Annotated in this window: 56 protein-coding genes (2 of these 56 cut by a window edge); 24 read left to right on the top strand and 32 right to left on the bottom strand. The window is 66.4% G+C overall.

Annotated elements, in window-relative coordinates; all coding sequences use genetic code 11:
• Together ON04_RS11860 and ON04_RS11855 are read left to right on the top strand one after the other, a co-directional pair.
• A protein-coding gene (locus ON04_RS11860) for an acetoin utilization protein AcuC (protein WP_010541841.1) crosses the window boundary here: on the top strand, window positions 1-1,230 show its 3' portion. Its footprint begins 3 nt before the window's first position; 1,230 of the gene's 1,233 nt are visible here — the last part of the coding sequence; the start codon falls outside the window, past its left edge; its stop codon occupies window positions 1,228-1,230.
• A gap of 93 nt (window positions 1,231-1,323) precedes the next feature.
• A complete protein-coding gene (locus ON04_RS11855) occupies window positions 1,324-4,062 on the top strand; it encodes a bifunctional acetate--CoA ligase family protein/GNAT family N-acetyltransferase (protein ID WP_010541840.1) in 2,739 nt (912 codons plus the stop codon).
• A gap of 112 nt (window positions 4,063-4,174) precedes the next feature.
• Here ON04_RS11855 and ON04_RS11850 read toward each other — a convergent pair whose 3' ends face one another.
• The 4 genes from ON04_RS11850 to ON04_RS16000 form a co-directional block, all read right to left on the bottom strand.
• Window positions 4,175-5,143, bottom strand: a complete 969-nt coding sequence (locus ON04_RS11850; RefSeq protein WP_010541839.1) for a sigma-70 family RNA polymerase sigma factor — start codon at window positions 5,141-5,143, stop codon at window positions 4,175-4,177.
• A 168-nt stretch (window positions 5,144-5,311) separates the two neighbouring features.
• Window positions 5,312-5,749, bottom strand: coding sequence for a D-aminoacyl-tRNA deacylase (dtd, locus tag ON04_RS11845; protein ID WP_010541838.1), 438 nt, complete (start codon window positions 5,747-5,749; stop codon window positions 5,312-5,314).
• Complete coding sequence (locus ON04_RS11840) at window positions 5,746-7,338, bottom strand: DUF7782 domain-containing protein (RefSeq protein WP_010541837.1); 1,593 nt, start codon at window positions 7,336-7,338, stop codon at window positions 5,746-5,748. Before ON04_RS11840 ends, dtd begins: the two co-directional genes overlap by 4 nt.
• Entirely contained in the window at window positions 7,335-7,784 is a 450-nt protein-coding gene (locus ON04_RS16000; RefSeq protein WP_010541836.1) for a DUF3099 domain-containing protein, read from the bottom strand. Before ON04_RS16000 ends, ON04_RS11840 begins: the two co-directional genes overlap by 4 nt.
• Window positions 7,785-7,841: 57 nt before the next feature.
• Between ON04_RS16000 and ON04_RS11830 the strand changes: the two genes are divergently transcribed.
• Together ON04_RS11830 and ON04_RS11825 are read left to right on the top strand one after the other, a co-directional pair.
• Window positions 7,842-8,087, top strand: coding sequence for a DUF3039 domain-containing protein (locus ON04_RS11830; protein WP_010541835.1), 246 nt, complete (start codon window positions 7,842-7,844; stop codon window positions 8,085-8,087).
• 109 nt (window positions 8,088-8,196) lie between these two features.
• A complete protein-coding gene (locus ON04_RS11825; RefSeq protein WP_238529314.1) occupies window positions 8,197-9,915 on the top strand; it encodes a DEAD/DEAH box helicase in 1,719 nt (572 codons plus the stop codon).
• A gap of 125 nt (window positions 9,916-10,040) precedes the next feature.
• On the opposite strand, the gene ON04_RS11820 is transcribed toward ON04_RS11825, so the two are convergent.
• Both ON04_RS11820 and ppgK read right to left on the bottom strand, forming a co-directional pair.
• The gene (locus ON04_RS11820; RefSeq protein ID WP_010541833.1) at window positions 10,041-11,429 is read right to left on the bottom strand and encodes an RNA polymerase sigma factor; all 1,389 of its coding nucleotides are present in this window, start codon (window positions 11,427-11,429) and stop codon (window positions 10,041-10,043) included.
• Between the two features lie 180 nt (window positions 11,430-11,609).
• On the bottom strand, window positions 11,610-12,455 hold the full coding sequence (ppgK, locus tag ON04_RS11815) for a polyphosphate--glucose phosphotransferase (protein ID WP_010541832.1): 846 nt from the start codon (window positions 12,453-12,455) through the stop codon (window positions 11,610-11,612).
• A gap of 161 nt (window positions 12,456-12,616) precedes the next feature.
• Here ppgK and ON04_RS11810 point away from each other — a divergent pair, with 161 nt between their 5' ends.
• Window positions 12,617-13,480, top strand: coding sequence for an inositol monophosphatase family protein (locus ON04_RS11810; RefSeq protein WP_010541831.1), 864 nt, complete (start codon window positions 12,617-12,619; stop codon window positions 13,478-13,480).
• On the opposite strand, the gene cei is transcribed toward ON04_RS11810, so the two are convergent.
• A complete protein-coding gene (gene cei, locus ON04_RS11805; RefSeq protein WP_010541830.1) occupies window positions 13,470-14,048 on the bottom strand; it encodes an envelope integrity protein Cei in 579 nt (192 codons plus the stop codon). The two genes, ON04_RS11810 and cei, sit on opposite strands and share 11 nt — an antisense overlap.
• Before the next feature lie 265 nt (window positions 14,049-14,313).
• Between cei and ON04_RS11800 the strand changes: the two genes are divergently transcribed.
• Window positions 14,314-14,616, top strand: a complete 303-nt coding sequence (locus ON04_RS11800; protein ID WP_010541829.1) for a DUF4193 domain-containing protein — start codon at window positions 14,314-14,316, stop codon at window positions 14,614-14,616.
• A 24-nt stretch (window positions 14,617-14,640) separates the two neighbouring features.
• On the opposite strand, the gene ON04_RS11795 is transcribed toward ON04_RS11800, so the two are convergent.
• Window positions 14,641-15,147 (bottom strand): DUF3093 domain-containing protein, encoded by a 507-nt coding sequence (locus tag ON04_RS11795; RefSeq protein ID WP_010541828.1) that lies wholly within the window; start codon window positions 15,145-15,147, stop codon window positions 14,641-14,643.
• 54 nt (window positions 15,148-15,201) lie between these two features.
• On the opposite strand from ON04_RS11795, the gene dut reads away from it, so the two are divergent.
• The 4 genes from dut to ON04_RS11775 all read left to right on the top strand — a co-directional run bounded on the left by dut (window position 15,202) and on the right by ON04_RS11775 (window position 17,732).
• Window positions 15,202-15,681, top strand: a complete 480-nt coding sequence (gene dut, locus ON04_RS11790; RefSeq protein WP_010541827.1) for a dUTP diphosphatase — start codon at window positions 15,202-15,204, stop codon at window positions 15,679-15,681.
• Between the two features lie 78 nt (window positions 15,682-15,759).
• Window positions 15,760-16,584, top strand: coding sequence for a DUF3710 domain-containing protein (locus tag ON04_RS11785; RefSeq protein WP_010541826.1), 825 nt, complete (start codon window positions 15,760-15,762; stop codon window positions 16,582-16,584).
• A 31-nt stretch (window positions 16,585-16,615) separates the two neighbouring features.
• Window positions 16,616-17,023, top strand: coding sequence for a single stranded DNA-binding domain-containing protein (locus tag ON04_RS11780; protein WP_010541825.1), 408 nt, complete (start codon window positions 16,616-16,618; stop codon window positions 17,021-17,023).
• Window positions 17,010-17,732 carry a DUF3159 domain-containing protein gene (locus tag ON04_RS11775; protein WP_010541824.1) on the top strand — a complete coding sequence of 241 codons (723 nt, stop codon included), beginning with the start codon at window positions 17,010-17,012 and terminating at the stop codon, window positions 17,730-17,732. Before ON04_RS11780 ends, ON04_RS11775 begins: the two co-directional genes overlap by 14 nt.
• Window positions 17,733-17,816: 84 nt before the next feature.
• Here the strand turns inward: ON04_RS11775 and ON04_RS11770 are convergent, their stop codons facing one another.
• The 3 genes from ON04_RS11770 to ON04_RS11760 all read right to left on the bottom strand — a co-directional run bounded on the left by ON04_RS11770 (window position 17,817) and on the right by ON04_RS11760 (window position 20,043).
• Complete coding sequence (locus tag ON04_RS11770; RefSeq protein ID WP_010541823.1) at window positions 17,817-18,740, bottom strand: DUF2189 domain-containing protein; 924 nt, start codon at window positions 18,738-18,740, stop codon at window positions 17,817-17,819.
• Window positions 18,741-18,925: 185 nt separating this feature from the next.
• A complete protein-coding gene (ahpD, locus tag ON04_RS11765) occupies window positions 18,926-19,450 on the bottom strand; it encodes an alkylhydroperoxidase, AhpD family (RefSeq protein ID WP_010541822.1) in 525 nt (174 codons plus the stop codon).
• A complete protein-coding gene (locus tag ON04_RS11760; protein WP_010541821.1) occupies window positions 19,447-20,043 on the bottom strand; it encodes a peroxiredoxin in 597 nt (198 codons plus the stop codon). The genes ahpD and ON04_RS11760 overlap by 4 nt, the downstream gene beginning before the upstream one ends.
• Before the next feature lie 153 nt (window positions 20,044-20,196).
• On the opposite strand from ON04_RS11760, the gene ON04_RS11755 reads away from it, so the two are divergent.
• The gene (locus ON04_RS11755) at window positions 20,197-21,132 is read left to right on the top strand and encodes a LysR substrate-binding domain-containing protein (protein ID WP_029458313.1); all 936 of its coding nucleotides are present in this window, start codon (window positions 20,197-20,199) and stop codon (window positions 21,130-21,132) included.
• On the opposite strand, the gene ON04_RS11750 is transcribed toward ON04_RS11755, so the two are convergent.
• Genes ON04_RS11750 through gndA form a run of 3 tightly spaced genes read right to left on the bottom strand, consistent with a single transcriptional unit; the run spans window position 21,089 to window position 24,806 of the window.
• Window positions 21,089-22,036, bottom strand: coding sequence for a hypothetical protein (locus ON04_RS11750; RefSeq protein ID WP_010541818.1), 948 nt, complete (start codon window positions 22,034-22,036; stop codon window positions 21,089-21,091). The genes ON04_RS11755 and ON04_RS11750 overlap by 44 nt on opposite strands.
• On the bottom strand, window positions 22,033-23,367 hold the full coding sequence (locus ON04_RS11745) for a DEAD/DEAH box helicase (RefSeq protein ID WP_010541817.1): 1,335 nt from the start codon (window positions 23,365-23,367) through the stop codon (window positions 22,033-22,035). Before ON04_RS11745 ends, ON04_RS11750 begins: the two co-directional genes overlap by 4 nt.
• A complete protein-coding gene (gene gndA / locus ON04_RS11740) occupies window positions 23,334-24,806 on the bottom strand; it encodes an NADP-dependent phosphogluconate dehydrogenase (RefSeq protein ID WP_010541816.1) in 1,473 nt (490 codons plus the stop codon). Before gndA ends, ON04_RS11745 begins: the two co-directional genes overlap by 34 nt.
• Before the next feature lie 304 nt (window positions 24,807-25,110).
• Between gndA and ON04_RS11735 the strand changes: the two genes are divergently transcribed.
• A complete protein-coding gene (locus tag ON04_RS11735) occupies window positions 25,111-25,875 on the top strand; it encodes a hypothetical protein (RefSeq protein ID WP_010541815.1) in 765 nt (254 codons plus the stop codon).
• Window positions 25,876-25,963: 88 nt separating this feature from the next.
• Window positions 25,964-26,380, top strand: a complete 417-nt coding sequence (locus ON04_RS11730; protein WP_010541814.1) for a PaaI family thioesterase — start codon at window positions 25,964-25,966, stop codon at window positions 26,378-26,380.
• A gap of 81 nt (window positions 26,381-26,461) precedes the next feature.
• Here ON04_RS11730 and ON04_RS11725 read toward each other — a convergent pair whose 3' ends face one another.
• Window positions 26,462-27,895, bottom strand: a complete 1,434-nt coding sequence (locus tag ON04_RS11725; RefSeq protein WP_010541813.1) for an NAD(P)/FAD-dependent oxidoreductase — start codon at window positions 27,893-27,895, stop codon at window positions 26,462-26,464.
• Between the two features lie 229 nt (window positions 27,896-28,124).
• Between ON04_RS11725 and ON04_RS11720 the strand changes: the two genes are divergently transcribed.
• A complete protein-coding gene (locus tag ON04_RS11720; protein WP_010541812.1) occupies window positions 28,125-29,438 on the top strand; it encodes a class I SAM-dependent methyltransferase in 1,314 nt (437 codons plus the stop codon).
• Between the two features lie 39 nt (window positions 29,439-29,477).
• Window positions 29,478-29,957, top strand: a complete 480-nt coding sequence (locus ON04_RS11715; RefSeq protein WP_010541811.1) for a nitroreductase family deazaflavin-dependent oxidoreductase — start codon at window positions 29,478-29,480, stop codon at window positions 29,955-29,957.
• An 8-nt stretch (window positions 29,958-29,965) separates the two neighbouring features.
• On the opposite strand, the gene ON04_RS11710 is transcribed toward ON04_RS11715, so the two are convergent.
• Entirely contained in the window at window positions 29,966-30,448 is a 483-nt protein-coding gene (locus ON04_RS11710; RefSeq protein WP_010541810.1) for a MaoC family dehydratase, read from the bottom strand.
• A 64-nt stretch (window positions 30,449-30,512) separates the two neighbouring features.
• Between ON04_RS11710 and ON04_RS11705 the strand changes: the two genes are divergently transcribed.
• Window positions 30,513-31,280: a thioesterase family protein gene (locus ON04_RS11705; protein WP_010541809.1), complete on the top strand. Its 768-nt coding sequence runs from the start codon at window positions 30,513-30,515 to the stop codon at window positions 31,278-31,280.
• A 9-nt stretch (window positions 31,281-31,289) separates the two neighbouring features.
• Here the strand turns inward: ON04_RS11705 and ON04_RS11700 are convergent, their stop codons facing one another.
• Both ON04_RS11700 and ON04_RS11695 read right to left on the bottom strand, forming a co-directional pair.
• Entirely contained in the window at window positions 31,290-32,723 is a 1,434-nt protein-coding gene (locus tag ON04_RS11700; RefSeq protein ID WP_010541808.1) for an L-lactate permease, read from the bottom strand.
• A gap of 90 nt (window positions 32,724-32,813) precedes the next feature.
• Window positions 32,814-33,317, bottom strand: a complete 504-nt coding sequence (locus ON04_RS11695) for a DUF309 domain-containing protein (RefSeq protein ID WP_010541807.1) — start codon at window positions 33,315-33,317, stop codon at window positions 32,814-32,816.
• Between the two features lie 110 nt (window positions 33,318-33,427).
• Here ON04_RS11695 and ON04_RS11690 point away from each other — a divergent pair, with 110 nt between their 5' ends.
• Window positions 33,428-33,868 (top strand): hypothetical protein, encoded by a 441-nt coding sequence (locus ON04_RS11690; protein WP_141564747.1) that lies wholly within the window; start codon window positions 33,428-33,430, stop codon window positions 33,866-33,868.
• Window positions 33,865-34,197, top strand: coding sequence for a transcriptional regulator (locus ON04_RS11685; RefSeq protein ID WP_010541805.1), 333 nt, complete (start codon window positions 33,865-33,867; stop codon window positions 34,195-34,197). Before ON04_RS11690 ends, ON04_RS11685 begins: the two co-directional genes overlap by 4 nt.
• 494 nt (window positions 34,198-34,691) lie before the next feature.
• On the opposite strand, the gene ON04_RS11680 is transcribed toward ON04_RS11685, so the two are convergent.
• Together ON04_RS11680 and ON04_RS11675 are read right to left on the bottom strand one after the other, a co-directional pair.
• On the bottom strand, window positions 34,692-36,152 hold the full coding sequence (locus ON04_RS11680; RefSeq protein WP_010541804.1) for an MFS transporter: 1,461 nt from the start codon (window positions 36,150-36,152) through the stop codon (window positions 34,692-34,694).
• Window positions 36,149-36,439 carry a hypothetical protein gene (locus ON04_RS11675; protein ID WP_010541803.1) on the bottom strand — a complete coding sequence of 97 codons (291 nt, stop codon included), beginning with the start codon at window positions 36,437-36,439 and terminating at the stop codon, window positions 36,149-36,151. Before ON04_RS11675 ends, ON04_RS11680 begins: the two co-directional genes overlap by 4 nt.
• Window positions 36,440-36,606: 167 nt before the next feature.
• Between ON04_RS11675 and ON04_RS11670 the strand changes: the two genes are divergently transcribed.
• The gene (locus tag ON04_RS11670; protein ID WP_010541802.1) at window positions 36,607-37,782 is read left to right on the top strand and encodes an RtcB family protein; all 1,176 of its coding nucleotides are present in this window, start codon (window positions 36,607-36,609) and stop codon (window positions 37,780-37,782) included.
• Window positions 37,783-38,267: 485 nt separating this feature from the next.
• Here the strand turns inward: ON04_RS11670 and ON04_RS11665 are convergent, their stop codons facing one another.
• Complete coding sequence (locus tag ON04_RS11665; protein WP_010541801.1) at window positions 38,268-38,744, bottom strand: DoxX family protein; 477 nt, start codon at window positions 38,742-38,744, stop codon at window positions 38,268-38,270.
• 60 nt (window positions 38,745-38,804) lie between these two features.
• Here ON04_RS11665 and ON04_RS11660 point away from each other — a divergent pair, with 60 nt between their 5' ends.
• Window positions 38,805-39,251, top strand: coding sequence for a MarR family winged helix-turn-helix transcriptional regulator (locus ON04_RS11660; RefSeq protein WP_010541800.1), 447 nt, complete (start codon window positions 38,805-38,807; stop codon window positions 39,249-39,251).
• A gap of 23 nt (window positions 39,252-39,274) precedes the next feature.
• Here the strand turns inward: ON04_RS11660 and ON04_RS11655 are convergent, their stop codons facing one another.
• The 4 genes from ON04_RS11655 to ON04_RS11640 form a co-directional block, all read right to left on the bottom strand.
• Window positions 39,275-39,862, bottom strand: a complete 588-nt coding sequence (locus tag ON04_RS11655) for a pyridoxamine 5'-phosphate oxidase family protein (protein WP_010541799.1) — start codon at window positions 39,860-39,862, stop codon at window positions 39,275-39,277.
• 9 nt (window positions 39,863-39,871) lie between these two features.
• The gene (locus tag ON04_RS11650) at window positions 39,872-42,250 is read right to left on the bottom strand and encodes an ATP-binding cassette domain-containing protein (protein ID WP_010541798.1); all 2,379 of its coding nucleotides are present in this window, start codon (window positions 42,248-42,250) and stop codon (window positions 39,872-39,874) included.
• A gap of 71 nt (window positions 42,251-42,321) precedes the next feature.
• On the bottom strand, window positions 42,322-44,034 hold the full coding sequence (locus ON04_RS11645; protein WP_010541797.1) for an alpha/beta hydrolase: 1,713 nt from the start codon (window positions 44,032-44,034) through the stop codon (window positions 42,322-42,324).
• A complete protein-coding gene (locus ON04_RS11640; RefSeq protein WP_029458309.1) occupies window positions 44,031-44,447 on the bottom strand; it encodes a hypothetical protein in 417 nt (138 codons plus the stop codon). Before ON04_RS11640 ends, ON04_RS11645 begins: the two co-directional genes overlap by 4 nt.
• Window positions 44,448-44,544: 97 nt before the next feature.
• Between ON04_RS11640 and ON04_RS11635 the strand changes: the two genes are divergently transcribed.
• Window positions 44,545-44,889, top strand: a complete 345-nt coding sequence (locus ON04_RS11635; RefSeq protein WP_010541795.1) for an RNA polymerase-binding protein RbpA — start codon at window positions 44,545-44,547, stop codon at window positions 44,887-44,889.
• 86 nt (window positions 44,890-44,975) lie between these two features.
• Here ON04_RS11635 and ON04_RS11630 read toward each other — a convergent pair whose 3' ends face one another.
• From ON04_RS11630 to ON04_RS11620, 3 genes are read right to left on the bottom strand one after another with little or no spacing between them, the layout of a single operon-like run.
• The gene (locus ON04_RS11630) at window positions 44,976-45,779 is read right to left on the bottom strand and encodes a polyprenol monophosphomannose synthase (protein ID WP_010541794.1); all 804 of its coding nucleotides are present in this window, start codon (window positions 45,777-45,779) and stop codon (window positions 44,976-44,978) included.
• Complete coding sequence (lnt, locus tag ON04_RS11625; protein ID WP_010541793.1) at window positions 45,780-47,396, bottom strand: apolipoprotein N-acyltransferase; 1,617 nt, start codon at window positions 47,394-47,396, stop codon at window positions 45,780-45,782. It abuts the gene before it with no gap.
• The gene (locus ON04_RS11620) at window positions 47,396-48,292 is read right to left on the bottom strand and encodes an amidohydrolase 3 (protein ID WP_010541792.1); all 897 of its coding nucleotides are present in this window, start codon (window positions 48,290-48,292) and stop codon (window positions 47,396-47,398) included. Before ON04_RS11620 ends, lnt begins: the two co-directional genes overlap by 1 nt.
• A 93-nt stretch (window positions 48,293-48,385) precedes the next feature.
• Here ON04_RS11620 and ON04_RS11615 point away from each other — a divergent pair, with 93 nt between their 5' ends.
• Window positions 48,386-49,321 (top strand): hypothetical protein, encoded by a 936-nt coding sequence (locus ON04_RS11615; protein ID WP_010541791.1) that lies wholly within the window; start codon window positions 48,386-48,388, stop codon window positions 49,319-49,321.
• Here ON04_RS11615 and ON04_RS16275 read toward each other — a convergent pair.
• Both ON04_RS16275 and ON04_RS11605 read right to left on the bottom strand, forming a co-directional pair.
• Window positions 49,313-50,521: a cobalt-precorrin-6A reductase gene (locus tag ON04_RS16275; RefSeq protein WP_010541790.1), complete on the bottom strand. Its 1,209-nt coding sequence runs from the start codon at window positions 50,519-50,521 to the stop codon at window positions 49,313-49,315. The genes ON04_RS11615 and ON04_RS16275 overlap by 9 nt on opposite strands.
• Entirely contained in the window at window positions 50,518-51,297 is a 780-nt protein-coding gene (locus ON04_RS11605) for a decaprenylphospho-beta-D-erythro-pentofuranosid-2-ulose 2-reductase (RefSeq protein WP_010541789.1), read from the bottom strand. The genes ON04_RS16275 and ON04_RS11605 overlap by 4 nt, the downstream gene beginning before the upstream one ends.
• Before the next feature lie 63 nt (window positions 51,298-51,360).
• Between ON04_RS11605 and ON04_RS11600 the strand changes: the two genes are divergently transcribed.
• A complete protein-coding gene (locus tag ON04_RS11600; protein WP_010541788.1) occupies window positions 51,361-51,768 on the top strand; it encodes a pyridoxamine 5'-phosphate oxidase family protein in 408 nt (135 codons plus the stop codon).
• Between the two features lie 37 nt (window positions 51,769-51,805).
• Here the strand turns inward: ON04_RS11600 and ON04_RS11595 are convergent, their stop codons facing one another.
• Window positions 51,806-52,912: a M24 family metallopeptidase gene (locus tag ON04_RS11595; protein ID WP_010541787.1), complete on the bottom strand. Its 1,107-nt coding sequence runs from the start codon at window positions 52,910-52,912 to the stop codon at window positions 51,806-51,808.
• 76 nt (window positions 52,913-52,988) lie between these two features.
• Between ON04_RS11595 and ON04_RS11590 the strand changes: the two genes are divergently transcribed.
• Entirely contained in the window at window positions 52,989-53,918 is a 930-nt protein-coding gene (locus ON04_RS11590) for a 5'-3' exonuclease (protein ID WP_010541786.1), read from the top strand.
• 27 nt (window positions 53,919-53,945) lie between these two features.
• Here ON04_RS11590 and ON04_RS11585 read toward each other — a convergent pair whose 3' ends face one another.
• Window positions 53,946-55,602 carry the 3' portion of a DEAD/DEAH box helicase gene (locus tag ON04_RS11585; RefSeq protein ID WP_010541785.1) on the bottom strand. Its footprint extends 1,004 nt past the window's final position, so 1,657 of the gene's 2,661 nt are visible here — the last part of the coding sequence; the start codon falls outside the window, past its right edge; it ends in the stop codon at window positions 53,946-53,948.

Here is a 55,602-nt window from a genome sequence, read left to right as displayed (position 1 = left end):
CCAGGGATCCGCGACGGGGTCGCCGCGAAGGTGGTCTGGAGCCCCTCGCTGCTGGAGTATCGACACTCCGCAGATCATCCGATGAGTCCACGACGGCTCGATCTGACCATGTCGCTGGCCACGGAACTGGGCGTGCTGCAAGGCGTCGAACTCCTCGACCCGGGAATAGCCACGGATGACGAACTGCTCCGCGTGCACACCTCGCGCTATATCGATGCGGTCAAGGTCGCCGGTGATCTCCCCCCGGGTGAGCACATCGGCATGAGTCACGGGTTGGGAACCGCTGACAACCCGACGTTCCCGGCAATGCACGAGGCGAGCGCCGCGGTCGCCGGAGGAACGCTGGCCGCGGCCCGCGCCATCGCCAGTGGCGCGGCGACTCGGGCGGTGTCCGTCGCGGGCGGCATGCACCATGCGATGCCGGCCGCCGCATCGGGCTTTTGCGTGTACAACGACGCGGCCGTGGCGATCAGCTGGCTACTCGACAATGGTTACGAGCGCATCGCTTACGTCGACATCGACGTCCACCACGGTGATGGCGTCCAGGCCGCCTTCTACGATGACCCACGGGTGCTGACGATGTCGCTCCACCAGCATCCTGCGACCCTGTGGCCGTCCACCGGATGGGCGTCGGAGACCGGGGTGGGTCGGGCCGAGGGAACTGCTGTGAACCTGGCTTTTCTGCCCGCCGCGACCGACGACCTGTGGCTGCGCGGATTCCACGCGGTGGTTCCCGGCGCTCTGCGTGCGTTCGAGCCGCAGCTCATCGTGATCCAGGCAGGCTGCGACTCCCACCGGGAGGACCCTCTCGCCGATCTCTCGCTGACCGTGGACGGGCACCGGGCCTCCTACCTCGAGCTCGTCGCGCTGGCTGAGGAGATCTGCGAGGGGCGACTCATCGCGATCGGTGGCGGTGGATACGAGCTCGTGCGGGTCGTACCGCGCTCGTGGACGCACCTCATCGCGGCGGTCCTCGGCGCTCCGATGGACCCGTCCACGGCTATTCCCGAACAATGGCAGACCATGGCGGGCAAGCTCACGGTCCCCGATCGCGTCCCGCAGACGATGAGTGATGGCGAGGAGCCGATCTTCACACCGTGGGAGCCGACCGGAGCCGATCGTGGGGTGGAGGTTGATCGTTCGCTGGCCAGAGTGGATCAGTCGATACTTGACACCAGACGGTCGGTCTACCCCCTGCTCGGACTCGATCCGGACGACCCGCGGGACTGACCGCACGGCATCAGGTCCGCCATACGCGGACCGGATGCGCGAGTGACCCCACCACGAACACCCGACATCGCGACCCGTCCCCTGGAGGACCTTATGGCGCATCCCGACGACACCACGACCGACAACCCGACGGCCGACGGAAACCCAGCGGTGGAGCCGCCCGAGCACGCGTCGACCGACACCTCTATCGACGAGTACCCGGCGGGCTATCCACACGATTGGGCGGCGGACGTGCTCGGCTCCGACGGTCGAGCCGTCCGGATCAGGCCGATCCTGCCCACCGACGCGGAGAAGATTGCCAGCTTCCATTCCAGCCTGTCCGATCGGACCCGCTACCTCCGTTACTTCGGCTCGCGGGACGTTCTGTCAGACCGGGAGCTCAAGCGGATGACCCACGTGGACTACCGCGACCGGATGGCGTTCGTCGCCGAGCTAGGTGCCGAGGTGATCGGTATGGCCATCTACGAGCGATTGCCGGACTCCACCTTCGCGGAAGTGGCCTTCACCATCTCAGATCAGCATCAGGGCCGCGGTCTGGGTTCGATCTTCCTTGAACATCTGGCGGGTGCAGCCGCGGAGTGCGGGATCGACCACTTCGAGGCGGAGGTGCTCTCGGAGAACCGATCGATGATCCAGGTGTTTCGGCGCGCGGGCTACGAGATCTCGCGTTCCTTCGACGGTTCCTCGCTGCATCTGGAGTTCGCGATCGACCCGACCGAGGCACTGACGAACGTCCGCAACTCCCGCGAGGCGGCGGCCGAAGCGCGGAGCCTCGCACGCGTCCTGACGCCGTCCTCGGTCGCCGTGATCGGCGCCTCCGACCAGGTGGGCAAGATCGGCCACACCGTGTTGCGCAACCTCATCGGTAACGGCTTCTCCGGTCCCGTGTACCCGGTGAACTCCGACGCCACCTCGGTCCAGTCGGTGAGGGCATACGCGAGTGTCCGAGACATCCCGGACCCGGTCGATCTGGCCGTGGTCGCGGTACCGGCGGCGTCGATGTCCGAAGTTCTGGACGACTGTCTGTCCAAGGGGGTCTCGACACTGGTTGTGATCTCAGCGGGGTTCTCCGACGTCGGCAGCGCAGGGGTGGTTTCCGAGCGGCGACTGGTCGGTGAGGCGAGGGCGCACGGTATGCGCGTCGTCGGACCGAACGCCCTCGGGGTGATCAACACTTCCGCCGATGTCCAACTCAACGCCACGCTCGCAGAGGTCGTCCCTGCGGCCGGCCGGGTGGGCTTCTTTTGCCAGTCGGGTGCTCTGGGCATCACCATCCTCGCCGCCGCCGCACGGCGTGGGCTGGGACTGTCCACGTTCGTGTCGGCGGGCAACCGCGCCGACGTGTCCGGTAATGACCTGCTCCAGTACTGGGACACCGATACCGCGACCGAGGTCGTGCTCCTGTACCTGGAGAGCTTCGGTAACCCGCGCAAGTTTTCGCGGATCGCACGCAGGGTTGCACGGAACAAACCGGTCGTCGTGGTCCGCCGCGCTGCCGATGACCTGGAATCCGGCGTCCAGGGACTTACGGCTGCCGCTATCCGTAGATTGTTCCGCGACTCCGGGCTCATCCAGGTCAACTCGATCACCGACATGTTCGATACCGCCACGTTGTTGGCCTACCAGCCGCTTCCGGCCGGCGGCCGGCTGGCTATCGTGGGCAACTCCACGGCCGTCGCCCGGCTGGGCGGAGACTCGGCGCGTCAGCAGGGATTCACGGTGGCCCATTCCGTGGATCTGGGCGCCGGAGCAACCCCAGAGGACTTCCGTTCCGCGATCTCCGACGTGCTCGCGCGCGATGAGGTCGACTCCGTGCTCACGGTATTTGTTCCTCCGGTCGCCACCGAGCCCGACGCGTTCGCCGAAGCCATCCGTGCGGCTGCGGCCGAGAGTCTGAAGCCAGTCGTGAGTACGTTCCTCGCGGGTGAGGGGCTTCCGGAGGGGCTGACCGTGACGGACCAACACGGTGTGGCGTCTCGTGGTTCGATCCCGTCGTACCCTTACCCGGAACGGGCGGTCTCGGCGCTGGTGCGGGCCCGACGCTATGCCGAGTGGCTCGGTCGGCCGGCGGAGAAGCCGGCCGAGTACGACGACATCGACCGTGCCCGAGCTCGCGAACTCGTCGACTCGCTGTGTCACGTCCATGCGGGGTCTGAATCGTTCGAGCTCACGCAGGGTCAGGTCCGGGGGCTGTTGGAGTGCTACGGGATCGACATCGTGGAGTACCGTGTGGCCACCGATGTCGAACACGCGGTGATGGCGGCCGAAGAGATCGGCTACCCGGTGGCGGTCAAGGCGGTCAGCGAGCGGTGGCGCACCCGCAGCGACCAGTCGGGGGTCCGGTTGGACCTGGCCGACGCGTCCGCCGTGCGGCGCGCGTTCGATTTTCTCCAGTCGACAACCGGCTCGCGTTCTCTTCACGTGCAGAGGATGGCTACCAAGGGCGTCGCGGTAACCATTCGCGTGGCGGATCACCCGATTTTCGGATCGCTTATCTCGTTTGGTCTCTCCGGCATGCTCTCGGATCTCCTCGCCGACCGGGCGTTCAGCACGCTGCCCATCTCGCCGACCGAGGCGGCGGCGCTACTCGACCGTCCGCGCGCGGCACCGATCCTCGACGGTTACGCCGGGGACACCGCAGCGGATCGCGGGGCTCTGATCGAACTCATGGGGCGGGTGTCCAGCCTCGTGGAAGACGTACCGGAGCTGCGGCGGCTGTCGGTGGACCCCGCTCTCGCCGCGCCCGACGGACTGGCAGTTCTCTACGCCCAGGTCACGTTCGGACCGCCTCCCCAATTCAGCGGAGACGAGGGCCCGCGGCGGCTCCGCTAGCAGGTCTGGATTCAGGAACTCATCAAAATGAGACAGGCCCCGCCCGTCCCTTCGCAGGGTGGGCGGGGCCTTTCAGTCACCGAGCCGGGTGAAAGTTGGCAATACAACGAGATCAGATCGCGTACGACCGCAACTTGTCGGCGCGGCGACCCTCGCGGAGCTTCGCCATGACCTCGCGCTCGATCTGCCTCACGCGCTCGCGGGAGAGCCCGAAGCGCTTGCCGATCTGGTCGAGGGTTCGCGGCTGGCCATCGTTAAGGCCGAAACGCAACATGATGACCTGCTGCTCGCGCTCTTCGAGCGTGGCAAGGACCGCGCGAACGTCGGAGTGCATGACGTTGGACAGCACGGTGTTCTCGGCGCTGGTTGCCTCGGCGTCCTCGATGAAGTCTCCCAGCGGCGCCTCCTCGTCGGCGCCGACCGGCATATCCAGGCTCACCGGGTCCCGGGAGTGATCGAGAAGTTCTTCGATCTTGTGGGCGGGGATGCCGGACTCCTCGGCGAGCTCGTCCAGCGTGGATTCGCGGCCGAGCTGCTGGTGCAGCTCGCGCTTGATCCGAGCGAGCTTGTTGACCTGTTCCACGAGGTGCACGGGGAGCCTGATGGTGCGGGACTGGTCGGCCATGCCTCGCGTGATGGCCTGCCGGATCCACCACGTGGCGTACGTGGAGAACTTGAATCCCTTTGCGTAATCGAACTTCTCCATGGCGCGGATTAGTCCGAGGTTGCCCTCTTGGATAAGGTCCAGCAGCGGCATCCCGCGACCCGTGTAACGCTTGGCCAGAGACACCACCAGACGCAGGTTCGCCTCCAGAAGGTGGGCGCGCGCTGCTTCGCCCTCCGCGACTACGGCCTTGAGGTCGCTCTTTCGGACCGGGCCGATGCGCTTCTTGGTCGCAAGAATGTGCTGGGCGTACAGGCCGGCCTCGATGCGCTTGGACAGCTCGACCTCGTCCTCTGCCTTCAGGAGAGCCGTCTTGCCGATCCCGTTGAGGTAAACACGGACCAGATCCGCACTCGGGCTCTGTCCGTCGGGCTCCGCCTCCGTCCGAGGGGCCGATCGGGTGGTGGCTGACGTCATGTCTCCTCCTCCTGCCTGGCCCGATGATCGGGCCGGCGTTCGGTTGCTGGTGGACGGATCAGGGTCGTGTCTGTCCAGATCACGGTCACATACCCTTACAACGGCAACGGTGTCAGGAATGTTCCCGGATACATGATCTCGGTCACCGGGAGGACCGCCACCGCTCCGTCACCGCGTCGGAGAAGTCTCCACCAGCAGCGTGAACGGCCCGTCATTGACCGAATGGACACGCATCATTGCGCCGAACGCGCCGGTCGACACGTCGAGTCCACGTTCGCGCAGCCCTCTCACCACTGATTCCACCAGCGGTTCGGCTACGACCGAGGACGCAGCCCGCGACCACGACGGTCGCCGACCTTTGGTCGTCGAACCCATCAGTGTGAACTGGCTGACGACCAACACCGGAGCGCCCACCTCCACGGCACTGCACTCGTCCCGCAAGATGCGCAGCTCCGAGATCTTGCGAACCATCGTGGAGACGTCGTTCTCGTCGTCGTCGTTCGATACCCCCAACAGCACCAACAGTCCGGGTCCGGGCAAGGCGCCCACCACCTCGTCGTCGACGGTCACCGATGCCTCGGTGACACGGGAGAGCACCGCCTTCATCCCGCCCAATCCCCATCCCGGGGGGCCACGGCCCCGGGCGGTAGGAGTTCGGGCTCACCGACCGGCACCAGGAAACCGTGGAGGACGAGGTCGGCGACCACCCGGCGCACGGGTGCGGCCAGCGCGTCCGGGTCCTCACCCGCCGACGCCGCGGCCAGGATAACCAGGTCCGCCAACGGCAACGCACCCGTGCGCGTCCCCCGGAGCACCGTTGCGGTGATCGGATCGATCTCATGGCGCCACCGCGCGCCCGTCACCCGTTCCACCACCACCGTGGACGGACCCTCGATGGCACCCACGGTCGGGGCGGTGGGCGCGAGGGACTCTGATAAGTGCAGGTGGACATCGGGGGAGACGGTGAAGACGGTGGAGTCCAAGGCGATGTCCTCGCCGCCGTACCGGTCCGCGGCATCCCGTAACCAGGCGGTCCTCGCGAAGTAGGCCTCCGCTTCGTCCCCGAGCCCTCCGTCGAACGGATGGGTCAGGTCCTCGCACAGTACCGACGAGGGACCGTCGATGCGGCGCATGTAGACGTATCCGAACCCGATGCCGGTCACCCCCTCTGCCTCGAAGTGGTCCAACCAGGCGTCTGCAGCGAGCCATGCCGTCTCGTCGCGCGGATCCATCCCCTCATCGGTCAGCCACGTCCACACGTAGAGCCCCGGATCGGAACTGTCACGTCGCAGCACCCACGCCTCGACGCCCTCGGGCGGAACCCACGACGCGATATGGGCTCGCCAATCGGTTTCCTCTCGCTCCACCCAGGACACGAGCATCACCGCGGTACCGCCCGCGGCCAGGTGCCCGGCAGCGCCCGAGACCACCGTGCGACTTGCCCCGTCCAACGCCATTCCCGACTCCCGGTACGAATGGCCCTGTTCGGACGGGCCCACCACGAACGGTGGATTGGCCACGATCCGGTCGAAGACCCGGTCCTGTACCGGCTCGAACCACGGTCCCCGCAGTAGCTCAGCCTCCAGACCGTTGATGGCCAGGGAAGCGGCCGCCAGTTCAAGGCAACGTTCCGTGATGTCGGTGCCGGTTCCGGAACCTGCGTTCTCGAGCGCGTGAACAAGCTGGATCCCGCACCCCGTTCCCAGATCCAACACCGAATCGGCGGGGGAGGAGGGGGTGATCCGCAGCAGGGACAGTGTGGCCTGCCCGACGCCCAGAACGTGATCCGGGCGGGTCTGGGCGTGGACCATCGACCCGTCCACGTCCGAGAATATCCAGCGTGTGCCATGGCCAGTGTCCACGGGACGCAGGTCGACCGACGCGCGCACCAGCCCCCCATCGGCCGGGGACCACAAACCAGCCGCCTCACCGTCTGCGATCGGGACCTCCGGGAGCGCGGCCTCCACCTCCGGGCGCGGCACAGGGTCGCTCAGGACGAACAGTCTCAGCAACAAACCCGCTGTGCCTGCTCCACGGCAGTGGCGGCGGACCGTCGCCGCGTCCGACCTGGCCAGCGCCGACACGCCATCGAACCCCAGGAAATCCTCCAGACCGGATACCGAGTAGTCGTGACGACGGAACGCGTCAGCGAGGGCGGGCGCGAGGTCCGCGAGGGACGGGGTGGGGAGGGTCACTCTGGGGGTTCATTCTCGTGAGTATGGTCGGGCTCTTCGCCGTGGTCAGAGCCGCCGCTCGGCCTGTCGGGCGGGTCCGGCGTGGGCGCCGCACCGGTGATGCCGGACGGCAACGACTGCGGAGTGTACGAGGTCAACCGCCCCGCCGAATAGGTGCGAGCCTGACCTTTGGGTAGTGGCGGACGGTCGTTCGCCCCGATCACAGCTATCCACGGGATGGGGATGGACCCGATGACGATCGCCACCGTGATCCACGGGTTGTGCCACAACACGTGCGCACCGGCAGCAACGAGTAGCGCGGGGATCCGCACACTCATAAGAAGAAAGTAGCGTCGCTTCCGTGCCGAGAGCTCGTCGTGGTACGACTGCCGCGCTCCGGTGATGAGAACCGGTTTCGATGTGTCGTCCCGTTCCCCGGACCGGTTACGTCGGAAGTCGGGTGCCATAGCTCCAAGGTACTCCGGCGTTGGCGCCGCGACGCCTGGGTGCGGCATCATGAGGGTGTGAGCAACACTCGGACAAAGACACTCGAGCGTCCCGAGGTCACCACGACCGAGGAGACGCAGGACGACGCCCCCAAATTCTTCCACTACGTGGACAAGAGCAAGATCGCCGAAAGCGCGGTCATGGGCAGCTACGTGATCGCCCTGTGCGGTGAGGTCTTCTCCGTCACCCGCTCGGCTAAGCCCGGCTCGCCGGTGTGCCCGGAATGCAAACGCGTCTATGAGACCCTGAAGCCTGGTGAGTAGTCCCGGTGCGGTCCCGGGCCCCGAGGAACAGACCGCAGAGAACACCGCCCCGACGTCCGGGGGTGCACCGCTGCGCTCCTGGCAGCGCACAGCTCTGCGCAAGTACCTCATGGCGCGGCCGAAAGACTTCCTCGCCGTGGCGACCCCAGGAGCCGGCAAGACGACGTTCGGGCTGCGCGTGGCCACGGAACTCCTGGCAGACCGAACGGTGGACGCCGTCACGGTGGTTGCCCCCACCGAGCACCTGAAGTACCAGTGGGCCGAGTCCGCAGCGCGGGCCGGCATCGCCCTCGACCCCGAGTACTCCAATTCCTCAGGAGCCCTGGCGCCCGAATTCCACGGCGTGGTGGTGACTTACGCGCAGGTGGCCTCTCACCCGTTCAAGCACCGCGAACGGACGGCCTCACGTCGGACGCTGGTGATCCTCGACGAGATTCACCACGGCGGTGACGCACGAAGTTGGGGAGATGGCATCCGTGAGGCGTTCGACGACGCCGAACGGCGTCTGTCGCTCACCGGTACGCCGTTCCGCTCCGACGACAGCCCCATCCCGTTTGTCACCTACGAACCCGACGGTCAGGGGCACCAGCGTTCCAAGGCCGATCATTCGTACGGCTACGCAGACGCACTCGCCGACGGCGTGGTGCGGCCCGTGGTGTTCCTCGCCTATTCGGGCGAGGCGCGTTGGCGGACGAACGCCGGCGAGGAGTTCTCCGCACGACTGGGAGAGCCTCTGAGCGCTGACCAGACCTCCCGCGCCTGGCGGGTGGCGTTGGACCCCCACGGTGACTGGATGCCGGCAGTGCTCCATGCTGCGCACACCCGGCTGCGCCAGATCCGGTCCGGCGGGGTGCCGGATGCCGGCGGTCTGGTGATCGCCACCGACCAGGAGCGGGCTCGTGAGTACGCGGCGCTGCTGACGGAGATCACCGGGAGAGTCCCAGTTGTGGTCTTGTCCGACGACCCCACGGCCTCGAGTCGAATCGGGAAGTTCGCAGAGTCCACCGATGAGTGGATGGTCGCGGTCCGCATGGTCTCCGAGGGCGTGGACGTGCCCCGTCTCAGTGTGGGCGTGTACGCCACCAGCGCATCGACCCCCTTGTACTTTGCGCAGGCGATCGGTCGATTCGTCCGGTCGCGGCGCCCGGGAGAGACCGCGTCGGTTTTCCTGCCCTCAGTTCCTGTGCTGTTGCAGCTGGCATCGCAGATGGAGGCGCAGCGGGATCACGTTCTGGGAAAGCCCCACCGTGAGGGCGGGCTCGAAGACGAACTCCTCGCGCAGGCCAACCAGCAACAGGACGAACCGGACAACGCGGATGAGGAGGAAAAAGGCTACATCTCGTTGGGTGCAGATGCCGAGCTGGACCAGATCGTCTACGAGGGTTCCTCCTACGGCACAGCCACATTCGCCGGGAGCGAGGAGGAAGCCGATTACATCGGGCTTCCCGGGCTTCTGGGCGCGGACGACGTCAAGGCGCTGCTGCGCCAGCGGGAGAAGGAACAGATCAAGCGGATGCCAGGGGAGACCGCTGCCGGTTCGGTAGCGGTGGTCGGGGTCGATCCTGCGGTGTCCGGTGCCACGATTCCCGGCAATGCCGCCGGCCCGGGCGCCCAGGCTGGCGCAGCTGCCGAACGGGTCGCCTCCGCCGCCGAGCTCAAGGATCTGCGTCGGCAATTGAACACCCTTGTTTCGGTCTACTCGGGTCGACTGGGCAAGTCCCACGGCGCGATCCACTCACAGCTGCGCAATTCGTGTGGTGGCCCGCCCGTGCCGATGGCGTCCGCTGAGCAGATTCGTGAACGGATTTCCACGCTACGGAGCTGGTAGCCGAGACGTGTGAAGCGATGTTGGGCCCGAAGTGGGCCGAGCGGCGTTCACTGATCATTAACACATGCAGGAAGGGCCCCCGTCTCTTTCGACGGGGGCCCTTCCTGCTATGCGAGAGACGCGTGTCAGTCCAGGTAGTCGCGCAGCACCTGGGAGCGCGATGGGTGCCGCAGTTTGGACATTGTCTTGGACTCGATCTGCCGAATCCGCTCGCGCGTGACGCCATAGACCTGACCGATCTCGTCGAGGGTGCGGGGGAGTCCGTCGGTGAGTCCGAAGCGCAGGCGCACCACACCCGCCTCACGCTCGGAGAGTGTGTCGAGAACCGACCGGAGCTGGTCCTGGAGCAGGGTGAAGCTGACCGCGTCCACAGCCACGACGGCTTCGGAGTCCTCGATGAAGTCACCGAGCTGCGAGTCACCCTCGTCGCCAATGGTCTGGTCGAGCGAGATGGGCTCTCGGGCGTACTGCTGGATCTCCAGTACCTTCTCCGGGGTTATGTCCATTTCCTTGGCCAGTTCCTCAGGCGTGGGCTCGCGGCCCAGGTCCTGGAGGAGCTCCCGCTGAATGCGACCGAGCTTGTTGATGACCTCGACCATGTGCACCGGAATTCGGATGGTGCGCGCCTGGTCGGCCATCGCGCGGGTGATGGCCTGACGGATCCACCATGTGGCGTACGTCGAGAATTTGTAGCCCTTGGTGTAGTCGAACTTCTCGACCGCACGGATCAGGCCGAGGTTCCCCTCCTGGATGAGGTCCAAGAATGCCATGCCGCGGCCGGTGTAGCGCTTGGCCAACGAGACGACGAGACGCAGGTTCGCCTCGAGCAGATGGTTCTTGGCGCGGACACCGTCGCGCTCGATCCAGCGGAAGTCACGGCGCTGGGCGGTGGTGAGCTTATCGCCGCGCTCGACGACCTGCGCCATGTGCCAGGTGGAGTAAAGGCCGGCCTCGATTCGCTTGGCCAACTCGACCTCCTCCTCGGCATTGAGGAGCGCGACCTTGCCGATCTGCTTGAGGTAGGCGCGGACGGAATCTGCGGAGGCGGTGAGCTCGGCGTCCTTGCGGGCCTGGCGAAGGGCCTCGGACTCGTCCTCGTCCCAGACGAAGTCGCCCGATGCCTTGTCCTTGGCGGTCGGCTCTTCCTTCGTCTCCTCGTCGGCTTCCGTGTCCTCGACGTCCTCGACTTCGACATCTTCCAGTTCGGCGGTGTCGGGCTCCACCTCGGGAGCGTCAACCACGTCGACCGGAGCGTCGTCCACGACATCGGTGGCCTTGGGAGCCGCAGTTTTCTTCGCTGCGGTCTTCTTAGCCGCTGTTTTCTTGGCGGGGGCCTTCTTAGCCGGCGCCTTCTTGGCCGCTGTCTTCTTGGCGGCGGTCTTCTTGGCCGGCGCCTTCTTGGCGGGAGCCTTGCTCGCCGCGGTCTTCGTGGCGGGGGCCGCGCCCGTGACCTCGGTGTCCGACGGGTCTCCGCTCTTAGCGGGATCCGAACTGGTGGTCTTCGTGGCTGCCACAAACGCCCCTTCACAACCGGTTGCTCGATGGGAAACAGGGATCGATGCCGCGGGGTCCGCTGGCACTCGAGCCGACCGCATCGCGGTACCGGGCCCGTCCCCGGCCGGTACGTGTTCCCGGCCTGCGCCATTGTAACGAGGAACTGCGCCGAGGGTCGCATCCGGCGGGGTTATCCGGGGTCAGCCGACACCGCGGGAGAGGACCCCACTCAGATCCACGACGCCTGTGCGGGCGGCGGCGTAGAGCGCTGCGCCGATGATCCCGGCGTCGTTAAGTCGAACGGCGGCCCTGACCGGTGTCCGGTTCTCCAGGAGGGGGAACCACTCGTCCGCGGCCTCGCTCACCCCTCCGCCGAGCACGAATGCGCGTGGCCACAAAAGATTTTCTATGGACCGCAGGACGTTGGACACGTGGGGAGCCCATTCGGCGAAGGTCAGTTCGTCGCGGGCCCGGACGGCTGCGGAGGCAAGGTGTTCCGCCTCGTCGAAGCCCCGGCCGGCGATGTCTTCCACGAGCAGGTGCCCGAACTCGGTGTTGGGGACGAGACGCCCGTCGATGAGCAGTGCGGATCCGATCCCTGTGCCGAATGTCAGCAGAATCACCAGGCCGTCGATACCCTCGCCGGCGCCGTAGTGGATCTCGGTCACTCCCGCAGCGTCGGCGTCGTTGAGCATGAGGACGTCTCGACCGGGAAGATGCCGGTCGAACAAGGCGTTGACGTCGCAGCCGATCCAGGACTTGTCGATGTTGTGCGCGATCCGGGTGGTGCCGTCGTGAATTACGCTGGGGAGGGCGACACCGATCGGGCCGTCCCAGTTGAACTCTTCGACCAACTCCCGGATCACTTCCGCGATCGCGTCCGGAGTGGCCGGTTGTGGGGTGTCGCGGATCAGTCGGTCGCCGATGAGTTCGCCGTTGTGCAGGTCTACGAGACCGACCTTGATACCGGTGCCCCCCACGTCTACCCCGAGGCCGGTCGTCGTGGCCTCTGAGGGGTCTGTGAGGTCTGGGGTGGGGCTGGGCATGGTTCGCTCCCGCGGTAGGGGCCGTGCGGCGACACGGCGGGTTATCTCGGCGGCGCATCGAGCCGCCGGGGCACGATGGGGGCAACGGACGCCCGCGATCAGGGTATCGGCGGTCGGGCGTTGGTGCGGCTACATCCGGTGACGACGACGAGGAGGGCCAGATGGCCGGGGAAAGTGCAGTGGGAATGGCGGGCGGAACAGCCGGTGGCTCGGTCGGCGAACTGAGGTCGTTCGCCGACTCTTTGGCGACCAGCGGCGGGGACGTGGCCCGCCGGATGCTCGGGGAGTTCGCGACATCCGGCTTGGACCCGCGGTCTAAGAGCTCGGCGACCGACCCGGTCACGATCATCGACACCTCGGTGGAAGAGCACCTGCGCTGTGAGGTCGCATCCGGCCGTCCCGGGGACACCGTCCTCGGCGAGGAGGGCGGTCAGGATGCGACCCGCCTGGCGCAGGGTGGCGTGCGGTGGATTGTCGATCCGGTCGACGGAACGGTCAACCTGCTCTATGGCATCCCGTTCACAGCGGTCTCCGTGGCAGCGGAGGTCGACGGGGTTGTGGTCGCGGGCGCGGTCCACAACATCACCACCCGCGAGACCTTCACGGCAGGGCTGGGGCTGGGAGCGATGCTGAGGATGGCTGACGACACCTCGACAGCGCTCCGTGCCTCGACATGTGACGACCTTGCCCTGGCGTTGGTGGGCACCGGGTTCGCCTATGACGCGGATATCCGGGCCGAGCAGGGGCGACTGGTGGCCTCGCTACTGCCCCGGGTGCGGGATATCCGTCGGTGTGGGTCGGCGGCGCTCGACCTGTGCATGCTCGCCGCCGGGAGGTTGGATGCCTATTACGAGCGCTGTCTGAAGCCGTGGGACCACGCGGCCGGTGCGTTGATCGCCGCGGAAGCGGGAGCCGTCGTGTCGGCCTCCGACGACGACTCGGTTGCGACAACCGCGGCGGCACCGGGAGTCGCAGCGGACTTCCTGACGGCGTTGAGGTCCCTGTCTGGACCCCTCAGCAGCTGACAGAGCGAGCGGCGTCGAGTTCCGTGGAAATGGGCTGACGTCCGACCTTGAGCTCGTCGAGCGCCCCGATACCGGCCGTCGAGTCGGAGAGCCGAGAGAAGATGGTTCCCAGAACCAGGTCGACGCTGCTGTCGTCGCGACCGTCGGCCACGAGCTGCATACAGGGCGCGGCCAGTGAGAGCGATCTCGCGTTCGCTTTTCCGGACTCGCCGTAACGGATCTGTCCGTGGCACTCGAGATCCTGGGTGTAGACGGGGTCGTTACCCGTGGGGTTCTCTCCGGCGGCTTGGAAGCCCAGCTCGGCGAGCTGGGCAGCTACCGCGCCGGCCTGACCACTCTGACCGTTTGCGTTAAGCACGCGCACCCTCGTGTCACTGAGCAGCGCGGGCTCCACCGCGTCGAGTGCGCTTGCGGATTCGTCCCGGAGCCCGGCCTCCTCGGCTGCGGGGGTCAGCGGGCATGCCGCGGCCTGTGTCGCGGCGTCATTGCCGCCTAGCGCTGTGGCCCACACGAGGCCTCCGAGAACCAGTGCTGCCACCACGAACAGGACGTACGGACTGCGCAACATTCCTATCCCCCGTGTGGGGGTCGGACTAGGCGTCGTCTGCTTGCTGAGGTGGACGACCATGTGGGCCCTTCCTGCAGGTGAACCTGGGGAGAAACCGATCAGCCTCTCGCCGACCACTCTAAACGCAGCGGTGGAAAGTGCCGGTGGTCTCACGGAGCGCGTCCGGCGGATGAAATTCGGCGGAGTTTCCGTTAATATGCGTGCGCCGGTCGCTCCGTGATCGGATTCGCGACCCCTCGTCAGCAAACCCGCAGAGAAGAGACTCATGGCAACCGACTACGACGCACCCCGCCGGACCGAAGCCGACGAGCTCGCCGGTGATTCACTGGAGGAACTCAAGGCCCGACGGGTGGAGGGTGCCACCGGAGAGGTCGACGTGGACGAGACGGACACCGCCGAGTCCTACGAGCTCCCCGGTGCCGACCTTTCCGGGGAGGAGCTCACCGTTCGAGTGGTCCCTGAGCAGGAGAACGAGTTCACCTGTGGTGAGTGCTTCCTCGTCCACCACCGCAGCCGCTTCGCCGAAGAGCGAGATGGAATGGCGATCTGTGTGGATTGCGCGGGCTGACCCATCAGGCCGCCGCGTTCACGCTCAGTCGTAACGGTTATCGGGCAGAGCGGCGGCCAACCCCTCGGGGTCACGAGTGCTGATCAGCCAGTATGGCGTGGGGTCCATCGGATCGTCTAAGACGACGATCACCATCGTGGGAATGTATCCGCGGTGGATCACAAAGGCCTCGGGATCGAGCTGCCTGCCCATGGCGGCGAGTTTCGCGGTGGCCGGGACCACAGCACTCCGGGAGATCGCCTCGAACGGCAGCTGAGCTCGTCCGGCGTAGAGGGTTCCGCCGCCCTGCCCGTCGGATTCGACCTCGATTCGCTCGCGACTGACCCGGACAAAGAGCCAGCCGAGTAGCGACGGGACCACCACCGCGAGCAGCCAGAACCACCAGCGTGCACCGATCATTGCAGCCAGCACGATGGCTGCGGCGGTGATGACGGACAGGGCGACCCACCACCACACCGGAACCCGTAGCTTCTCGGAGTGCACCGGGCGCGGCTTGCGGTCGGGTGAGGGGCGGAGATCTTCTTCGGTCACAGCTCTAACACTATCGATCATTCGGGCCCGGCCCGGCAGGAGGGCAACGACACCATGAACGTTTCGGACGACGTGAAGACCCCGCGTGAAGAGTTGCGGCTGCATCGACTGGACTCTGAACTGCCGCTGCCGGCAAGGGCACACCCGACAGATGCGGGGATTGATCTGCACGCCGCTGTGGACTGTGATCTCACGCCTGGAGGCCGGGAGCTCGTGGGAACGGGCGTGGCGGTCGCGATTCCGTCCGGTTACGTCGGGCTGGTTCACCCCCGGTCAGGACTTGCGGCACGGGCTGGCCTGTCTATCGTGAACGCTCCGGGCACGATCGACGCGGGCTACCGAGGTGAGATCAAGGTCAACTTGATCAACCTCGACCCCTCAGACACCGTCCGGATCACGCGGGGCGACCGGATCGCCCAGCTCATCATCCAACGGGTTGAGCTCTGGGATGTGGTGGAGGTCGACCAACTCGATGAGACCGATCGTGGCGAAAGCGGTCACGGGTCGACCGGCGGACACCACCGCCTGACCTGACCGGTGAGAGGATCGTTGGGTAGCGTCGCGTGAGACGATACTGCCCGGGATCGGGCCGTACGGGGAGAGGATTCCACCATGTTCGGACGTAAGAAGCCAGCGACCGCGGCCCGCGACACCACCGCATCCGGCGAGGCTGAGGGTTCAGGTCCGGTCGCACCGGGACCTCATGACCGCTCGGCGGTAGGGGACGTCCAGAAGTACTTCGAGGCACTCGGCTTCGGACACATCGATCTTGGTGCAATGGCCATCGGCGTGCCTAAAGGGCGCGATCTCAACGTCGCTCTGGACCCCAACGGGCAGCCCGAGTTCCATGTGGTCACTCAGGTGTCGAGGGTCATCCCGCGGGCTTTCGCGGCGCCGAAGTCGGCCGGGCAGTGGCGCCTCCTCGTGGCGAGCATGCGGGAGCAGCTCGAAGAGCAGGGCGCAGATGTCACCGTGGTGGACGGCCCGTGGGGCCGCGAGCTCGTCGCTGAGATGCCCGGGGCGGTGTTCCGTGCGATCGGAGTCGACGGCAACCGCTGGACCGCCGAAGTCCGGATCATGTCCACACCGGAGCTTGCGGAGCAGGCTGCCGTCGAGGGGCGCGAGGTGTTCGAGCATCTGCTGATCAACCGGGGCGACGGGCCGATGCCGGTGAAGGAACAACTTCCATTGACTATCCCGGACGAGATTCAGCAGGCTCTGGTCAAGGCCCAGTCACAGGCCGCCGCCCAGCAGCAGGCGAGGGCCTACCAGCAGCAGATGGGAGCCGGTCAGATCACCCCAAATGCCGGCCAGCCCGCGGCGGCGCAGCCCCAGCCCCAGGATGCATCCGCCCAGGCGCAGGCGTCTCCAGCTCAGCCTGCACCGCGCCGTGACGGCAGCGCCATGGACCGGCTGCGCGGCGACGACGACCTATGACTCGTTTATTGCTGACAGCGGAGGTCTGACGATGCCACTGGGGCGTACTCTGCGCGAGCTGAGTGCCCGGCTCACCGACTCAGTCGACGCCCTTGACGCGGCCGACCTCTCCGGCCGTGTCCACGGATTCGGGTGTGTCCGGGTCTCCGAGGTCGGACGCGGTGACCTCGCCTCACTGACAGGACGGATCCGGACCGTGCTGACCGGTAGTGGCGAGGATTTTCTCGGGGTGACAGCGGAGGTGTTTGACGGCACCGGAGCTTTTGAGGTGTGTTGGCTGGGACGGCGCGCCATTCCCGGGATCGATACGGGCAGGTTCATCCGCGTGTTCGGCCGCGTAGGCATCCGGGACGGAAACAAGATCATGTTCAATCCGCGATACGAGCTGCTCGCCGGGCAGCCCCGCAGAACCGGTGAGGAATCACGTGACAGAGCCTGAGGGCCACGAGGAAGAGCAGCCCAAGGGCCCGCACCCCGCCCAGCGCCCCGAGAAGACCCGCAAGACCGCATTCGGTGACCCGGACGCGTCGCTACTGGAGCAGATGGGCGGTGTGCGCGGGCTTGTCTATTCGTCGATTCCCATCATCGCGTTCGTTCCCATCAACGCCATCTGGGGCCTCGGAGTGGCCATCTGGTCGGCACTGGGTGTCGGGCTGGCCATGCTCCTCTGGTCCCTGGTCAGGCGGGAAAACCCCCAGCCGGCCATTTCCGGGTTCATCGGCGTCGCGATCTGCGTGTTCATCGCGTGGCGTACGGGCAGCGCTAAAGGGTACTTCCTCTACGGGATCATCACCCAAGCGGTGTACGGGGCCGCGTTCGCTGCGTCGGCTCTCGCACGGTGGCCACTCGTCGGAGTGATCTGGGGATTTCTCGACGGCAAGGGAATGGCCTGGCGTCGGATCTCCGCAGCGCGCCGGTGGTACGCGGTCGCGACGTGTTTCTGGGCGGCGCTGTTCGCGATCCGGGCGGTCCTGCAGTACGTCTTGTATCTCAGTGACGAGGTGACGTGGCTCGGGGCCGCTCGTATAGCGATGGGATGGCCACTGGCGCTTCTTGCGTTCGCGGGGACCATCTGGGCGGTGCGCCGCGCGATGGTGCACGAGGACGAACCCGCCGAGCCCGTGGAGCCTGTGGAGCCGATGGGCTGATAGTGCCCCCATTGACTCGTCCGGGACGAGGCGGAGTCCTCCGGACACCCGGTCGGAGGGCCCCGCCTCATCGCCTCTGAGCGGTCAGAAACTCTGCTGTGGGGAAGTTCCGGGGACGACGCCGGCCCGGCTGGAGAAGTCGCTCGGGCCGGTGATGAGCCGGTACGCGTACATCGAGGACAAGGTCGCCACGGGGAGCGCGACTAGCGCGCCGATGCCGAGGAGCAGGAAGCCGAGCACCACGATGAGCGTGTTGAGGATCGCCAGGGCGAAGAGGTTGCCACCGTCCGACTTGATCGCGTTGAAGCTGGACTTGACGGCGTCGATGGCGGTCATCTCTCGGTCGATGACGAAGTAGTTCGTCCAGTAGAGGAAGAACGCGACGACCAACGCGCCCACGAGGAAGGCGACGAGACCTAGTGCCGTCGCGATCGACACGAGTATGGAGGCGACGACGAACCATCCGAAGTTGTGCAGCGTGAAGAAAGCGCCCAGCGAGGGCTTGTGCCCGTCCACCTCGAGGAGGGCGCCCCTGATGGTGAACGCCTGGAACAGCCATCCGAGGAGGATCGTCAGGACGCTGAAGACCATTCCGGTCGGCCCGAGGGCCATTGAGTCGGAGTCGGTTCCGAGCTGCCCCAGCTGGTTGAGGACGAAGCTGGCCACCCCTGCGAGTAGCGTGATGAGCACCCACGGCAGAGGATTGGCCATGAACATTCGCCATCCGGCTCCGATGGCGCCCGTCGCCGACACCGTCCCGGTGGCGAAGGTATTGGTACCGGGCATCGACTGCTCGTAGTAGCCGCCGCTCTGCGGGTAGGCGGACCCGTACGCAGGGTCGCCGTACTGCTGGCCGTAGCCGTGTTGGCCGTAGGCAGGGTCGCCGTACTGCTGGCCGTTGCCTGTGCCGCCATAGGCCTGCTCCCCGTAGTTCTGCTCGCCATAGAAGCGGGGCTGATCGGGATCGTCCCGCGCGCCGTCCTCGGACTGTCCGTCACCTGGAATCATGAGTGCTCCTGCTTCGTTCGGTGTTACGGGCGCGTTCAGTTCAGTCACCCGCTCATCTCATGAAGCTACCGTTGTTCCCCTTGTTCCGGGGATGCGACACCAGCAACGACGTGTCAGGACAACGACGAGGCCCCGACGACGTCGTCGGGGCCTCGCGGTGTGGCACCACTAACGGTGGCGAGCTGTCAGATGTTGGCGTCGATTTCGACAGCCTGCGCGACACCCGTGACGGTGGCGGCGATCTTGACAGCCTCCCAGGCCTGCTCCTTGGTGAGGCCTTCCTTGCGGATGACGGCATCGTGGGCAGCGGTGCAGTTCTCGCAACCGTTGATGGTAGAGACCGCCATCGACCACAGCTCGAAGTCAGCCTTCTCCACGCCCGGGTTGGCGATGATGTTCATGCGGAGGCCCATGCGGACCTGCGTGTAGTCCTCGCCCAGAAATTCCTTGGCGCGGTAGGACACGTTGTTCATCGCCATGATGGACGCGGCACCGAGTGCGGCGTTGAACGCCTCGTCCGACAGATGTCCGCGTGCTTCGTCTGCGATCTCCGAGAGTACGGTCGCCGACTTGGTGGCGGCGGCCGTGGCGAGGAAGGTCCCCCAGAGTTGCTGCTCCGTGAGCTCAGTGGACCGAGCCAGCGAACCGAGATTCAGCTTGAGATCCTTGGCGAACTCCGGGAGACCGGACTTCAGGTTCTCGATGCTCACTTGATGCCCTCCTGCAGCATGTCCATCTTGTTGATGTTCTTGGTCGGGTCGTTCTTCTGCCAGTTGCAGGCACACACTTCGGAGGACTGCAGCGCGTCCAGGACACGAAGGACCTCGTCGACGTTGCGGCCCACGGCGTCCGGGGTGACCGAGACGAACTGGATCACGTTGTCCGGATCAACGATGAAGGTGGCACGATCCGCCACACCGTCGGCGTTCTCCACGCCGAGGTTCTGGATGAGTTCATGCTTGATGTCCGACAGGAGCGGGAACGGAACCGTCTTGAGTTCGTCGTTGGTCGCGCGCCAGTTGAAGTGCGCAAACTCATTGTCGATCGAACCGCCGAGGATCTGCGTGTCGCGGTCCTGGAAATCTTCGTCGAGCTTGCCGAAGGCGGCGATCTCGGTCGGGCAAACGAACGTGAAGTCCTTGGGGTAGAAGAAAATTACCCGCCACTTGCCAGCGTAGGACTGGTTGGTGATGGTCTCGAAGTAATCCTCAGGCTGCTGTGCGTTGACCTCCTGGAGGTCACCGCCTTTGAGCGCGGTGAGCTCGAAGTCGGGGAACTGGTCTCCGATGGTGAGAAGTGCCATGCGATCCTCCTGGGATTGGGTTGTTGTCGGACTGACACGTTCTACTATGCCCGACTCGCACTAAGAGGTAAAGCCTAATGAGAGTAAGATCACTTATAGCTACATGCGAATAATCATCGACTTTTGGCTATCGCCGTGCCTAGACTGATTGGTATGGCCGATCAACGGTTCGTTCCGAGCGTCATGCAGCTCCGAGTCTTCCTCGCGGTGGCGGAGCACCTCCATTTCCGCAGCGCCGCTGAAGAGCTCGGCATGAGCCAACCATCCCTTTCCCAGGCACTCGCGACGCTCGAGGACGGGTTGGGGCTTCATCTGGTCGAGCGAAGTACGAGGTCCGTCCTCGTCACGCCGGCGGGTCAACAGCTCCGTCCATACGCACGGACGGCTGTGTCCGCGATGGATGCCGTCTCCGATGCGGCTGCGGGTAGTGGTGGCCCGTTGTTCGGACCGCTGCGCATAGGCGTGATCCCCACGGCCGCTCCGTATCTGCTCCCGGGCCTGTTGCCCGCACTCGCGGAGCGGTTCCCGGACCTGCGGCCGCAGATCGTCGAGGACCAGACCGCGCGGTTGCTCGACGGACTCCGCAACGGGTCGATCGATCTGGCGATCATCGCCGTGCCGACCGAAGCGTCCGGGGTCACCGCCACTCCGTTGTATTCAGAACCCTTCGCACTTCTTGTCCCTGCCGGCCACAAGTTCGCCGATCGCAGTGATCTGCCACTTGAAGCACTCGTGGACCAGCCGTTGCTGATGCTCGATGAAGGGCACTGCCTCCGTGATCAGACGATTGACCTCTGCCGGCAGGTGTCAGCGCCTGTGCTGGGCAGGGGAGAGTCACGTGCCGCGTCACTGACCACGGCCGTGCGCTGCGTGGCGGGCGGATTGGGTGTGACGCTGGTGCCGGCATCGGCGGTCGGTCCCGAGAGTAAGGATCCCGCCATTGCGGTGGCGCGCTTCGCGGAACCCGAGCCCGGACGCACCATGGGGCTGGTCTTGCGAACGGCGACGGCGGGGAGCGAGGCGTACCTCGAGTTCGGTCGCGTCGTCAGCGAGGTTGCACAAAAGATGTTCGGCGCGACTCCGGAATAGCCCGGGCCTCTAGTCGCGTGACGGCGTCCAGGAACCTGTGTCTGAGCGCCTGGGTCCGTCGGATCCACAGGCGCTGGTGTTCCACGAACTCCGCTCGCCCCTCGGCAGTCTCCACCCGGATCGGATCAAGTCCCCATGAGGAGAGGTCGTAGGGAGACGATCGCATATCCACCTCTCGCGCGTCGAACGACGCGCGGAGTGTGTCCAGCAGTAGTTCGCCCGGGGCTCCGGCCTCCATCGCGGCGACGTGAGCGTACAGATCCATCCCGGCGTGTAAGCATGCAGGCTGCTCATTCCCGGCCTGACCGTCACGGGTCAGTGGCGTGAGATTAAGGGGCCTCGCCGGGCGGGTGAAGAAACGGAATGCGTCGAAGTGGGTGCACCGGAGCCTGGATTGGTCGATGACATCGTCGATCTCCGCAGGAGACACGCGCAGAGGGATCTGCTCGTGGCGGACGTCGCTGTCTCCGGCGCGGTAGAGCATCGCCCACTCGTGCAGACCAAAGCATCCCGTCGCGCCCGCGCGGGACGCAGTGGCGTTGACTATCGTCCGAGCCCTGTCGATCCGGGCCCCGCAGCGCTCTATTACTGAGTCCGCGTCAACTGCGAGTCCATCGATACCTCGGAATGAATCGCGACGGTAGTGTCGTCGGTCCGCCATCTCGAAGTGATGGGCGTTCTCGAGGATCACACCGGGCCCCGGATGCCACCGACGGATCGTGGCGACGCTCGTGCGGTAATAGGTGAACAGAAAGTCCACCACCGGATGAGGTTCTCCGCGTCTTCTGCGTTCGAGGTGGTCGGTTGTCAACAGGTCGACGGCGCGGATATGCCGCTCCTGTCTGGCTCTCCAGATCGTCTCCGGTATCAGCACCACGGGTTCAGCGGAGGTGTGCGAACTCACGACCGCCGCTTCTTCTTTGGCCGGTGGACACGCGACTGCGCCGGGCGTCGAGTCCGATCCCGCGGTGCAGGTGCCTGTCTCCGACGCGGGAGCACGATTTCCGGACCGAACAGGGCGTCGGCCTGGCGGTGCGACGTCGTGTGAGCAGTATCCAGGACCTCCACGGTCATGCCGACCTCGCGCGCCTGTGCGCTTATCCTCGCGACCTCGGAGGGTCGGACGATCGCGGCCACCACACCGGCCGCGGCGTCGCCTCGTCCCGTGCGGCCGGAGCGGTGGACCAGATCCTGCACGGAATGGGGCGGGCCCACATGGACGACGTGTCCCACGGCATCGAGGTCGAGGCCGCGCCCAGCGAGATCAGTGCTCACGAGAACTCGCACGGCTCCTGAAGCCAGATCGGCAAATGCTCCGGCACGCCGGGTCGGTGACGCGGAACCGGCGACTCCGGCCGCCGCGACCCCGGTCTCGCCGATCGAGAAGCGCAGCGGTTCGACGGCGTCCCGCCGCGGTACGAAGAACAACGCACGACGGCAGCGGGCCGCGAGTGAGACTGCGTACCCTTCCGGGTCGGCGGCGGACACTACTACGAGCCGACGGGGTGCGCCGGCGGGCGAGACGGAGGCGGTGGCAGCGGGTACGTCGGGGGAGTAGACGCGATGGACCTGCAGGTTCGGCCTCCGCGCACGGAGCAGGTCTTCGATGTCGGTGTCGGCCGTCGCAGTCGCGGACTGAAGGACAGCGTTGCTACACCCGTCGAGAACAACGGCTGTCTGCTCCCCGAAGGAGGGACCGAGAAGGTGGTCCGCCTCGTCTAGGACCAGGACACGGACGTCGGTGGTCGACAAAATTCGGGTGCGCATAAGATCGGCGAGTCGTCCGGGCGTCCCCACCGCGATATCCACGGGCGAAACTAGCGACCGCTTGTCACGAGTGGTCGGCTGGCCGCCGACGAAAGTAGCCACGCGCAGACCCGCGCCGGCACCCACCTCGGCGAGCACCTCGGCGTTCTGTACGGCCAGCTCACGGGTGGGGGCGACCACGATTGCTCGGGGTCGCCCCGGCACGCTGGGGGAGCCTGACAACATATGGACCACCGCGACCCCAAAGACCAGCGTCTTCCCGGAACCTGTCGGTGCGACCGCGAGCAGATCCCGGCCGGCCACCGCGTCCGGGAGCGCTGCCGACTGGATCTGGCTTGGAGCACCCTTCACGATGCCCGAGACGCTGTGCCGGACCGGGACCGCCACGCCGAGCTCGGCGAGCTGGCGGTCGAGATCCCCGGGGCGTCGGCCGTTCAGGCCCGGACCTCGGAACGGTCGCCACTCCACAGAGTGTGGAAACTACCTTCGCGGTCGGTACGCAGGTAGGTGTGTGCTCCGAAGAAGTCGCGCTGCCCCTGGATCAGCGCGGCGGGCAGACGCTCCGTACGCAATCCGTCGTAGTACGCCAGGGCGGCAGAAAATCCGGGCGCCGGAATTCCCGCGGTCACGGCGGTGGAGACCACACGTCGCCAGCTGTCGATGCAATCTGCCAGTGCCTCGGCAAAGTATGGCGCCGCCAGCAGTGTCGGCAGATCCGGGTTCTCGGCGTACGCCTCGCGGATACGGTCGAGGAACGTAGCTCGAATAATGCAACCGCCGCGCCAGATGGTGGCGAGATCGCCCCGGGCCACTTCCCAGTCATACTCGGCGCTCGCCGCGGTGATCTGGTCGAAACCCTGGGCGTAAGCGATAACCTTGGAGGCGTAGAGAGCTCGGCGAACGTCTTCGATGAACTCCGTTCCGGTCTCGGACGGCGTGGACACCGAACCCGCGGGCAGTGCTCGTCCGGCCTCTCGCTGCGGGACAGAGCTCGACAGTGCACGGGCGAAGACCGCTTCGGCGATGCCGGTGACCGGGACTCCGAGGTCAAGCGCGGACTTGACGGTCCAGCGGCCGGTACCCTTTTGTCCGGCGCGGTCCACGATCACATCGACCAGGGGCTGTCCCGTCGACGCGTCGACCTGCGCCAGGACCTCGGCGGTGATCTCGATCAGGTACGAGTCCAGTTCGCCCTCGTTCCATTTCCCGAACACTGCAGCCATTGCGGCGGGCTCGATCCCGGCAACCCCCCGGAGCAAGTGGTAGGCCTCGCCGATCAACTGCATGTCGGAGTACTCGATGCCGTTGTGCACCATCTTGACGAAGTGGCCCGAGCCGTCCTCGCCGATATGGGTGCAGCACGGCGTGCCGTCGACCTTGGCCGAGATGTCCTCGAGAATTGGCCCGACCACTTCGTAGCTGGACGCGGGGCCGCCCGGCATGATCGACGGACCCTCCAGCGCGCCCTCCTCGCCACCGGAGATTCCGGCACCGATGAAGCGGATGCCACGCTCGGCCATCGCCTTCTCGCGCCGGATTGTGTCGGTGTACAGCGAATTACCACCGTCGATGATGATGTCGCCCTCGTCGAACGCCTGCGCGAGCGCCTCGATGACGGCGTCCGTCGGGTCCCCGGCCTGGACCATCACCAGGGCCCGGCGAGGCGACCGTAGAGCGGCTGCGAACTCCTCGATGGTTTCCGTGCGGATGAAGGAGCCATCCGCGCCGTGTTCCTCGAGCAGCGCATCGGTCTTCCCGGCGGAACGGTTGTGCACCGCGACCGTGTAGCCGTGACGGGCGAAGTTTCGGGCGATGTTGGAACCCATGACTGCGAGTCCGGTGACTCCGATGTCGGCTGTCCCAGTGTTTCCGGAGGCGGATTGCGCTTCCTCGCGCTCAGTACTCATGCGTTCCAGAGTAGTCGACGGTGCCGCACCGCGTGGACCTGCGGTGATGACAGTGCCGCCGGCGCGGCGGAGCTGAGCGAAGGCTGTGTGTTTGCTGACAAGTCAGCCGTGCACTCAGTGCAATGATTGGCGTCTAGGGCCGTATTGCCTTGGAGATGAGGGCGGGTGTGTTGTAACACTTGTTACCGGGGCTGATGGCCGGGGTCGCTGCGGCACGGGGGGAACGTATCGCAGCGTGGGTCATCTCCACGGTACGACGTGAGTGGCTCGTAAGAGGAGAATCATCAAGGGGGAAAGACACGATATGACCAGCTCTACGCTGCCCGCGCAGCTGGCGGGTGCCCGCTCGGTGTTCGAGGACACGGTTGAGGTGCTCGGAGGCTTCAGGTCGGGATATCCGAAGTTCTACTCGATCGCGGACCTGGGCACGCAGTCGCGACGCCGTTGGGTGCCGCTCGAGCGCGCCGTGGACGGAGGGCGCGTGGAAATGATGTTCCGCAACTACTTCGCCGATTCGGGCGACATCCGATTCTCGACCTACCTGGTGGCCGAGGCGTTCACTCACGGGGTCCTGGGCCGCGCCGTGGCGAGCTTCGTCACAACCGGTCGTGTCTGGGACACCGGCGCCGAGAACATGTCCGTCCGCACCGATATCGAGGGTGGCCTCGATTGGGCCGGCGTCCACGACACCACGTTCCGTGTGCTCCCGAATGATCCCTGTGCGGGCGTGCCAGGAACGATCGTGCTGCCCTGCGAGCAGGCACTCGCGCAGTGGCTCGCGTGTCGCTCGCGCACCACTCTGGCGACGGTGTTCGAGGGCCTGGCGGAGGTGAGCAACTGCAGCGTCGACGCACTGTGGTCGACGGCGGGCGAGAGCGTGCTCGGAGCGGCGACGATCGTCCCTACCTTCGCCGGCACCAGCGCCGAGACCGGATACCGGCGAGGCCAGTACGTTCTCCAGGCCCTGCACGATGCCGGCCTCGCTGTCCGGCGTCGTAGTGGCCTGCCCCGCACGCCCGGTGCAGGACCTATTCAGACCCGTGACCGTGGTTGGCGCTCGATGCGTTGAGCCACCCGGACCTCCCGCGAGGTCGTCTCCGGTGCGGGTATGGTCACCTCCGGCTGCCCGGAGGGTCCGGGCCGTGGAAAGAGGTCCGATGTCCGACGGCGTGAGCAACGATTTGATCGAGATGGTCCGAGCCAATACCGGCGTCGGATTCGGCGGCGGGATCGGCATGGAGTTCGGAGAAGTCACGCCGGATCGAGTCGTGGTGACCGTAGAGATCGGTCCGCACCTGCACCAGCCATACGGCATCGTCCACGGGGGCGTCTACTGCGCGATCGTTGAAGAAGTCGCGAGCGTGGCGGGCGCGGTCTGGCTCGACGGCGAGGGCAAGGTTGTCGGCGTCAACAATTCGACAGACTTCCTCCGTGCGGTCACGGAGGGCACCCTGACGGCCACCGGTACACCGGTGCACCGCGGTCGTACCCAGCAATTGTGGCGAGTTGAGATCACCGATCACACCGGTCGCCTCGCCGCCGTCGGCCAGGTCCGACTCGCCAACATCCAGTAACGCACGCTGCCGCGCTCGGCACGAACAAGAAAAGACCCGGCGGGAACATCCCCGCCGGGTCTGCGTCGTGTCCGCTACTTGTCAGTCGACCGCGGCTGTCGACGGCTGTTGCATTTCCAGTCGTGACTCCTCGGCAGACCGGAGCGCGGCCGCGTCGTCGGCGGCGACGCGCTCCAGGGCTTGGCGTGCATACACCCACTGCTTGGTGGAGGTCAGTTGCGAGCGATGGTCGCCGCCCATGTGCATGCCCCACGAGAACATGGCCGTGAGGCGGTTCTTGAAGCCGATCAGGTAGGCGAGGTGGACGATCAGCCACATGACCCAGGCGATGAATCCCGAGATTTCGATGCGGCCCATCTTAACCACTGCGCTGTACCTCGAAACCGTGGCCATGGACCCCTTGTCGAAGTACTTGAACGGCGGTCGCTCAGAGGGAGTCTTACCCTTCTCGACGCCGGCGACGATCTGCTTGGCAGCGTACTTGCCACCCTGGATGGCCACCTGGGCGACGCCGGGTAGGTTGTCGAGGCTCATCATGTCGCCCACCACAAAAATCTCGGGGTGTCCTGGCAGCGAGAGATCCTTCTCGACGAGGACGCGTCCGGCGCGGTCGATCTCGGCGTCTGTCTGCTCGGCGAGTTGCTTGCCCAGGGAGCTGGCCTTCACACCGGCGGACCAGATCTTGCACGAGGCGTCGATCCGCCGAACTGAGCCGTCAGGGTCCTTGACCTCAATGCCGTGGTAGTCAACGTTAGTGACCATGGCGTTGAGTTGGATCTCGACGCCCATCTTCTCTAGTCGCGCCCGGGCCGCATTGCCCAGCTTGTTGCCGAACGGCGGGAGCACCGCGGGCGCGGCGTCGAGGAGGATGACCCGCGCGGAGGCAGGGTCGATGCGACGGAAGCTGTCCTTGAGCGTGTGCTGCGCCAGCTCGGCGACCTGACCCGCCATCTCCACGCCGGTAGGGCCCGCACCCACGATGATGAAGGTGAGCAGCCTACGGCGCTCCTCCTCGTCGTCTATGACCTCCGCCTGCTCGAAACATCCGAGGATGCGGCTACGCAGCTCAAGTGCGTCGTCGACCGTCTTCATACCGGGGGCCCAGCGTTCGAAGTGGTCATTGCCGAAGTAGGACTGGTTGGCGCCGGCGGCCACGACCAGGCTGTCGTATTCGAGGTCGAATCCGATGTGGCCAGCGGAGGCGTGCACCTTTTTGGCGGCTACGTCGATCTTGTCGACATCGCCTAGGACGACGGTCGCGTTCTTCTGATCACGCAGGATCAGACGCGTCGGCGGAGCGATCTCGCCAACCGACAGGATGCCGGTGGCCACTTGGTACAGGAGCGGCTGGAAGAGGTGATGTCCGGTCTTGGCCACCAGGGTGACGTCGACATCCGCCTTCTCGAGCTGCTGGGCGGCGAAGAGACCGCCGAAACCGGAGCCGATAATGACGACCCGGTGCCGGCGGCCGGCCGGTGCGGTGGCGTTGACCTGATCGGTTTCGGGCTCGGTCATGGCGGCTCCTGATGAGGCTCGTTCGTGGTTTGGGGCGCTGTGGCCTCGTTGGTCTGGGGCCCGCGTCGCGATGCGCGCGGGCACAAACATCCAGGATAGTGCTCCCAGGTACTACGTGCACACGTAGCAGTCCCGCGACACGGGCGACGTTCCCCCCGCCGCGCCTGACGGGGTCCTGCCAACGGCGGCGGTAGCGTCCGTGTGACGTGAGCCGCAGAGGAGGAGCCGGGTGGTCAGAGTCCAGCCGCAGACCGTCGACCTCGAGCGCTGGCCCGCGCTCGAGCCACCTGAGGGGATCGAGGGGCAAGCCGCCGGTCACGTCGCCCAGGCGCTCCGGAGATCCGCTCGTGAACTGGGTCTCCGCATCGACTATCCCGACGCGTCTGCGGCGGGGGAGTACGACGCCCCCGTGCGCGTGGTCCTGCGTGAACCAGATAGCTTCTGGGCCAGGCTGTCCTCGGCAGGTGTGGTGGGGCTGGGGGAGTCGTTCATGGCAGGCGAGTGGACGACTTCGGACCTCGGGCCGGCCATCGCTGCGCTCGCGCCCTGGATCGCGGCACACCCCGACTGTGCGAGTCCCGGGCAGCGTGCTTACGGGCGTGAGGGGCGTGGACCCGCCGGTGGTGGCCGGCGGCGTGGCGGCACCGTCGCGGTCGAACTCGAGGACTCGGTTCCCGGGACTCTGACTTCTCTGTACACGGACGAGACGATGTCGACCTCTGGCGCGGTCTTCGCGTCGGGGGCCCGAACGCGGACTCGGTTGAGAGACGGAACGGACGCGGTACACCTCGAGGCGCCGGTCGCCCCTCCACGGCGTACGGACCTCGGGGATGCGCAGCGCCGCTCCGCAGATACTCTGCTGACCCTCGCGGGGGTGGGCGCGGGATCGCGCGTCCTGGTAGCCACCCCGGGGTGGGGCGAGCTGCCGATGCGGGCCGCTGAGCGTGGAGCACGGGTACGGACGATGACGGGATCGACCGAGAGGCTGTCGGCGCTGGGGGCCCGGTTCGAGGCTGCGGACCTGGGTGATGAGATCACCTTGTTCCTGGGTGGTCCGACGGACGTCGGCGGAGCGGTCGATGCGGTGATCGCCGTAGATCCAGGCGCCAGTGCCGGTCAGGCAGGGTACTCGGAGGTTCTGCGAGTGGCCGAACGACTGCTCGAAGCGGGTGGACACCTGGCCGTTCACGCAGTGGTGTGTCCGGACCGGCCGACGCCCGCGTTGGTGGAACTCGCTGCGTGGGGCTCACGCTATGTCTCAGAGGCCGGCCCGGCGCCGTCGTGGTCGGACCTCGTGGACGCGATCGAGCGTTCGCCTCGCCTGCGACTTCGTGGCCGTGTCGAATCGACGGCGCACCACGCGGAAACTGTTCGGCTGTGGTCGGAGACCTTCGCGCTCCGGGGTCGTGACGCCGCCGCACTGGGGTTTGACTCGGTGTATCGGCGGATGTGGGCGTTTCACCTGGCGTCGACTGAGGCCGGATTGCGTCGGGGGTGGCTGGAGTCCGTGCAGCTTCTCGCGACCGCCTCTGGCGTTCCGTAAAGGGCCATCCGGGGCACCCCAGGACATAAGGTCTTCCGTATGAGTAATTTCCTCACCCCGGTGGCGATCTGGTTCGGGCGCCAGGACGCCACTCGCGAGAATTCACATCTCGTGGTGACCGTCGACTCGTGGATGTCTCGGATCTCCCGAGGCCGCGTCCCGTTGTTGCGGCTTGCGGGTCTGCCCACCCTGACTCTGCACGTTCCCGGGCGGAAGAGCGGCGCAGAGCGTAGTACCCCACTGCTGTGCTCATCCTGGGATAACGGGCTGGTGATCGTGGGGTCGAACTGGGGCGGGACGAAGATGCCGGCCTGGGTCCACAATCTCCGCGCCGCCCGCGAGGGGGATGTGGAGATGTCCGTGTACGGCGCACGCCTGGCTGTGGACGTGCGCGAGTTGGCCCACGATGAGCGTGAATCCGCCTGGGAGTCGGCGGTCAGGGTGTGGCCGAACTACGAGATCTATGCCGCACGCACAACCCGTGAGTTGCCGCTCTTCCACCTCACCCCGCGGTTGTAGATCGAGTATCAGCTGCGGCGGGCGATCATGTTCATCGCGGTCGCGGTGAGGACCGGGTCGCCGTCCTGGTTGATGAGAGTGACGTCCGTGGTGAGTACCCCGCGGTCCGGCTTTGTTCGTGAGGGCCGTACGCCGGTGGTCTCGCAGAGCAGGGTGAGTTGGTCGCCCGGACGCAGCGGTCGGACCCATCGGAGTTCGTCGATGCCGGGCGAAGCCAGGCTGGCGATGCTGGTCAGGTAGTTGTCGGCGAACAATCGCATCATGAGGGCCGCGGTTTGCCATCCGCTGGCGATCAGTCCGCCGAACGGGCCGGATGCCGCGGCGTCGGGGTCCGTGTGGATGGACTGGGGGTCGTAACGGCGTGCGAACTCCATGATCTCGTTGGCGTCCACCGATTCCACGCCGAATCGGTACCGGGCGCCCTCGGTGTAGTCCTCCAGAAACCTGTTGTTGAGGGGGGTGGCGAACTCGTCGAACGTGTCGTTCTGCATGGCGACTCCTCGTGTGATGTGTACGATTTCAGTTAATCATCATTCACCGACGGGAGGGCGAACGATGGCATATTTTGAGCGCGTCGGAGCTGACTCATTTCGCCCCACAGCACACGTCAGCGGCGCGTGGGACGAGTCGATGCAACACATCGGGCCGGCGCTCGGACTGCTCGTCACTCAGGTTGAGCGTGACCTCGCCGCACGTCGCGACGATCCCATGGTGATCTCCCGCCTGTCCTACGAACTGTTGGGAGTCGTCCCGATGGACGTCATGGATGTGGAGATCGAAGTAATCCGGCCGGGCAGGACCATTGAACTGGTGGAGGCTATGTATGGCCACCGCGACAGAGAGAGCATCCGGCTGCGGGCCTGGTTGCAGCAGCCCCGCGACACCACCGGTGTTGCCGGCCGAGGATTCGACGCCATTCCCGCGCCGGACGAGATGCAGCCGTGGGATCCCACCGAGCTCTGGAGCGGCGGCTACCTGGCATCCGCCGAGGTGCGACGGATATCTGATGTGCCGGGAAGGGCCCGCTACTGGGTGCGTACTGACGTGCCGCTCCTGGAGGGTGAGGAGATCAGCACGCTCGCGCGGATGGCCGGTCTGTTCGATATCGCCAACGGGATGGCGGTGCGGGTCGATCCGACGGCGGTGCACTATCCGAACATCGACCTGACCGCCCACCTGGTCCGCGATCCGGTCGGGGAGTGGCTTGGATTCGACACACGAGTGACGTTCGGTCCTGGCGGGCTTGGACTCACCGCCAGCGTCATTCACGACCGGAACGGACCGCTCGGTACGGTGTCGCAGTCGCTCACGGTCAGGCCGTGACCGCCTCGATCACGCGAGGGCGAAAACCGCAGCTCCGAGCGTAAGGGTCGCCGCGAGGACGGCCGTCGCGAGCGTTCTGGTGACGCGGCCCGGGAGGCGGGTACGACCGGTCATCACCACGCCCACCGCCAGAGCGACGCGCGGGGGAGAGACAATGATCGAGAACGACCCGGCGACATTCTGCCCGGCCAGCGCGACGAGCGGATCGGCGCCCAGGCCTGTGGCGGCGCTGGCCGTGGCACTGGAAAACATGGCGGCTGAGCCGGTGTTGCTACCCGTGAGATAGCCGCCGAGTGCGCCGACAGCGGGGATGAACGCCAGTGACGTGGGGCCGAATCCCGTGGCTAGTCCGGCGAGATGGGCGGCCATGCCAGCGGTGGCCATGACGATGCCGATCAGCATGAACACCACCGCGTTGGCGGCGACCGCCGTCCAGGTTCTCAAAGCCGTGATGAGCAACCCACGCACTCCCTGGTCGGCGGTGGGGAACACTCGCAACGCGATGACCGCGGCCACAATCACCCATAGCGCGGGCGAGGCGGACCACGCGAGGGCGGGCGGGGAGCCTAGGACGTCGAGCGCAGCGGTAGTGCTGAGGATCCCGGTGAGGAGGACTGCGAACGGCATGCCGGCCCGCCAGAGGCCCCAGCTGACCGCGGGCACCGGGCCGTGCCGTAACCGGGCCGCCGCGAGCAGAAGTGCGATCACGGCAGCCGAGGCGATGACGCCGGCCGGGGGAGGCCCCACCAGCGCGTTGGCGGCGACGAGCGCGCCCCACTGGGTGGCCACGATGGCCGCGCACAGTGCCGCCAGTCGCGGGGCAGGGAGGGAGCCCACGACGACGACGAGGACAGTCGCCATGCTCACGACCAGAATCGGCAGGCTCAGTAGCGCGGACCAGTATCCGAGTTCCCCGAAGTCCTGCCCGCCCAGTTCGGCGGCCACCAGGGTGCCGGGCCCGAGTGAGCCCCACGGGACCAGGACCAGACCGAGCAGCCCCGAGACCACTGCCTTGACGGGGGACAGGCCCATGCGGACGAGCAGTGGCGCGGTGATCACCACACCCAGCCCGAAACCGGTGACCGACTCCATGAACGGTGTGAGACCGAAGACCAGGAGGAGAATCGCAGGTACCCGGTCATCGCTCGAGCCAATTTCTTCCAACCATCCGGCGATATGGTCGCTGGCGCCGGTGCCGGACAGCGCGGTGGCCAACGTGACGCCCCCGAGGAGGATCAGAGCGACCTCGAGGACCGTTGGTCCGAGCTGGGTGGCGGCGGTGATGATCTCGTCGTCGTCGGGCATGTAGACAGTCGCCGCCGCGATCACCGCACTGATCAGCCCGGCCGTCCCCGCCCGGATGGAGGGAACCCGCAGTGCAAGCAGTGCCAGCACCACGGCGATCGGCGCGAGTGCAGCACCGGTGTGGACGACCTCGCTCACCGCCCCAGCCTATTGTTGGCTCGAGCACGAGCTTGACGGCACTGGCTTGACGGCGGGGGAGCAGCTCGGATCCCAGGCACGGGCAGCCTGTCAGTGATCAGGACTATCAACGGCCAGACGTGGCTTCAATCGATCTGGCGCCGGAACGTCGCCCCGCTGTAGCTCGGCGGCGAGGTGCTCAGCGTACGAGATCAACCCGGGCGCATCGATCCCGTACGGGGCCGGAGCGGGGTTGAACCCGATACGCTCCGCGGCGCGCTCGAGCAGCGTCAACGCGCCCTTGATGTTGCCCCGCTGAACGTGAGTGATGCCGACAGCCAATTGGGCTAGGCCCTGCCAGAGCGTGCGTTCGGTGCCGGGGCAGCTCTTCCATGCCCCTTCGAGCACTTCGTGCGCATTGAAGGCGAGACCCTGATCTAGCAGCTCCTGCGCCCATTCCAAGGACTCGTAGGGCGTGAGTTCCAGATCATCGGGAATGCGCTCGACCCCGGGACTTCCTGGCGGGAGCGGGCGGCCCAGTTCGTCCCTCGGGCGCGAATTGCGCGCGCGCCCTTCAGCGTCACGATCTCGCTGCCTGCTGTCCGAGGTGTGCATGCGGCCATCCTCCCATCCGTCGCCGATGTCGCGCGCAAGCACGGAATAGGGAGCTCACGCATTCGGCCGGCTCCTTTTGTTCCTGACGGCAGTACCTTACGGTTTCGTCTATGGAAACGAGGGGGACCGGGGAAGTGGGGATCTCTCCGCGCGAGGCGAAGGCGGCGCTCCAGGCGGTCTTGGAACTGTCCGAGTCGGTGTCGTGGGTGCCTCGCCGGTGGCCGGCTGTGGTGCTGGGCATGGTGTACGCGTTTACGGGCACGGTCGCCGTATGGGAGCGATATCCATGGTTCGTGGCCGGTCTAGCGGTACTCGGCGTTCTTCTCCTGGCGCTTCGCCGACTGTTGTTCAACCCGCTCGTGCGGGTGCGCCCATGGCAGCATTTGGACAAGCTGGCGGCGACCGGTGCATGGGGGCCGGCCTTGTGGGCCATGTGGATTCCGGTGGCCTCGCTCGTCTCGGACCTGCCGACGTGGGTGGGTCCCGTGGTGGGGACCCTGGCCGGGATTCATACCTATTGGATATTGCGGCAGCTCGGTGATCGCCGGTGACCGCGGGGATCGATCCGGTCATCCGTCCGATCGACCGCCTGAGTATCTGTACTGTTTTGGATTCGGCTGGGGCGACGGAGGATGAGCGACGAGCCGACACGGAGATGAAGTTCGGTGTCCTTCGTGACCTCATCGGGCTCAGCGACGCCGCCCTGACCAAGCAGCTCGGAGTGCTGGAAACTCACGGGTACGTACGCCGGGTTCGGGAGTACGGATCCACCCGTGCCAAGGACAAAGTGTGGGTGTCGTTGACTGCTTCTGGGCACCGTGCGTTGCGTGCACATCTGGCCGCCCTTCGGCAGATCGCGGACACGGTCCATGAGATCTGACATAGCGATCACGTCCTTTCGCCACTGCCCACATTCATCCCGTTCTTCTCCACGGCGCTGATAGTCGCCCGAGCAGAACGGTGATCGCTCCAGTCGCGACCACAACGCCCGCCGGTGTGAGTATGCCGGGCCAGAAAATGACCGGCTCGTCTTGCTCGCGGAGGGACAAGGGTAAAAAGGCGACGGTAATCAGTAGGCTCACGACGGTCAAGACGAGCAATGGCCTGAGTGAACGCTCCCAGAAAACCACACTGGTTGTGGTGGCCGTTATTAAAACAATCGCTACAAGGGTCACGATCGCGTAGAGACCATACAAGCTATCGGAGACATCTCGGGACAATGCGATATTTGAAATGCCCACTACGCATGCCAAAGGGAGTGCTGTTCCATAACCGGCAAGCAGAGTTCGGTTCCGATTGTGCAAAACTGCGCTAACAGCCCTCAATCTTCTCCCAGCCGATCCGCAGATTCGTTCGGCCCCTTTTTCTAGTTTGTCACTTGTCCTCTGCTTCTGCTGCGGTCAATGGCATGGCGATATCTTCAAGGTTGGCGCGCTCGGATTTAACGCCGAAGAAGACCTCGACCAGTCCGGCCAGAGCCATGACGGCGGCGCCGACGAAGAAGGCGATTGAGACCAGACCGCGGTCGCCGGATTCGATGAGGTTACCGAAGAGCAGGGGACCGCTAATCCCACCGACAGCGGTGCCGATGGCGTAGAAGAACGCGATCGCGAGGGCACGGGTTTCCATCGGGAAGATTTCACTGACCGTGAGATAGGCCGCGCTCGCTCCGGCGGAGGCAACGAAGAAGGTCGCCATCAAGAGCGCCATGAACAGCCAAAGATTTTCCGAGCCGGAGAGCATCACGATGGCCAGTATTGCTGCCAGCACTGCGGACCCGACGTAGGTGCCGGTGATCATGGGTTTACGGCCGACGGAGTCAAAGAAGTGACCCAAGAGCACAGGGCCGGCAAAGTTAGATATTGCCCACAGTGCGATGAAGTACGGGGTCGCACCGGATGCGACGTCGAAAAACCCGTTAAGAAGAGTGCCGAGGTTAAAGGTGACGCCGTTGTAGAGGAAGGCCTGCCCGACGAATAATGAGAACCCGAGGATCGCCCGCTTGGGGTACAGCTTGAAGGCGACCTTGGCGATCTCGCGGAAGGGGATGGCCTTGCGCTGACGGATGGTCAGCGAATCCTCCGGCTCAGGAAGGTGCTCCCCGGTTTCCTGTTCCACCGATTTCTCGATGCCTGAAACGATGCGTTCCGCCTCGTCTTCCTGACCGTGGATGAACAACCAGCGGGGGCTTTCGGGGACGTTTCGCCGGACAAAGAGTACGAAGATGCCCAGCACGGCGCCGAGGCCGAACGCGAGACGCCAGCCGAAGTCGATGGCGAAGATGTCGGTGTTGAGCAGCAAGACCGCACCGAGCCCGCCGAGTGCGGCCCCCAGCCAGTACGAGCCGTTGATGATCAGGTCAACGCGACCTCGGACGCGAGCGGGGATCAGTTCGTCGATCGCCGAGTTGATGGCTGCATACTCTCCGCCGATGCCCGCGCCGGTAAAGAAGCGGGCCAGATAGAAAAACCAGGGCGCAAAGGCGAACGCGGTGGCCACTGTGGCGATGAGGTACACGGCCAGCGTGAGAATAAACAGTTTTTTGCGTCCGAAGCGATCGGTGAGTTGTCCGAAGAACAAGGCACCCAGACAGGCGCCAACGATGTAGATCGCTCCGGCCAAACCGATCTGGGCGGCGTTAATCTCGATGCCGGATCCGGCCTCGGTCAGACGGGAGGCGACGCTGCCGACCATCGTGACCTCGAGGCCGTCCAGGACCCAGACGCCGCCCAGTCCGAGGACCACCCGCCAATGGAATTTAGACCACGGCAATCGGTCCAGTCGCGACGGCACCTGCGTTGTGATAGTGCCCAACTGCACGCTTCCTGAGCTCATGATGACCTCTTCTCGTCCGGAAACTTGAGCTTGCGCCACAGCCGGAGCGGCAGTAGCCCGATCAGAGGGGCCCTTCTCCCCATGTCATTGGAGTCACGCCGATCAAACGCTTCCGCAAACCGTTTTGCTTCTTCGGCGCTTGGATATGTCTTCTCACCGCCGATATCGCAGCCGCGGCTGCACGTCCACCGCATAATGGCGCCGTCCGCGGTAAAGCGGTAGTCGTGCCCGAACACCACACACCCCAGCGGACGGGTGCCGGGGGAGGACTCCGACAATTCACGCATGTGTCGTCTCCTTACTGGATTCCCCCACGATAAGACCCCAATCCAGTTTCGCAACCGCTCTGCTGGCGCGAATTCGTATCGGATCTTCCGACTACGGGGCGAGTAGGGCGCTCCGCCTTGATCAGCTGGCTGGCTCTGCCCACGGCCAAACCTGGGACAATGATCTTATGGTCGTTAATCTCGCTCCGAATGTACTGTCCTGGGCGTCAGCCATCGACGAGAGAACCGTCGATCAAGCGGTGGCCCTCGCGCGATTACCGATTATCTACCCCCATATCGCCTTGATGCCGGACGCACATGCGGGGAAAGGGTCCGCGGTAGGCACTGTTATCCCGACCGTCGGGGCGGTGATCCCCGCCGCTGTCGGAGTGGATATCGGCTGCGGGATGGTGGCCGCCCGCACTCGGTACACACAGGCCGACCTCCACCGCATAGATCTCGTGGAATTGCGTGACCGGGTCGAGAGCGCGATACCGCTGTCTCCCGGGAACTACAACCGAGCCGTGCACTACAGCCACACACGTGCCCGGGTTCACGAGCTTGAGGCCCTTGCCTCAGCGAATCACGTCGACTTGACCCATTCGCCGAAGTGGCGAGAGCAGCTCGGGAGCCTGGGCGGCGGGAACCACTTCATCGAGCTCTGTCTCGACGAGTCCGGGGCGGTGTGGTGCTTCCTGCATTCCGGAAGCCGCGGTGTGGGCAACAAGATCGCCCAGAAGCACATCAAGATCGCCCAGTCCCAGTGCGCGCAGCAGGGGATCCGACTCGAGGACCGTGACCATGCGTACCTCGAGCAGGGCACCGCGGAGTTCACGCAATACCTCGCGGAATTGCGGTGGGCACAGCGGTTCGCCCGCCTTAACCGCGACGAGATGATGGATCGTTTCCTCGTTCAGCTGGCTCGGCTTTTCGGCGACCACGACGCAGGCGAAGCCGAACGCGTCAACTGCCACCACAACTACACCGAGCGTGTCGAACTCGACAGCAGGGAAGTGTGGCTCACCCGCAAGGGGGCGATCGATGCCACCCGCGGGCGAATGGGGTGCATCCCGGGTTCGATGGGGACGCGCTCATACATCGTCCGCGGAAAAGGAAATGCCGCCGGACTGTTCTCCGCACCGCACGGTGCCGGCCGGCGGATGTCACGCACCCAAGCCAAGAAGCGATACACCGCAGCCGACCTCGACAAGTCCATGGAGGGGATCGTCTACCGGCCCGGCGATGCGTGGGTCGACGAGATCCCGGCCGCCTATAAAGATATCGATCAGGTGATGGGCGACGCCGCCGACCTCGTAGAGATCGTGCACACCCTTCGGCAGGTCATGAACCTCAAGGGGACGTGACTTTCGCGACCGGTGGAAGAGTCGGCGGTGGCCTCAGTGCCGTCGCATCGGCGCGGGGCGGATGCTGGCCGGGCACCACACGTAACACGTAGGGGTTTACTTTACATAATGTAGATTATCGGCACTTGGGGAACGTGCAGCGCGCAGGGTGCAGGATCCAATGGTGCGTTTCGTTCCGGACATCTGGCATCGCTCGGGCGCCGAGTGGATTCTCCGGGCGCGTACCGCCGATGACCGCTAGCGCCCACCCGTTGGGATTGTGCATCGGATTGCAGTAATCGACGGCATCGTCGATGTGCGTGGACGCACGCTGCACGCTGCATTGTGGGCATCGGATCGGATCGGATCGGATCCGATCGTTGCGGCGTGATGTGCCGAGCCGTCCGCCGCCGACAGGCCCCGGGGTGTCGCTACCCGACCGCCGGAAGCCCCACCGCATAACGTCACCGTGACGTTATGAGGTGGGGCGGGAAGCTGTTGCCGAATCAGTTCCGGCGCGATCGAAGCTGGCGCCAAGCGCCGGTGGTCGAAAGTGCCCATGCCACGAGTGCGGGCTGAAAGAACAATCGGATGAGTCGGGCTCGATCGGAGTCCAGGCCGAAGGCGTCTGTGCCCGTGACGTACTGTGAGATGTTCCCTGGGAAGATCGCGACGAAGAACGCCGCCGTCACACCACCCACAGCGGGCCTGATTCGGGCCGGCGCCAGGATCAACGACGTTCCGAGCGCCAATTCGACGACGCCGGAGCTCACCACAACGAAGTCCGTATCGAGCGGAACCCAGGTGGGTACCTGTGCTTGGAACTCCTCGCGTCGGTTGGTCAGGTGGCCGGTGCCCGCAGTGATTAGCGCCGCGCCGAGGAGGGCCCTGCCGAGATGGCGGGCGGTCTCGCCCGCCCGCTTTCTGCGCGTCGAGGGCGTGTGGTCTCCGGAGGCCGATAGATGCTGTGGTGGTGTCTTCATGGCATAAGCATTGCGCACAACTTGATTGTGCGCAACTGGAATCTGCGTAATACTTGGGCTATGGACTCTGAACTCCGTCTGGACCACCAGGTCTGCTTTGCGCTCTACGCCGCTTCCCGGGCGTCCACCTCCGCATACCGCCAGGCCCTATCCTCGGTGGGATTGACCTACCCGCAATACCTCGCTCTGCTCGCCCTGTGGGAAGAGGACGGGTTGACGATCCGCCAACTAGGAGAGCAGCTCCTCCTCGATTCGGGGACCCTCTCCCCCCTTGTGGCGCGGATGGAGTCCGCCGGGCTGGTCGCCCGGTCCCGCTCGACGGACGACGGACGTAGCGTCCGTATCCATCTGACCGAGGCCGGTCGCGACCTGCGAGAGCAGGCGGAAAGTATCCAGTGTTCGTTACTGGACAGGCTGACTCTGCCAGCAGAGGATCTTGTCCGGCTCCGTACACTCGCGCAGCAGTTCGTGGCGTCACTCGACGGTGCCGAGCAAGCGACGGCCTAGGCCTGGTCGTACCCGCGCGTTACTTATTCCTGCGTCCGCTGGTCTTCGAGCTGACGGCGGTAGACCGCGGTCAACTCGTCGATGTAAGTGCGGTCCCAGCGGGGCGTGATGTGCTTGCTGCAATTAGCGTCGGCCGCGACCAGATCCACCACGAACACGCGCTCCACCCGGCCGGTGTACTGCTTCTCCCCCATCTTTCTGAGTTCATCCACGAGTCCGGGATCGGAAGCGGGCTCGATAATCCGAGCGTGGCCGAATACCTTGAGGCGGGTTCTTGTGGGGTAGTCCACGAAAAACAGGCACACGCGATCGTTGTGGTCCACGTTCCCGGTGGAGACGTACTGCCTGTTGCCGGGGAAATCGGCCCATGCCAGCCTCGTTGGGCTCGACACGTGCACGAAGCCGGCCGGACCCCCGCGATGTTGCACGTACGGCCATCCGGACTCGGTGACGCTGGAGAGAAAGAAATGGTCTGCACGCCGAATCAGTGCGATATCCGTGGTCTCCAATTCGAAGTCGCCCAACTCGCGAGGGTGGTTCACGCCCACAGTTTCCTGCCGGGCGCGGGCGGCCATACCGTACGCGATCTCCGGGTACTGGTTAACAGCCATCCGTCAACATTAATCGACGCCTAGTCGACTCCCCCGTCGAGTGGCGTCGATGTACCGCGACAGGTGCTGGCCGGTTACCGTCGCAGCGTCAGCGACCAATTGAGCGGGCGTCCCCTCGAACACCACCCGGCCGCCGTCGTGGCCGGCCCCCGGCCCGAGATCGATAATCCAGTCCGCGTGCGCCATCACCGCCTGGTGGTGCTCGATCACGATCACCGACTTCCCGGAGTCCACCAGTCGATCGAGCATCGTCATCAGGTTCGCCACGTCGGCGAGGTGGAGGCCCGTCGTCGGTTCGTCGAGGACGTAGACCTCGGCCTTCTCTGCCATCTGTGCGGCCAGCTTGAGTCTCTGGCGCTCGCCGCCGGACAGCGTGGTCAGCGGCTGGCCGAGACGAACGTAACCCAATCCCACGTCGAGTAGCCTGACCAGAATCTTATGCGCGGCCGGGATCGTCGCCTCTGACGCGCAGAAGAATTCCTCCGCCGCCGCGACGGACATCTCAAAAACCTCGCTGATGTTCAGGCCGCCGAATCTGAACTGCAGAACCTCCGCTTGGAACCGCCTCCCCTCGCACTCGTCACAGGTGGTGGAGACTCCGGCCATCATGCCCAGGTCGGTGTAGATCACGCCCGAGCCCTTGCACGTAGGGCATGCGCCCTCGGAGTTCGGGCTGAACATGGCCGGCTTGACGCCGTTGGCCTTGGCGAATGCTCTACGAATGGGCTCGAGAAGGCCGGTGTAGGTCGCAGGATTACTCCGGCGCGAGCCACGGATGGCCGTCTGGTCAATTGCCGCCACGCCGTCCCGTGGAGACACCGAACCGTGGATCAGTGAGCTCTTGCCCGATCCGGCCACACCGGTGACCACGCACAGCACGCCGAGGGGGACGTCCACGTCCAGGTTCCGTACGTTGTGGGCGTTGGCGCCTCTCACCTCTATCACGCCGGTAGAGGTGCGGACGGATTCCTTGAGTGATGCCCTGTCTTCGAGGTGTCGACCGGTGACGGTGCTACTAGTGCGAAGGGCATCGACGGTTCCCTCGAAGCAGATCTCGCCGCCCTCGGTGCCAGCTCCCGGGCCGAGATCCACCACATGGTCAGCGATCGCGATCACCTCCGGCTTGTGCTCCACCACCAGAACAGTGTTGCCCTTGTCCCGCAGGCGCAGCAACAGCCGGTTCATGCGCTGAATGTCATGCGGATGCAGCCCGATCGACGGTTCATCGAACACGTACGTCACATCGGTCAGCGCGGAGCCGAGGTGCCGGATCATTTTGACGCGTTGGGACTCGCCACCCGACAGCGTTCCAGCGGAACGGTCCAACGACAGGTATCCGAGCCCGATCTCGACGAACGAATCCAGGGTGTGCTGCAGGGACCTCAGCAGCGGCGCCACGGAGGGGTCGTCGAGGCCGCGCAGCCACTCGGCGAGCTCGGTGATCTGCATAGCGCAGACGTCGGCGATGTTTACCCCGCTGATCCGGGAGGCCCGGGCGCCCTCGTTGAGCCGGCTACCGCCGCAGTCCGGACAGGTAGTGAACACGACGGCCCGCTCGACGAAGGCCCGGATGTGGGGCTGCATCGACTCGATGTCCTTGGAGAGCATCGACTTCTGAATCTTGGGGATGAGGCCTTCGAAGGTCACGTTGATGCCGTCGGCTTTGATTTTAGTGGGCTCGAGACGCAGCAGCATGTGCATCTCATCGTCCGTGAACTGCGCGACCGGCTTGGTCATGTCGAAGAATCCGGACCCTGAGTAGATCCGCCCGTACCACCCGTCCATGGAATAGCCGGGGACCGTGATCGCGCCCTCCGACAGGGATCTGGACCGGTCGACCAGGACGTCCTCGTCGAAGTCAGACACTGTCCCCCGGCCCTCGCAGCGGATACACATGCCGCCGGTGATCGAGAACTCGGCCTTCTGTCGGGTCCCGTCGGCCTTTTTCAGGGTTCCGACGCCGGACGCCGAAGCGACGTTGAACGAGTACGCCCTGGGGCCGCCGATGCTCGGTTGCGCCAGGCGGCTGAAGAGAATGCGCAGCATAGCCCCGGTATCGGTGGCCGTGCCCACCGTAGACCGGGGATCTGAGCCCATCCGCTCCTGATCCACGACGATCGCAGTGGTCAGTCCGCTGAGGACGTCCACCTCCGGTCGCGCGAGTGTGGGCATCAGGCCCTGGAGGAACGCGCTGTACGTCTCGTTGATCATCCGCTGAGACTCGGCGGCGATGGTCGCGAAGACCAACGAGCTCTTCCCGGAACCAGACACGCCGGTGAACACGGTCAGTCGACGCTTCGGTAGCTCCACGTCCACCGATCGGAGATTGTTCTCCCGTGCGCCGAGGACGCGGATGACATCGTGCGTGTCTGCGGTGTGGGTGCTCATCGCTGGTCTCCTCGTCTGCGCGGTACAGCGCAACGGTAGACCGCCGTCGGCGACGTGGCGGGAAGTCGGACTCAGCCGCGGTCCTGTTCCTCCATGGCTTTGGCATGTGCGCCGGCGAACCGCTGGAACTCGTCGTCGTCCCACCCAGGTCTTCCCGTGGCGGATGCCCACCCGTCGAGGATCTGATGGTCGTAGAGATGCCCGTAGCCCTGCGATCCACCGATCGCGTTTCCGAGGTCGGCGGTCACTTGGAAGAAGGTCAGGACCGGCATGTAGATCATGCCGGGGTGCCGGCCCTTCCCTGGCGGCTCCGCTAACCACGCCGGGCGGTTCAGCAGCAGGTCCGGCGTCCACCACACCACCGGGTCCGTCGCGTGCTGGACGTACAGCACGTGCGGCGGGATCCACGGTGTGTCATCGCTTCGGAACTCCGCCGGATCTTCCCAGAACCGCACGAGTAGGCCGTCGGCATACACTGGTTCGGTCACCGGTGTTCCCGGATCGCGTCGATCCACCAGCGAGCGCCAGATGCGGTTGGAGTGAGGCGGGCCCATCCAGAGCACGCCGTCCACGGTAGAGCGGATGTCGCGAATTCCCGAGAATGCGGCCTCCCCGGCCTGAGTTCCCAGGCTTTCGCCGTAGACGTAGACCTTGGGGTGCGGTCGGTCCGGCGGTAACGAGTCACGCCACGAGATCACGGCCTCGATGAGAGATGCGCCCGCGGCCTCGGCCTTTTCGCGATCCGCGAGAAACGAGATCCAGCTCGGCAGGTAGGAATACTGCGTTCCTACAATCGCCACATCGCCGGCGGAGAGTAGCTCGATGGCCTGCGCCGCATTGGGATTGATCCAGCCGGTTCCGGTGGTCGGAGCGATCACGACTGACTCGCGTTCCCACGCCCGGGTGCGGTCGAGCTCGTCCACCACGAGCTGGGACCGCTCGTCGTCGGTGGGGGCCGATTCCAAACCTGCGTAAGCGCGGATGGGTTGGCGGGCCTCCTCCCCCAGGAGCTCGCTCAGCCGGTCCCGGTTGAGCCCGCCCGAGACGAAACGCCGGCCCTGCAATCCGAGCTCCGCGAAGTCCACCAGGGAATCCGGGCTCCCCGAGCGTTCGGGCACTGTCGGCTGGCTCGCGCCCTGCAGGTCCTCATCGTTCTGAACACTGAAGATCCGGTTGGCACCCTCGAAGAACAGTCGCGGGACAACACCCTGGACGATGCCCAGGAGCAGCGCTGAAACCACTACGACCCCGGTGACACGAGCGGTGTACTCCCCTACGTTGAACCGTCGGCGGAGCGATCGGACGAATCGCCGGTACCCGGCCCGGAGAAGGCGCGTCGCCACGACCAGGCCGAGGAAGACGGCCAGGGCCACCCACGGAATGCGCATGTAGTCGGCCCATGGTGGGCGAGGCGATCCCACGAGGTCCGAGACCTGGTCCTGCCAGCGGATCGCGGTGGACGTGGCGGTGATGAGGTATACGACCAGGACATATGGTGCAGAGAGCCGGGCGAACTTCAGCAGTCGGTCGCTCAGCGCCAAGACGTCGGGGTGCAGTCTGATCCTCGGTGCCGCGAAACGTTTCCAGATCGTCCTCACCGCGACGCCGAGTCCGTAGCCCACGGCCATCGCCGCGCCGGTGACGAGGCCCTGGTAGTACCAGGACCGCGGTACCAGGGAGGGCATGAGCGAGACCCAGGCCTGCAGCGCGGCCACGATCAGGCCCGTGACAGACAGGCGCCACTGCTCCCACCACTTGCGAGCAAGCTCGATGGCTCGCGTCATCGGAGTCGTTCGGCCCGGCGGGCGGCCGCGACGAGGTCATCCGACATCCGTTTGAGCTCGGCGGGCTCCTCCCCTTCGGTGATGGCCGTGTTGAGGTCCTCGCAGGCACATCGCAGCTGGAACATCCGGTCCATCAAGTCGGCCGATTCGGACTCTGTGAGTACCACGGTGCCCTCGGGCAACTCCTGCATCCGCAGGGATCGGCGTTGCTCGTAGGCTCGCTGCCGACAGGAGCGGCGGCAGTACCGACGGCGCCGTCCGGTGCCCCCCTCGTTGACAGGACGACCGCACCACGCGCATGAGGCCTCACCCCTCCGGGGCGGGGCCTCGTCGGCTCGGACATCGGATTCCACGCTCGTCAGAGTACCCAGACCGCCCCCGGAGTACCCCGCGACACCGGCTCGTGGGAACATTTCGGGGTTCCCGTGGCGTTGACACTGTTAGGCACCACGCAGCGTCTGCCTTGATCCGCAGGGATCGGCGCAGACGGACACGGCAGAAGGAGTTCGCATGGCAGATCGAGTCCTCAGGGGAAGCCGCCTCGGTGCGGTGAGCTACGAGACCGACCGGGACCACGACCTCGCCCCGCGCCGGCTCGCCCGGTACCAGACGGAGAACGGTGAGGTCTACGAGGTTCCGTTCGCTGACGACGCGGAGATCCCCGGCACCTGGATGTGCAAGAACGGCCAGGAGGGCCAGCTCATTGACGGCCCGGCGGTCGAGGTCAAGAAGGGCAAGCCGCCGCGTACCCACTGGGACATGCTGCTCGAGCGCCGCTCGTTGGAGGAGCTCGAGGAGTTGCTCAAGGAACGGATGGACCTGCTCAAGAAGCGTCGCCGCGCGGGAGCGCGCTGACGCCAGCGTCGGCCCGCCGCCACCCACCACGAGAGAACGCCGCGGCCCCTGTGCAGGGGTGCGGCGTTTTTCGCGTGTCCGCCCGCTCAGTGGACGGGATCAGTACCCGATCGACGCCCGAAGAGAGCCGCGAGTTGTCGTCGACGCTTCTCCCAGCCCCACCGCGCCACGTTCACGGCGGCCTCGCGAAAGATGGACTCGCTCATCTTGGACTGCCCGACCGTGCGTTCGGTGAAAGTGATGGGCACCTCCGTGACCTCACGGTCGTGGCCGAGGAGCCGCCAGGTCATGTCGATCTGGAAGCAGTAGCCCTTGGACTCGATCGCGTCGAGGTCGAGTTCGGCCAGCGCATCCGCCCGGTAGGCCCGGTAGCCCGCAGTGATGTCCTTGATCCCCACGCCCAGCATGATCCGGGAGTAGACGTTGCCGCCACGGGAGATCACATGGCGTTGCCACGGCCAGTTCTCCACGGCGCCGCCGGGGACGTAGCGGGAGCCGATCGCGAGGTCCGCGCCGGCGTCAACGGCGTCCAGCATCGCTGGTAGTCGCTCTGGCGGGTGGCTGCCGTCGGCATCCATCTCCACGATTACGGTGTAGCCGCGTTCGAGGCCCCATCGGAAGCCCGCAATATAGGCGGCCCCCAAGCCCTCTTTACCCTTGCGGTGCAGGACACTGATCCGACCCTGTGGGTCCTCGGCCGCGAGCTGGTCCGCCACCCGGCCGGTGCCGTCGGGACTGTTGTCGTCAGCGATGAGGACGGATACGTCGGGTGCTGACGCGAGTAACCGCTCCACTACGCCGGGCAGGTTGTCGCGCTCGTCGTAGGTCGGGATGATCACCAAGGTGCGCGCGGAAAGCGCGTCGCCAGCAGGTGTCGTCGGGTCGGTCACTTACGTCTCCTCGTGGTCGGTCGCGGGCCGGCGCCGGGTGTGGATCAACGCCCATGCCAGTCCGACGAGTCCGAGTAGACAGCACACCGCCTGCGGGATGCCGCCTAGTCGGGTTGCCACTGTACCGGCCCCACCAACCTCGATTTGCGCCGCCAACACCGCGGGTTCGAAGATCCCGGTCTCCTGCTGCACAGTTCCGTCGGACTCGATGATCGCGCTCACCCCACTGGTGGCGGAAATCACGACGGGCACGTGGTGTTCCACAGCCCGCACCCTGGACATGGCCAATTGCTGGTACGTCATGGGAGAGCGGCCGAACGTGGCGTTGTTGGTGGGGACGGTGAGAATCTGCGCGCCTTGGGCGACCGGCACGCGCGCAGCGGAGTCAAAGGCCACCTCGAAGCAGATCGCCACGCCCAGATTCACGCCCCCCGCGTGGACGAGTCCGTCGCCGTCGCCGGGGACGAAGTGTCCGGCGCTGCGCGCGATGGGGAACAGCTTCTCGATCGGCGCGCGCAGGGGTAGCCATTCGCCGAACGGTTGGATGAACCTCTTGTCGTGACGGTCGGTCACAGGGGTGCCGCTGTTACCGTCCCAGACGAGATACGAGTTGGTGGCTTCACGCTCCTGCCCGGTCGGAAGAACGGTTCCCACGAGAATCGGGGCGTCCAGTCGTCGGGAGAGCATGCTGATCTGGGCTCCGGCGAGCCGGTCGGAGATCGGCGAGATGTCGGAGGCGTTCTCGGGCCACAGCACGAGGTCGGGTGGAGCGGCGATGCCGGCGTCCACCTTGTCGGCGAAATCTGCGGTGACCCGCAGGTGGTTGTCCAGGACGGCGCGGCGCTGGGCGTTGAAGTCCAGTCCGAGGCGGGGGACGTTCCCCTGAACCGCCACCATGTTGACGGTCTCGCCGCCGCCCGTGACCTCGTCCGCCTGGCCGTCGCGCGAGGATGCGAGTGCAGCGGAGGCGGCGGTTCCGGCGACGGCGACCACCAGGACTGCGCAAAGCCGGATGACCTGCCGGCCTCCAGAGCGAGTGCGACCGTCGACGATCAGCACCGCGGCGATCCCCAGGGCGGAGCCGATCGCCGCCACCACGAAGCTCAGCAGGGGCACACCTCCGACCCCGGCGAGATCGAGAAACGGCCCGTCGGGCTGCCCGAACGCCAGTCGGCCCCACGGGAAGCCTCCCCATGGCCAGGATGACCGGATCCATTCCCACAGCGACCACCACCCCGCGATGCCGACAGTGGCGCCCACAACTCGCGACCCGGCGCGTACCCCGTGGTCGAGACCGGCGCGCAGGATCACGGTGGCACCGGCGCCGAACGCGGCCAGGTAGAGCGCTTCCACCACAGACAGGCCCCAGGCGGCGTAGGCGCCCACGTAGAGGCCCACCCACGGAACCAGCAACAGGAAGAACACGAGCCCGGCCACGAACCCGAGCAGTGCTCCCGTCCGCGCCCGTGGCGCGGCTCCCCAGAGTGGGGAGAGGACGACGACGAGAAGCGCGATCGCGGGAAGCGCCGTCCACCACAGACCGACCGGAGGGAACGAGATGGCGAGGAGCGCGCCGGCAGCGGCCGCTCCGAGGAGCCGCGTGAGGAGTGGGATCACTACGCGGGGCCGGCGGGCTGGCCGTCCACCACGAGCCCCCGGAGTACGGGGTCCGGGCCGGTGAGGTCGGGCATGGGCGGCACCCCTGAGCGGGGATCGGTCGACCACCGCTGGACGGCGTCATCAGCGGCGACCACCGCGAGTTCGCCGGTTTTCCAGCGGGCGAACGTCGCAGTGGAGCCCGGGGTGAGAGTGCCCTCGGAGCCGTCGCGCGCTCCTGCTGCGCGTCGGGCACCACGGGTGGCGGAGGTGAACGCTGCTCGAGGAGACAGTCCGCGACCACCGGGCACAGAGGTGAGCGCTCGCAGCGACTCCCAGGGTCGGACCTCGTCACCGTTGTGCGACGACGCCGCCAGGGTGACCCCGGAGGCCGCGATGCGCACCAGATCGATGCCGGTGAGGTCGTCGACCAGCGGCCGCAGCACCACCACGGTGCCCACCGCCGCGAGCGCGGCCAGCGTCTGATCGTCGATCACACCGGCGACGCCGACGAGTACTGGCGTGCATCGGGCGACGGCCGGGCCGCCGAGCTCGCGGGCCAGACTGCTCAGCTCGGCCGACACCTCGACGGGATCGGTGCCGGCATGCAGAACCACTCGCTCCCCCGCCCGGACACGGTCGGCGATCCGCTCGGGGCCATGGGGCTCGGGTAGGTCCGCAGGGATCACGCCCCGGGCTGCCATCGCGGTCGCGTCCAGCCCGGCTGCCAGACACTCGACGAACGCGGGCGCCACCCAGTCGCCTTCGAGGTCCACCCGTTCGGCTTCGGGGAAGAGCGCCGGCCCGGGAGCGTCGGATCCCGCCCACGCCACAACGCCGTTCTCGTACGCCAGGGCGGTGGCGTCACGTGAGGCGGGGGTCAGGACACGGCCACCGCTGGCCAGGAAAGCGGTCATGTGCCCGATTATGGCGCACGATCGGGACCCGGCCGGTCCGGGGTGAGCCGGCCCCTCACCCGGTGCGCCGGGACACGCCTAGGCTGAGACCCCATGAACAGCGCGCACCCTCACGACGACTCCACCCGCGGGCAGGGCGCAGTACACGTCCCCGGAGGTCGATTGCTCCCGGATCACTGGACCGGCCTGGCCGCACTGGCCTCCGCGCATCGTGCCGATATCCAGATCACGCCCCGGGGCGGGATGCGGATCTCCAGAGACGGCGGCGCCGCCGTACCTGCCGCAGAATTCGCCGCTGCGGGTCTTCCCGCAGGCCTTGCCGATCCACGCGCCCGCGACATCCTCGCCTCGCCCATGGCTGGTCGACTCCCCGGGCATCACGATCTTGCCGATCTGCCCGAAAGGCTCGCCTCGGCGCTCCTGGAACACGCCTCCGAAACCGGCCGGGGAAGCGACGTCCTGTTCGGTCTCGACGACGGTTCCGGCGACGTTCTCGCGCACTCCCCGGACCTGGCGGCGGCGGTGGCATCCTCGGAGCACGTACGGATCCACGTGGCTGGGCGGGACGTGGGATTCCTGGCTCCGGCGGAGGATGCGGCGACCGTGCTCGTCGAGGTGGCGATAGAATTCTGGACAGAGTCCTACGGGGGTGAGAGGATGCCGGTTTCGGGGCGGATGCACGACGTCGTCGTCGACCTACTGGGCTCACACCCGTTGACCGCGTCTGCCTTCTCGGATGCCGGCAGCACTACGTCTGTAGACGAGCGACCGGTCGAGGCGCCACGCGTCGGGTGGGTGGACACATCCGATGGACTGGTGAGTCTGTTAGCGGTGGTCCCTCACGGGCTCGTACCCGCGCGACTCGCCGAGTTTTTGGGCGCGATCGAACGTCCGAGCACCATTTCGGCGGACAGGGTGATCGGACTCCACGAACTCACTGAGGGCATGGCCGAACAAGTGGTCCGCGTGCTGGCACCCATGGGGATGATTTTCGACGTCGACTCGCCGTGGGCCACAGGCTCAGCGTGAACCGAAACGTCCCACCAACCAGCGGGCGGCCTCGTCGACGGAGTGCACCGTGTCCGGAGCCTCCGGGGAGCCAGGTCGCTCGACCATCACCACGGGGATGTGCAGGTCCCGCGCGGCCTCAAGTTTGGCCTCGGAGCTCTCTCCTCCGCTGTTGCGAGTGACCAGCACATCGATCCGGTGGCGCGACATCAGGGTCCGCTCGGATTCCACACCGAACGGACCCCGGTCCAGCACCAGGAGGTAGCGGTGCGGGAGTCGTCCCGGAGGCGGTTCGGCGCAGCGGATCAGGTAGGAGCCGCGGGCATCGTCGGCGAACGCGGTGGCTCCCAGCTTTCCCACTGTCAGCATCGGTCGGCGAAAACGCCCGCTCACCTCGGACGCCGCGGCGCCCATATCCGGTACATGGATCCACTGGTCGCCATCCTGCGCCGTCCACGGGGGGCGGTGCAGGCGCAGCAGCGGTATTCCGGCGGCGCGGCTGGCGTCGATCGCCGACCCGGAGATCTCCGTAGCGAACGGGTCGGTTGCGTCGATCACCGCGCTCACGGCGTTCTCTCGCACCCAGCGTGCGAGTCCTTGGGTGCCACCGAACTCGCCGATACGCACTTCGCCCCGTGGCAGCCGCGGACGCGAGACCTTCCCGGCGAGCGAGGTGACCACGTCGAGCCCGGCGGTCACCAGGAGATCGGCCAACCTGCGCGCCTCACCGGTGCCACCCAGTATGAGGATGAGGCCGGGAGTCTCGGTGGAGGACGCCCGCTGCGAGACGGCGCGACTCGCGGCGGTCGGGGGTTGAGCCGGGGGCTGACTCGGTGACTCCGGCGCGGCGGGGGCGGGGATACCCGGGACGAGTTCCCAGTCGATCTTCTCGGCATCGAGTGCCCGGGTCAGCGTCATCAGGGCTGGATGCTGAGTGGGATCGCCGGGGTACAACTGGACGACCCTGTCCCCGCGCCCTACGGCCGCACGGATGTTTGCCACGGCGTCTTCTGTCGGCATGGCGGTGGTGTCCACCACCAGCGCGGTGGGCGAGCACAGAGCCGTGATCTGCGGCGGGACGGGGCCGTGCTCGTACAGGCACGTGCCGCTGACGGCGATCAGCCGAGATGCACGGACGGTCAGTAGATCGACTGGTCCCGGCCCGACGCCGACCAGGTGGACCTGTGTCGGCTGCGTGCCCGGTGCGGGCGTACTGCTCACCGCGGCATCCGCCGCCAGATCGGCTGGGGTACCGCTCGTGCGACGGCGAACATCACCCGCAGCTGCCACGGGATCCACACGACGCCCGCCCGGCGGTCGAGAATCCGCTCCACCACGGCGTCGGCCACTTGGTCCGGGGTGGATGAGAACGGTGCCGGGTCCATGCCCGTGGTCATCCGTCCGATCACGAATCCGGGTCTGGGGATCACCAGTGTGACGCCTGTTCGGTGGAGGGCGTCGGCCATGCCGGAAGCGAAGCCGTCGAGACCCGCCTTGGCCGAGCCGTAGACGTAGTTGGCGCGTCGGACCCGTTGGCCGGCCACAGAGGAGAACGCCACCAACACGCCGCGGTGGCGGGACTTCATCCGCTCGGCCAGTTCGGTGAGCAGCGCGGCCTGGGCCACGAAATCGGTGTGCAGGATCCGGGCGGCTGCCCTCGCGTCACGTTCGGCCAACTCTTGGTCGCCGAGGATCCCGAACGCCAGTACCGCGATGTCTATCGGCCCGATCCGTAACTCCACGTCGTCCACCACGTGAGCGTGGGAGTCGAGGTCGTCGGCGTCGAAGTCCACCAGTTCCACAGCGACCGCGCCCGCTGCCATCAGTGGGGCTGCAAGAGTCGAGACGTCGCCGCCCGGACGGGCCGCCAGCACGATGGAGCGACCGGGGGCGAGGCGATGGGCGACGGCCAGACCGATCTCACTTCGACCGCCGAACACCACCACGACCTCGCCGCCGGGTGTGGGCTCGGAGGACGGGGTTGCGGGTGTGGACATGCGACCAGTCTCCCACGCACTCTCGCGACTCAGGACGCGACTCTCTGTGGCAGGCTCGTCGGTATGGTCCACACCCTGGCTGACCTCTCGCCCGAGGCACACGAGTTCCTGTCCGAATACCACCTCGGCACGCTCACCACGCTCCGCCCCGACGGGTCACCTCATGTGGTGCCGGTCGGGTTCACTATCGACACCGCGACGGGCCTGTCCAGGGTCATCACCAGGCGGACCTCGCAGAAGGCGCGCAATGCGGGTCGAGGTGGTCGTGCCGCCGTCTCGCACGTGGACGGTGGACGCTGGCTGACGTTTGAGGGGCCGGTGCGGGTGCTCGAGGACGCGGACTCGGTCCGCGAGGCAGAACGTCGGTACGCACTGCGCTACCGCGAACCGCGGCCGAACCCCGCCCGCGTGGTGGTGGCGATCGAGGTGGATCGGGTACTCGGTTCAGCGCGGATGTTCACCGGGGCCTGATAGACCCGCGTGCGTTCCCCGGCGCCTGGTGTGATGGTCAGAGGACGCGCAGTCCCCGCTCGCCGGTATTGAGATCGCGGCGCCCGTCGGCGGTCACGGCAACGATGTCCTCCAGTCGCGCGCCCCACGACCCCGAGGTGTAGACGCCGGGCTCGACAGAGAAGGTCATCCCCTCTGCCAGGACGGTATCGGCGCCCGGCGCAACGAATGGTGGGTCGTGCAGGCCCAGCCCGATGCCGTGCCCGGTGCGGTGGATGAACAACTCCCCCAGGCCGGCGGCGGCGAGATGCTCGCGTGCGGCTGCGTCGACCTCCCCGATGGCGATTCCGGGCCGGATCACCTCGCGGGCCAGGCGCTGAGCCTCCTGCAGTGTCGCGTACGTTTCGGCGACCTCGGTGCTCGGCTCACCCATCGAGTAGGTGCGCGTGCAGTCGGAGTGGTACCCGCTGATCATCGGGCCGCCGATGTCAACCACCACGATGTCACCGTCGGCGACCACCCGCTCTGAGACGCCGTGGTGCGGATCCGCGCCGTTGGGCCCGGACCCGACGATCACGAACTCCGCATGAGTGAGCCCTTCCGCTTCTATCGCGGCGGTGATGAGTTCGCCGACCTCAGCCTCGGTCCTGCCCACCTGTAGGAACTCGCCCATCCGCGCGTGAACCGCGTCGATGCGGCGGGCGGCCTCCGCGAGCTCGTCGACCTCGCCCGGGGTCTTGACCGCGCGCACGTGGTCGATCACCTCGGAAGCCAGGACCACCTCGCCGTCAACGCTCTGTTGGAGCGGGACCAGGTGCAACGCCGGCAGGGCGGCGGAGACGGCGACCCGCCCCGAGACCCGACCGGCAACCAGCGGCACGGGGTCGGTGCCGTCGGACCACGCGTGGATCCGCGCACCCACCAGCTCGGCTGCTCTGCGAGTGACGTCGGTCAGTTCCAACGACGGCAGAACGAGCAGCGGCTCTCCCCCGTCGGCCGGCACCACCAGTGCGGTGAGCCGCTCGTGCGAGTCCATCCGCTCACCGGTGAGGTAGGACATGTCCTCGCCGGAGTATGCCACCACGTGATCGACGCCGAGTTCGCGCGCGCGCTCCCGGACTGTGGCCAGTCGCTGCTGATGGATGCCGGTGTCGCTGGTGTTCATGTATTCCACACTAGGCCCCGCGGAGACTAGCCTGGCGAGGTACTCGTTCATGACCCCCGACCCCGGAGGAGCTGCGATGCCCCAGGGCCCACTCATGGTTCTCGATAGTGCGGGCCTGTGGTTCCGTGCCTTCCACTCCGTGCCGGAAAAGATTACTGGACCCGACGGTGCGCCGGCCAACGCGGTGCGAGGCTTCTGCGACATGGTCGCAGTGCTGGTCGAGGAGTACTCGCCCACTGGACTCGTGGCGGCGTTGGACCGTGACTGGCGCCCCGGCTGGAGGGTGGCGTCGCTGCCCTCGTACAAGGCACATCGGGTCAACGACGACGGCGAGGAGGATGCTCCCGACTCGCTCGGTCCGCAGGTCAATGCGTTGCGGGAGATACTGGGCGCGGCGGGCATCACCCAGGCTTGGGCGGAGGACGCGGAGGCTGACGACGTGCTTGCGGAACTGGCGTCTGGCGAGCGCGAGGTGCTGGTGGTGACCGGCGACCGCGACCTGTTCCAGCTCGCCTCCGAATCCACCACCGTCGTCTACGTAGGCGCCGGGATGCGCAAGCGGCTGGCTTACACGCCGCAGGCGGTGGCCGAGCGGTTCGACCTACCCGTCGGTTCCGACGCTCGCGTGTACGCGGACTACGCGGTGCTGGTCGGCGACGCCTCGGACGGTCTTCCCGGGGTCTCGGGCATCGGGGCGAAGACGGCTGCAACCCTGCTGCGCGAGTACGGCGACCTGGACGGCATCGTCGCCGCCGCGGAAGACCCGGACTCGCCCCTGAAGTCGCGTCAACGTACGGCGATCATTGACGGCGCCGACTACTTGACAGCCGCCCGTGGCGTCGTCCGCCTCGGGGGCCACACGTTCGGATTCGAGTTCGACGGGGACCCGGCTGGCGGCCGCGGGCAGGTGGACGAAGCCCGCCTCGAGGCGCTGGGCGAGTCCACGGGGCAGGCCCGGGCGATCGGGCGGCTGGTCGAGGCGACACAGCGGCTGGACCCCGCCTGACTCGCGAGGGGCGGGGCTCGGTACGCGTCAGGTCATGTGGTCCAGAACCACGCCGCGGCGCAGCGACCCGACCGCTGACCTGGCCGTGCGTGCGACCTCCGGTTCAGCCACCTGAGCCACCTGGGCCAGTAGGTCCATCACGAGGCGCGCGGAGCGCACGAAGTCACCGGCGGTGAGTTCCACGCCTTCCTGCCAGGAGGCGGCGAGAATCGAGGCCAGTGCCCCGCCCGAAACCCAGTGGTGCAACACCGGAGCGAGTCCGGGATCCAGATCGGGTGTCGAGGGAAGCCGGTGTGCCTGCTCGACGCCGGCAACGTCGGTCGCGACTCGCTCCGTCTCGTCGAGAGCCGCCCGCAGGGTCTCATCGGACGGTGCGCGGACGGCGGATTCCGAACGAGGGTGCGCCACCACGGTTGCGATTACCGCGGCCAGGCCGGCGGGGTCCAGACCCCGCCATACGCCGCGACGCAGGCACTCGGCCACGAACAGGTCCTGCTCGGTATGGACCCCGGCCAGTAGATTCCCGGCCTCGGTGGCACGCAGCGACCCGTCCGATTCCTCGAGGTAGCCGAGATGCTCGAGCAGCTTCACGATCCGGCGGAACCGGCGCGCCAGGGAGTCGGAGTCCGACTCGACCTCGCCGGTCATGGTGACCACGTCCGCGTGAGCGCGCGCCCATCGCTCGTGTAGCCGGGCGAGTTTGTCGATCCCGGGGGCTTCGTGGAGCGGGTGCTCGCGAAGTGCGCGGCGGGCGGGGGCGATCCGTGGGTCCTTACGAACCGGTTTGGCCTTCGCGTTCTTCATGCGCCCCTTGGCCTTGCCGCGGAGGTGCTCCATCCGCTGAATGAGGGCGCGCTTGGCCCGGCCGTCGAGCTTGCGACGGCCCTTTGGCAGGTCGACACGGCCCACTGGCACGGGAGGCGCGGCGAAATCATTCTGGCGCAGCCACCCGGTCCAGCCGATGTCCGTGAGACAGAGCAGCGCGGGATCGGACTGGATGTCGGTGCGCACCTGCAGCACGGTCGCCACCATCCCGAATCTCTTGCGACCGACGGTGATCACAGAGCCGGCGGTCTGCTTGAGCATTGCCGCTCGAACTGCGGAGAGCCGATCATTCTGGGTCGATTTCTCGGCCTTGCGCTCGATACGGCTGAGTTCGGCCCGCAACGCCATGTAGTCGTCGAGATCGGTGTCTCCCCCGGCCTCCTCGAGCGAGGCGCGCATCCGGTCACGTTCGTCGGCCCGACGCTCGATGGCTCGACTCCGGGACACCAACGTCCGATCGGTTTGGAACTGGGCGAACGAGCGCCCGATGAGTGAGGTCGCCTCCTCCACGCCGCGTTGCTCCACGAGGTTGACTGCCATCGAGTAGTCGGGCGCGAAGGCGCTGTACAGCGGAAACCGCGGGGTGTCGACGAGGGCGGACAACGCGTCAAGGTCCAGATCGGGCTGATCCAGGACGACCGCCGTGCCCTTCGTGTCGATACCGCGGCGTCCGGCGCGCCCGGTGATCTGCGAGTACTCGGCCGCGGTGAGCATCGCATGGGTGTCGCCGTTGAACTTGGTGGTCTTCTCCAGCACGACGGCACGCGCCGGCATATGTATCCCCAGCGCGAGAGTCTCGGTGGCAAAGACCACCTTGATCAGCCCCGCGGAGAACAGTTCTTCCACAACGGTCCGGAAC

It is taken from the genome of Dietzia alimentaria 72 (genome assembly GCF_000226215.1).
In the GTDB taxonomy this organism is placed as follows: Bacteria; Actinomycetota; Actinomycetes; order Mycobacteriales; family Mycobacteriaceae; genus Dietzia; species Dietzia alimentaria.
The sequence above is the reverse complement of the archived record's forward strand: the minus strand, read 5'-3'. Positions and strand labels throughout refer to the sequence as shown.

Coding starts and splice junctions, on each gene's coding strand:
- ON04_RS11825 (WP_238529314.1), top strand. CDS start 8,197: ATGGCGCGGCCGAAAGACTTCCTCGCCGTGGCGACCCCAGGAGCCGGC.
- ON04_RS16000 (WP_010541836.1), bottom strand. CDS start 7,784: ATGGCACCCGACTTCCGACGTAACCGGTCCGGGGAACGGGACGACACA.
- ON04_RS11670 (WP_010541802.1), top strand. CDS start 36,607: ATGGTCGTTAATCTCGCTCCGAATGTACTGTCCTGGGCGTCAGCCATC.
- ON04_RS11590 (WP_010541786.1), top strand. CDS start 52,989: ATGCCCCAGGGCCCACTCATGGTTCTCGATAGTGCGGGCCTGTGGTTC.
- ON04_RS11620 (WP_010541792.1), bottom strand. CDS start 48,292: ATGACCGCTTTCCTGGCCAGCGGTGGCCGTGTCCTGACCCCCGCCTCA.
- dut (WP_010541827.1), top strand. CDS start 15,202: ATGAACGTTTCGGACGACGTGAAGACCCCGCGTGAAGAGTTGCGGCTG.
- ON04_RS11735 (WP_010541815.1), top strand. CDS start 25,111: ATGACCAGCTCTACGCTGCCCGCGCAGCTGGCGGGTGCCCGCTCGGTG.
- ON04_RS11680 (WP_010541804.1), bottom strand. CDS start 36,152: ATGAGCTCAGGAAGCGTGCAGTTGGGCACTATCACAACGCAGGTGCCG.
- ON04_RS11695 (WP_010541807.1), bottom strand. CDS start 33,317: ATGCACACCTCGGACAGCAGGCAGCGAGATCGTGACGCTGAAGGGCGC.
- ON04_RS11635 (WP_010541795.1), top strand. CDS start 44,545: ATGGCAGATCGAGTCCTCAGGGGAAGCCGCCTCGGTGCGGTGAGCTAC.
- ON04_RS11650 (WP_010541798.1), bottom strand. CDS start 42,250: ATGAGCACCCACACCGCAGACACGCACGATGTCATCCGCGTCCTCGGC.
- ON04_RS11710 (WP_010541810.1), bottom strand. CDS start 30,448: ATGCAGAACGACACGTTCGACGAGTTCGCCACCCCCCTCAACAACAGG.
- ON04_RS11725 (WP_010541813.1), bottom strand. CDS start 27,895: ATGACCGAGCCCGAAACCGATCAGGTCAACGCCACCGCACCGGCCGGC.
- ON04_RS11810 (WP_010541831.1), top strand. CDS start 12,617: ATGGCCGGGGAAAGTGCAGTGGGAATGGCGGGCGGAACAGCCGGTGGC.
- ppgK (WP_010541832.1), bottom strand. CDS start 12,455: ATGCCCAGCCCCACCCCAGACCTCACAGACCCCTCAGAGGCCACGACG.
- ON04_RS11675 (WP_010541803.1), bottom strand. CDS start 36,439: ATGCGTGAATTGTCGGAGTCCTCCCCCGGCACCCGTCCGCTGGGGTGT.
- dtd (WP_010541838.1), bottom strand. CDS start 5,749: ATGAAGGCGGTGCTCTCCCGTGTCACCGAGGCATCGGTGACCGTCGAC.
- cei (WP_010541830.1), bottom strand. CDS start 14,048: ATGTTGCGCAGTCCGTACGTCCTGTTCGTGGTGGCAGCACTGGTTCTC.
- ON04_RS11705 (WP_010541809.1), top strand. CDS start 30,513: ATGGCATATTTTGAGCGCGTCGGAGCTGACTCATTTCGCCCCACAGCA.
- ON04_RS11760 (WP_010541821.1), bottom strand. CDS start 20,043: ATGGCACTTCTCACCATCGGAGACCAGTTCCCCGACTTCGAGCTCACC.
- ON04_RS11640 (WP_029458309.1), bottom strand. CDS start 44,447: ATGTTCCCACGAGCCGGTGTCGCGGGGTACTCCGGGGGCGGTCTGGGT.
- ON04_RS11615 (WP_010541791.1), top strand. CDS start 48,386: ATGAACAGCGCGCACCCTCACGACGACTCCACCCGCGGGCAGGGCGCA.
- gndA (WP_010541816.1), bottom strand. CDS start 24,806: ATGAGTACTGAGCGCGAGGAAGCGCAATCCGCCTCCGGAAACACTGGG.
- ON04_RS11600 (WP_010541788.1), top strand. CDS start 51,361: ATGGTCCACACCCTGGCTGACCTCTCGCCCGAGGCACACGAGTTCCTG.
- ON04_RS11800 (WP_010541829.1), top strand. CDS start 14,314: ATGGCAACCGACTACGACGCACCCCGCCGGACCGAAGCCGACGAGCTC.
- ON04_RS11855 (WP_010541840.1), top strand. CDS start 1,324: ATGGCGCATCCCGACGACACCACGACCGACAACCCGACGGCCGACGGA.
- ON04_RS11655 (WP_010541799.1), bottom strand. CDS start 39,862: ATGGCTGTTAACCAGTACCCGGAGATCGCGTACGGTATGGCCGCCCGC.
- ON04_RS11645 (WP_010541797.1), bottom strand. CDS start 44,034: ATGACGCGAGCCATCGAGCTTGCTCGCAAGTGGTGGGAGCAGTGGCGC.
- ON04_RS11780 (WP_010541825.1), top strand. CDS start 16,616: ATGCCACTGGGGCGTACTCTGCGCGAGCTGAGTGCCCGGCTCACCGAC.
- ON04_RS11730 (WP_010541814.1), top strand. CDS start 25,964: ATGTCCGACGGCGTGAGCAACGATTTGATCGAGATGGTCCGAGCCAAT.
- ON04_RS11715 (WP_010541811.1), top strand. CDS start 29,478: ATGAGTAATTTCCTCACCCCGGTGGCGATCTGGTTCGGGCGCCAGGAC.
- ON04_RS11690 (WP_141564747.1), top strand. CDS start 33,428: ATGGAAACGAGGGGGACCGGGGAAGTGGGGATCTCTCCGCGCGAGGCG.
- ON04_RS11770 (WP_010541823.1), bottom strand. CDS start 18,740: ATGATTCCAGGTGACGGACAGTCCGAGGACGGCGCGCGGGACGATCCC.
- ON04_RS11605 (WP_010541789.1), bottom strand. CDS start 51,297: ATGTCCACACCCGCAACCCCGTCCTCCGAGCCCACACCCGGCGGCGAG.
- ON04_RS11755 (WP_029458313.1), top strand. CDS start 20,197: ATGGCCGATCAACGGTTCGTTCCGAGCGTCATGCAGCTCCGAGTCTTC.
- ON04_RS11665 (WP_010541801.1), bottom strand. CDS start 38,744: ATGAAGACACCACCACAGCATCTATCGGCCTCCGGAGACCACACGCCC.
- ON04_RS11595 (WP_010541787.1), bottom strand. CDS start 52,912: ATGAACACCAGCGACACCGGCATCCATCAGCAGCGACTGGCCACAGTC.
- ON04_RS11785 (WP_010541826.1), top strand. CDS start 15,760: ATGTTCGGACGTAAGAAGCCAGCGACCGCGGCCCGCGACACCACCGCA.
- ON04_RS11850 (WP_010541839.1), bottom strand. CDS start 5,143: ATGACGTCAGCCACCACCCGATCGGCCCCTCGGACGGAGGCGGAGCCC.
- ON04_RS11660 (WP_010541800.1), top strand. CDS start 38,805: ATGGACTCTGAACTCCGTCTGGACCACCAGGTCTGCTTTGCGCTCTAC.